The 55,650-nt window shown below is 51.5% G+C and carries 59 protein-coding genes and 26 tRNA genes (1 of these 85 only partly in view); 72 read left to right on the top strand and 13 right to left on the bottom strand.

All coding sequences use genetic code 11. From position 1 onward, the window contains the following. The 9 genes from priA to rpe form a co-directional block, all read left to right on the top strand. A protein-coding gene (priA, locus tag FGI41_RS09390) for a primosomal protein N' (protein ID WP_139490180.1) crosses the window boundary here: on the top strand, positions 1–1,931 show its 3' portion. 586 nt of this gene lie to the left of the window's left edge; 1,931 of the gene's 2,517 nt are visible here — the last part of the coding sequence; its start codon lies off the left edge, out of view; it ends in the stop codon at positions 1,929–1,931. A gap of 32 nt (positions 1,932–1,963) precedes the next feature. Beyond that, complete coding sequence (gene def / locus FGI41_RS09385) at positions 1,964–2,440, top strand: peptide deformylase (protein ID WP_139489820.1); 477 nt, start codon at positions 1,964–1,966, stop codon at positions 2,438–2,440. A 30-nt stretch (positions 2,441–2,470) separates the two neighbouring features. Further along, positions 2,471–3,400, top strand: a complete 930-nt coding sequence (gene fmt, locus FGI41_RS09380; RefSeq protein ID WP_139490179.1) for a methionyl-tRNA formyltransferase — start codon at positions 2,471–2,473, stop codon at positions 3,398–3,400. Position 3,401: 1 nt separating this feature from the next. Further along, positions 3,402–4,859: a 16S rRNA (cytosine(967)-C(5))-methyltransferase RsmB gene (gene rsmB, locus FGI41_RS09375; RefSeq protein ID WP_255298400.1), complete on the top strand. Its 1,458-nt coding sequence runs from the start codon at positions 3,402–3,404 to the stop codon at positions 4,857–4,859. Between the two features lie 154 nt (positions 4,860–5,013). Further along, a complete protein-coding gene (gene rlmN / locus FGI41_RS09370) occupies positions 5,014–6,084 on the top strand; it encodes a dual-specificity RNA methyltransferase RlmN (protein ID WP_139489818.1) in 1,071 nt (356 codons plus the stop codon). Positions 6,085–6,091: 7 nt separating this feature from the next. Next, complete coding sequence (locus FGI41_RS09365; RefSeq protein WP_139489816.1) at positions 6,092–6,856, top strand: Stp1/IreP family PP2C-type Ser/Thr phosphatase; 765 nt, start codon at positions 6,092–6,094, stop codon at positions 6,854–6,856. 5 nt (positions 6,857–6,861) lie between these two features. Then, complete coding sequence (gene pknB / locus FGI41_RS09360; protein WP_139489814.1) at positions 6,862–8,811, top strand: Stk1 family PASTA domain-containing Ser/Thr kinase; 1,950 nt, start codon at positions 6,862–6,864, stop codon at positions 8,809–8,811. 18 nt (positions 8,812–8,829) lie between these two features. Continuing rightward, complete coding sequence (gene rsgA, locus FGI41_RS09355; RefSeq protein ID WP_139489812.1) at positions 8,830–9,738, top strand: ribosome small subunit-dependent GTPase A; 909 nt, start codon at positions 8,830–8,832, stop codon at positions 9,736–9,738. After that, positions 9,732–10,379 carry a ribulose-phosphate 3-epimerase gene (rpe, locus tag FGI41_RS09350; RefSeq protein ID WP_139489811.1) on the top strand — a complete coding sequence of 216 codons (648 nt, stop codon included), beginning with the start codon at positions 9,732–9,734 and terminating at the stop codon, positions 10,377–10,379. The genes rsgA and rpe overlap by 7 nt, the downstream gene beginning before the upstream one ends. Positions 10,380–10,479: 100 nt before the next feature. Here rpe and FGI41_RS09345 read toward each other — a convergent pair whose 3' ends face one another. Further along, positions 10,480–11,445 carry a hypothetical protein gene (locus FGI41_RS09345; protein WP_255298399.1) on the bottom strand — a complete coding sequence of 322 codons (966 nt, stop codon included), beginning with the start codon at positions 11,443–11,445 and terminating at the stop codon, positions 10,480–10,482. A gap of 225 nt (positions 11,446–11,670) precedes the next feature. On the opposite strand from FGI41_RS09345, the gene FGI41_RS09340 reads away from it, so the two are divergent. Then, positions 11,671–11,913 (top strand): hypothetical protein, encoded by a 243-nt coding sequence (locus FGI41_RS09340; protein ID WP_139489809.1) that lies wholly within the window; start codon positions 11,671–11,673, stop codon positions 11,911–11,913. Positions 11,914–12,045: 132 nt separating this feature from the next. Here FGI41_RS09340 and FGI41_RS09335 read toward each other — a convergent pair whose 3' ends face one another. Further along, positions 12,046–13,176, bottom strand: coding sequence for a M20 family metallopeptidase (locus tag FGI41_RS09335; protein ID WP_139489807.1), 1,131 nt, complete (start codon positions 13,174–13,176; stop codon positions 12,046–12,048). A 511-nt stretch (positions 13,177–13,687) separates the two neighbouring features. Between FGI41_RS09335 and FGI41_RS09330 the strand changes: the two genes are divergently transcribed. From FGI41_RS09330 to spoVM, 7 genes are all read left to right on the top strand, one after another. Beyond that, complete coding sequence (locus tag FGI41_RS09330; RefSeq protein ID WP_438358016.1) at positions 13,688–13,807, top strand: sigma 54-interacting transcriptional regulator; 120 nt, start codon at positions 13,688–13,690, stop codon at positions 13,805–13,807. Positions 13,808–14,127: 320 nt separating this feature from the next. Beyond that, positions 14,128–14,958, top strand: a complete 831-nt coding sequence (locus tag FGI41_RS25270; RefSeq protein WP_139489805.1) for a transporter substrate-binding domain-containing protein — start codon at positions 14,128–14,130, stop codon at positions 14,956–14,958. A gap of 27 nt (positions 14,959–14,985) precedes the next feature. Continuing rightward, entirely contained in the window at positions 14,986–15,639 is a 654-nt protein-coding gene (locus tag FGI41_RS25265; protein ID WP_139489803.1) for an amino acid ABC transporter permease, read from the top strand. Then, positions 15,632–16,354, top strand: coding sequence for an amino acid ABC transporter ATP-binding protein (locus FGI41_RS09315; protein WP_139489801.1), 723 nt, complete (start codon positions 15,632–15,634; stop codon positions 16,352–16,354). The genes FGI41_RS25265 and FGI41_RS09315 overlap by 8 nt, the downstream gene beginning before the upstream one ends. Positions 16,355–16,554: 200 nt before the next feature. Beyond that, a complete protein-coding gene (gene thiT / locus FGI41_RS09310; protein ID WP_139489799.1) occupies positions 16,555–17,115 on the top strand; it encodes an energy-coupled thiamine transporter ThiT in 561 nt (186 codons plus the stop codon). Beyond that, positions 17,116–17,757, top strand: a complete 642-nt coding sequence (locus FGI41_RS09305; RefSeq protein ID WP_139489797.1) for a thiamine diphosphokinase — start codon at positions 17,116–17,118, stop codon at positions 17,755–17,757. A gap of 372 nt (positions 17,758–18,129) precedes the next feature. Next, complete coding sequence (gene spoVM, locus FGI41_RS09300) at positions 18,130–18,213, top strand: stage V sporulation protein SpoVM (RefSeq protein WP_139490175.1); 84 nt, start codon at positions 18,130–18,132, stop codon at positions 18,211–18,213. Between the two features lie 52 nt (positions 18,214–18,265). On the opposite strand, the gene rpmB is transcribed toward spoVM, so the two are convergent. Further along, positions 18,266–18,454: a 50S ribosomal protein L28 gene (gene rpmB / locus FGI41_RS09295; RefSeq protein ID WP_139489795.1), complete on the bottom strand. Its 189-nt coding sequence runs from the start codon at positions 18,452–18,454 to the stop codon at positions 18,266–18,268. Between the two features lie 231 nt (positions 18,455–18,685). Between rpmB and FGI41_RS09290 the strand changes: the two genes are divergently transcribed. The 14 genes from FGI41_RS09290 (at position 18,686) to FGI41_RS09230 (ending at position 33,221) form a co-directional block, all read left to right on the top strand. Continuing rightward, positions 18,686–19,051: an Asp23/Gls24 family envelope stress response protein gene (locus tag FGI41_RS09290; protein ID WP_139489793.1), complete on the top strand. Its 366-nt coding sequence runs from the start codon at positions 18,686–18,688 to the stop codon at positions 19,049–19,051. 12 nt (positions 19,052–19,063) lie between these two features. Beyond that, positions 19,064–20,761 (top strand): DAK2 domain-containing protein, encoded by a 1,698-nt coding sequence (locus FGI41_RS09285; protein WP_139489792.1) that lies wholly within the window; start codon positions 19,064–19,066, stop codon positions 20,759–20,761. A 25-nt stretch (positions 20,762–20,786) separates the two neighbouring features. Further along, positions 20,787–21,644: a DegV family protein gene (locus tag FGI41_RS09280; protein WP_139489790.1), complete on the top strand. Its 858-nt coding sequence runs from the start codon at positions 20,787–20,789 to the stop codon at positions 21,642–21,644. 129 nt (positions 21,645–21,773) lie between these two features. Next, positions 21,774–22,700, top strand: coding sequence for a DUF2971 domain-containing protein (locus FGI41_RS09275; protein WP_139489788.1), 927 nt, complete (start codon positions 21,774–21,776; stop codon positions 22,698–22,700). Between the two features lie 44 nt (positions 22,701–22,744). Beyond that, positions 22,745–23,074, top strand: coding sequence for a hypothetical protein (locus tag FGI41_RS09270; protein ID WP_139489786.1), 330 nt, complete (start codon positions 22,745–22,747; stop codon positions 23,072–23,074). Positions 23,075–23,231: 157 nt separating this feature from the next. Further along, positions 23,232–23,900, top strand: a complete 669-nt coding sequence (gene sdaAB / locus FGI41_RS09265) for an L-serine ammonia-lyase, iron-sulfur-dependent subunit beta (protein WP_139489784.1) — start codon at positions 23,232–23,234, stop codon at positions 23,898–23,900. 17 nt (positions 23,901–23,917) lie between these two features. After that, complete coding sequence (sdaAA, locus tag FGI41_RS09260; RefSeq protein WP_139489782.1) at positions 23,918–24,805, top strand: L-serine ammonia-lyase, iron-sulfur-dependent, subunit alpha; 888 nt, start codon at positions 23,918–23,920, stop codon at positions 24,803–24,805. Beyond that, positions 24,805–26,859, top strand: a complete 2,055-nt coding sequence (recG, locus tag FGI41_RS09255; RefSeq protein WP_255298398.1) for an ATP-dependent DNA helicase RecG — start codon at positions 24,805–24,807, stop codon at positions 26,857–26,859. The genes sdaAA and recG overlap by 1 nt, the downstream gene beginning before the upstream one ends. Positions 26,860–27,200: 341 nt before the next feature. Continuing rightward, positions 27,201–28,217 (top strand): LacI family DNA-binding transcriptional regulator, encoded by a 1,017-nt coding sequence (locus FGI41_RS09250; protein ID WP_139489778.1) that lies wholly within the window; start codon positions 27,201–27,203, stop codon positions 28,215–28,217. 102 nt (positions 28,218–28,319) lie between these two features. Beyond that, positions 28,320–30,416: an amylo-alpha-1,6-glucosidase gene (locus FGI41_RS09245; RefSeq protein ID WP_139489776.1), complete on the top strand. Its 2,097-nt coding sequence runs from the start codon at positions 28,320–28,322 to the stop codon at positions 30,414–30,416. Between the two features lie 123 nt (positions 30,417–30,539). After that, positions 30,540–30,923 carry a hypothetical protein gene (locus tag FGI41_RS09240; protein ID WP_139489775.1) on the top strand — a complete coding sequence of 128 codons (384 nt, stop codon included), beginning with the start codon at positions 30,540–30,542 and terminating at the stop codon, positions 30,921–30,923. Between the two features lie 186 nt (positions 30,924–31,109). Further along, positions 31,110–31,607, top strand: a complete 498-nt coding sequence (locus tag FGI41_RS09235; protein ID WP_139489773.1) for a hypothetical protein — start codon at positions 31,110–31,112, stop codon at positions 31,605–31,607. A 152-nt stretch (positions 31,608–31,759) separates the two neighbouring features. Further along, entirely contained in the window at positions 31,760–31,963 is a 204-nt protein-coding gene (locus FGI41_RS25410; RefSeq protein ID WP_255298397.1) for a hypothetical protein, read from the top strand. Beyond that, complete coding sequence (locus FGI41_RS09230) at positions 31,908–33,221, top strand: M14 family metallopeptidase (RefSeq protein WP_255298396.1); 1,314 nt, start codon at positions 31,908–31,910, stop codon at positions 33,219–33,221. Before FGI41_RS25410 ends, FGI41_RS09230 begins: the two co-directional genes overlap by 56 nt. Positions 33,222–33,299: 78 nt before the next feature. Here FGI41_RS09230 and FGI41_RS09225 read toward each other — a convergent pair whose 3' ends face one another. Next, the gene (locus FGI41_RS09225; RefSeq protein WP_139489772.1) at positions 33,300–34,160 is read right to left on the bottom strand and encodes a vanadium-dependent haloperoxidase; all 861 of its coding nucleotides are present in this window, start codon (positions 34,158–34,160) and stop codon (positions 33,300–33,302) included. A 278-nt stretch (positions 34,161–34,438) separates the two neighbouring features. Between FGI41_RS09225 and FGI41_RS09220 the strand changes: the two genes are divergently transcribed. The 6 genes from FGI41_RS09220 (at position 34,439) to FGI41_RS09195 (ending at position 38,799) form a co-directional block, all read left to right on the top strand. Further along, entirely contained in the window at positions 34,439–35,677 is a 1,239-nt protein-coding gene (locus FGI41_RS09220) for a DNA polymerase IV (RefSeq protein WP_139489770.1), read from the top strand. Between the two features lie 236 nt (positions 35,678–35,913). Next, entirely contained in the window at positions 35,914–36,315 is a 402-nt protein-coding gene (locus FGI41_RS09215) for a YhjD family protein (RefSeq protein WP_139489769.1), read from the top strand. A gap of 12 nt (positions 36,316–36,327) precedes the next feature. Next, on the top strand, positions 36,328–36,672 hold the full coding sequence (locus FGI41_RS09210) for a YolD-like family protein (protein ID WP_139489767.1): 345 nt from the start codon (positions 36,328–36,330) through the stop codon (positions 36,670–36,672). Positions 36,673–36,884: 212 nt separating this feature from the next. Continuing rightward, positions 36,885–37,181, top strand: a complete 297-nt coding sequence (locus FGI41_RS09205; protein ID WP_139489765.1) for a hypothetical protein — start codon at positions 36,885–36,887, stop codon at positions 37,179–37,181. Positions 37,182–37,275: 94 nt separating this feature from the next. Next, positions 37,276–38,220, top strand: a complete 945-nt coding sequence (locus FGI41_RS09200; RefSeq protein WP_139489763.1) for a hypothetical protein — start codon at positions 37,276–37,278, stop codon at positions 38,218–38,220. Between the two features lie 69 nt (positions 38,221–38,289). Continuing rightward, positions 38,290–38,799, top strand: coding sequence for a GNAT family N-acetyltransferase (locus FGI41_RS09195; protein ID WP_438358015.1), 510 nt, complete (start codon positions 38,290–38,292; stop codon positions 38,797–38,799). Positions 38,800–39,073: 274 nt separating this feature from the next. On the opposite strand, the gene FGI41_RS09190 is transcribed toward FGI41_RS09195, so the two are convergent. The 7 genes from FGI41_RS09190 to FGI41_RS09160 form a co-directional block, all read right to left on the bottom strand. Further along, on the bottom strand, positions 39,074–40,957 hold the full coding sequence (locus tag FGI41_RS09190; RefSeq protein WP_139489761.1) for an alpha/beta fold hydrolase: 1,884 nt from the start codon (positions 40,955–40,957) through the stop codon (positions 39,074–39,076). A gap of 55 nt (positions 40,958–41,012) precedes the next feature. Beyond that, entirely contained in the window at positions 41,013–41,585 is a 573-nt protein-coding gene (locus FGI41_RS09185) for a TetR/AcrR family transcriptional regulator (RefSeq protein ID WP_139489759.1), read from the bottom strand. Positions 41,586–41,759: 174 nt separating this feature from the next. Then, the gene (locus tag FGI41_RS09180; protein ID WP_139489757.1) at positions 41,760–42,020 is read right to left on the bottom strand and encodes a spore coat associated protein CotJA; all 261 of its coding nucleotides are present in this window, start codon (positions 42,018–42,020) and stop codon (positions 41,760–41,762) included. A 92-nt stretch (positions 42,021–42,112) separates the two neighbouring features. Then, positions 42,113–42,685 (bottom strand): manganese catalase family protein, encoded by a 573-nt coding sequence (locus FGI41_RS09175; protein WP_139489755.1) that lies wholly within the window; start codon positions 42,683–42,685, stop codon positions 42,113–42,115. 11 nt (positions 42,686–42,696) lie between these two features. Continuing rightward, the gene (locus tag FGI41_RS09170; RefSeq protein ID WP_139489753.1) at positions 42,697–42,951 is read right to left on the bottom strand and encodes a spore coat protein CotJB; all 255 of its coding nucleotides are present in this window, start codon (positions 42,949–42,951) and stop codon (positions 42,697–42,699) included. A 267-nt stretch (positions 42,952–43,218) separates the two neighbouring features. Next, positions 43,219–44,379: a C40 family peptidase gene (locus tag FGI41_RS09165; RefSeq protein WP_139489751.1), complete on the bottom strand. Its 1,161-nt coding sequence runs from the start codon at positions 44,377–44,379 to the stop codon at positions 43,219–43,221. Positions 44,380–44,589: 210 nt separating this feature from the next. Next, complete coding sequence (locus FGI41_RS09160; protein WP_139489749.1) at positions 44,590–44,805, bottom strand: hypothetical protein; 216 nt, start codon at positions 44,803–44,805, stop codon at positions 44,590–44,592. Between the two features lie 155 nt (positions 44,806–44,960). On the opposite strand from FGI41_RS09160, the gene FGI41_RS09155 reads away from it, so the two are divergent. Further along, complete coding sequence (locus tag FGI41_RS09155) at positions 44,961–45,524, top strand: hypothetical protein (protein WP_139489748.1); 564 nt, start codon at positions 44,961–44,963, stop codon at positions 45,522–45,524. A 102-nt stretch (positions 45,525–45,626) separates the two neighbouring features. Here the strand turns inward: FGI41_RS09155 and FGI41_RS24860 are convergent, their stop codons facing one another. Beyond that, entirely contained in the window at positions 45,627–45,788 is a 162-nt protein-coding gene (locus tag FGI41_RS24860) for a hypothetical protein (RefSeq protein WP_176560198.1), read from the bottom strand. Between the two features lie 143 nt (positions 45,789–45,931). Here FGI41_RS24860 and FGI41_RS09150 point away from each other — a divergent pair, with 143 nt between their 5' ends. Next, positions 45,932–46,390, top strand: coding sequence for a DinB family protein (locus FGI41_RS09150; RefSeq protein WP_139489747.1), 459 nt, complete (start codon positions 45,932–45,934; stop codon positions 46,388–46,390). 59 nt (positions 46,391–46,449) lie between these two features. Beyond that, positions 46,450–46,995 carry a flavodoxin family protein gene (locus FGI41_RS09145; protein WP_139489745.1) on the top strand — a complete coding sequence of 182 codons (546 nt, stop codon included), beginning with the start codon at positions 46,450–46,452 and terminating at the stop codon, positions 46,993–46,995. 80 nt (positions 46,996–47,075) lie between these two features. Here the strand turns inward: FGI41_RS09145 and FGI41_RS24855 are convergent, their stop codons facing one another. Further along, positions 47,076–47,243: a hypothetical protein gene (locus FGI41_RS24855; protein WP_176560197.1), complete on the bottom strand. Its 168-nt coding sequence runs from the start codon at positions 47,241–47,243 to the stop codon at positions 47,076–47,078. A 310-nt stretch (positions 47,244–47,553) separates the two neighbouring features. Here FGI41_RS24855 and FGI41_RS09140 point away from each other — a divergent pair. The 32 genes from FGI41_RS09140 to FGI41_RS08985 all read left to right on the top strand — a co-directional run bounded on the left by FGI41_RS09140 (position 47,554) and on the right by FGI41_RS08985 (position 55,604). After that, positions 47,554–47,629 (top strand) — tRNA-Thr (locus FGI41_RS09140). A 17-nt stretch (positions 47,630–47,646) separates the two neighbouring features. Then, a tRNA-Met gene (locus FGI41_RS09135) sits at positions 47,647–47,720 on the top strand. Positions 47,721–47,833: 113 nt separating this feature from the next. Next, positions 47,834–47,910: transfer RNA gene (locus tag FGI41_RS09130), tRNA-Asp, on the top strand. 4 nt (positions 47,911–47,914) lie between these two features. Then, positions 47,915–47,990 (top strand) — tRNA-Gly (locus tag FGI41_RS09125). Between the two features lie 18 nt (positions 47,991–48,008). After that, positions 48,009–48,085 (top strand) — tRNA-Arg (locus tag FGI41_RS09120). A gap of 15 nt (positions 48,086–48,100) precedes the next feature. Further along, positions 48,101–48,185: transfer RNA gene (locus FGI41_RS09115), tRNA-Leu, on the top strand. A 13-nt stretch (positions 48,186–48,198) separates the two neighbouring features. Beyond that, positions 48,199–48,285, top strand: a tRNA-Leu gene (locus FGI41_RS09110). Between the two features lie 166 nt (positions 48,286–48,451). Then, entirely contained in the window at positions 48,452–48,838 is a 387-nt protein-coding gene (locus tag FGI41_RS09105; RefSeq protein WP_255298394.1) for an ArsR/SmtB family transcription factor, read from the top strand. A gap of 42 nt (positions 48,839–48,880) precedes the next feature. After that, a complete protein-coding gene (locus tag FGI41_RS09100; RefSeq protein WP_438358018.1) occupies positions 48,881–50,173 on the top strand; it encodes an arsenic transporter in 1,293 nt (430 codons plus the stop codon). Positions 50,174–50,209: 36 nt separating this feature from the next. Further along, on the top strand, positions 50,210–50,632 hold the full coding sequence (gene arsC / locus FGI41_RS09095; RefSeq protein ID WP_139489742.1) for an arsenate reductase (thioredoxin): 423 nt from the start codon (positions 50,210–50,212) through the stop codon (positions 50,630–50,632). A gap of 132 nt (positions 50,633–50,764) precedes the next feature. Continuing rightward, the gene (locus FGI41_RS09090; protein WP_139489740.1) at positions 50,765–51,223 is read left to right on the top strand and encodes a MarR family winged helix-turn-helix transcriptional regulator; all 459 of its coding nucleotides are present in this window, start codon (positions 50,765–50,767) and stop codon (positions 51,221–51,223) included. Positions 51,224–51,299: 76 nt separating this feature from the next. Next, complete coding sequence (locus FGI41_RS09085) at positions 51,300–51,764, top strand: ArsI/CadI family heavy metal resistance metalloenzyme (RefSeq protein ID WP_139490172.1); 465 nt, start codon at positions 51,300–51,302, stop codon at positions 51,762–51,764. A gap of 216 nt (positions 51,765–51,980) precedes the next feature. Next, positions 51,981–52,056: transfer RNA gene (locus FGI41_RS09080), tRNA-Ala, on the top strand. Positions 52,057–52,071: 15 nt separating this feature from the next. Further along, a tRNA-Asn gene (locus tag FGI41_RS09075) sits at positions 52,072–52,146 on the top strand. Between the two features lie 7 nt (positions 52,147–52,153). Continuing rightward, positions 52,154–52,229, top strand: a tRNA-Thr gene (locus FGI41_RS09070). 178 nt (positions 52,230–52,407) lie between these two features. Continuing rightward, the gene (locus FGI41_RS09065; RefSeq protein ID WP_139489738.1) at positions 52,408–53,586 is read left to right on the top strand and encodes a glycine C-acetyltransferase; all 1,179 of its coding nucleotides are present in this window, start codon (positions 52,408–52,410) and stop codon (positions 53,584–53,586) included. 241 nt (positions 53,587–53,827) lie between these two features. Further along, positions 53,828–53,904: transfer RNA gene (locus tag FGI41_RS09060), tRNA-Glu, on the top strand. A gap of 7 nt (positions 53,905–53,911) precedes the next feature. Further along, a tRNA-Gly gene (locus FGI41_RS09055) sits at positions 53,912–53,987 on the top strand. Positions 53,988–53,993: 6 nt separating this feature from the next. After that, a tRNA-Arg gene (locus tag FGI41_RS09050) sits at positions 53,994–54,070 on the top strand. A 15-nt stretch (positions 54,071–54,085) separates the two neighbouring features. Continuing rightward, positions 54,086–54,162: transfer RNA gene (locus tag FGI41_RS09045), tRNA-Pro, on the top strand. Positions 54,163–54,184: 22 nt separating this feature from the next. Beyond that, positions 54,185–54,269: transfer RNA gene (locus tag FGI41_RS09040), tRNA-Leu, on the top strand. Between the two features lie 18 nt (positions 54,270–54,287). Continuing rightward, positions 54,288–54,364: transfer RNA gene (locus tag FGI41_RS09035), tRNA-Ile, on the top strand. A gap of 33 nt (positions 54,365–54,397) precedes the next feature. Next, a tRNA-Ala gene (locus tag FGI41_RS09030) sits at positions 54,398–54,473 on the top strand. Between the two features lie 15 nt (positions 54,474–54,488). Then, positions 54,489–54,563, top strand: a tRNA-Asn gene (locus FGI41_RS09025). A gap of 8 nt (positions 54,564–54,571) precedes the next feature. Then, positions 54,572–54,664: transfer RNA gene (locus tag FGI41_RS09020), tRNA-Ser, on the top strand. Positions 54,665–54,682: 18 nt separating this feature from the next. Then, positions 54,683–54,759, top strand: a tRNA-Glu gene (locus tag FGI41_RS09015). 6 nt (positions 54,760–54,765) lie between these two features. After that, positions 54,766–54,841 (top strand) — tRNA-Gly (locus FGI41_RS09010). A 336-nt stretch (positions 54,842–55,177) separates the two neighbouring features. Continuing rightward, positions 55,178–55,253, top strand: a tRNA-Ala gene (locus FGI41_RS09005). A gap of 21 nt (positions 55,254–55,274) precedes the next feature. Further along, a tRNA-Thr gene (locus tag FGI41_RS09000) sits at positions 55,275–55,350 on the top strand. Positions 55,351–55,362: 12 nt separating this feature from the next. Continuing rightward, a tRNA-Glu gene (locus FGI41_RS08995) sits at positions 55,363–55,439 on the top strand. Positions 55,440–55,444: 5 nt separating this feature from the next. After that, a tRNA-Val gene (locus tag FGI41_RS08990) sits at positions 55,445–55,520 on the top strand. Positions 55,521–55,530: 10 nt separating this feature from the next. Next, positions 55,531–55,604: transfer RNA gene (locus tag FGI41_RS08985), tRNA-Met, on the top strand. Positions 55,605–55,650 lie beyond the last annotated feature (46 nt).

The raw sequence follows: 55,650 nt of genomic DNA, 5'->3' as shown, positions 1-55,650 counted from the left end.
TCGCCACTGAATATCAGGTGAAAGACCGGATCACCCGCAAAAAAGTAGCACACGTCAGCCTCACCCTGCCGCGTGAAGAGGTACAGCAGATCGTCGAAGACCTGCCCCCACGTTCGGAGCGGATGAAGCATGTGTTGCTTTTGCTCGTGCGTAAGACAGAGCCTGTGCCTATCGCTGATGTGATGGAGCTGCTTAACATCACGCGCTCCACGATTAACACGATGGAGAAAAAAGGCTGGGTGAAGACCGAGCAGATCGAGGTCTACCGTGACCCATACGCAGACCGCAAGTTCCCTACCCCCCAGAAGTACCAACCGACACCTGAGCAGGCACGGGCGCTTGCCGCGATCCTGCCGCCGATTTATGAGGATCGGTTTGCTTCCTTTTTACTGCATGGGGTGACAGGGAGCGGGAAGACCGAGGTCTATATGGAAGCGATTGAGCAGACCTTGGCAAAAGGAAAGGAAGCGATCTTTCTCGTACCCGAGATCTCGCTGACACCGCAGATGGTGGAGCGGTTCAAAGGTCGCTTCGGAGATAATGTAGCCGTGATCCACAGTGCTTTGTCCCAAGGGGAGCGCTATGACGAATGGCGCAAAATCCTGCGTCGTCAGGTACAGGTAGTGGTGGGGGCGCGTTCGGCGATTTTTGCCCCGTTCCGCAATCTGGGCCTGATCATCATCGACGAGGAGCACGAGAGCACATACAAACAGGAAGAGACCCCTCGCTACCATGCTCGCGATGTGGCGACATGGCGGGCGAAGGCTAATGACGCGGTACTGATCCTCGGGAGTGCCACTCCGGCGCTGGAGACGTATGCGCTGGCAACACGCGGACGCTACGAGCTCTTGACGATGGCAGAACGGGTCGGCAACCGTCCGCTTCCGAAGATCCACATCGTCGATATGCGTGATGAGCTGCGTGACAAGAACGTCTCGATGTTTTCCCGCCGTCTCCACGAGATGATCCAAGACCGTCTGCAAAAGAAGGAGCAGATCGTGCTGTTCCTCAACCGGCGCGGCTTTTCCACCTTTGTCATGTGCCGGGAGTGCGGTCATACGCTGCGCTGTCCGCATTGTGACATCTCGCTTACGTATCACCGTACCAACAACACGGTTCGCTGCCATTACTGCTCGTATACCATCCCACAGCCGAACAATTGTCCCGAGTGCCAAAGCCAGCACATCCGCTTCTTCGGTACAGGCACACAGCGCGTCGAGGAGGAGCTGGCCAAGCTGTTCCCAGGAGTCCGCGTCATACGGATGGATGTCGACACCACTTCGAAAAAAGGCGCCCACGAACAGCTCTTGACCCAGTTTCGCAACGGTCAGGCCGATATCCTGCTCGGTACCCAGATGATCGCCAAAGGGCTGGACTTCCCTCGGATCACGTTGGTCGGAGTCATCGCCGCCGACACCTCGCTCAACCTGCCTGACTTCCGCGCTGCTGAGAAGACCTTTCAGCTGCTCACACAGGTAGCAGGCCGCGCCGGACGGCATGAGTTGAAAGGGGAGGTCGTCGTACAGACGTACTCGCCGGAGCATTACAGTATCGTGCACGCGACCGAGCATGATTACGTAGGCTTTTATCAGAGGGAGATGGTGATGCGCAAAGAGCGGCAGTACCCGCCGTTCTACCGTCTGGTGCTGATCACCTTCTCTCACGAGGATGTGCCTGTCTTGATGCGGGCCGCTGAGAATTTTGCCGGGTATTTGAGACCACGGCTTGCCCCGACGACACAGCTGATCGGCCCTTGCCCGTCACCGATTGCCCGGATCAAAGATAGATTTCGGTTCCAGATCATGCTAAAATATCGGGATGAACCCAAAATCACGGATCTGCTGGCCCAGACCAGTGCCCAGTTCGATGATTGGATGAAATCGCAGAAAGTAACATTGACGATCGATCCTGACCCACAGATGCTTTTATAAGCAATGATTGAAGATAAAAGGAGGCCACCACCATGGCGATTCGCACCATCGTAAAGCACCCAGACCCGGTGCTCAGAGAAAAAGCAAAAGAAGTGACCAAATTTAACGAAAACCTGCACAAGTTGTTAGACGATATGGTAGAAACCATGTACGAAGCAGACGGCGTAGGACTTGCTGCCCCACAAGTCGGCATCCTCAAGCGCGTCTTCGTTCTCGATTGCGGTGACGGCCCAGTTGAGTTCATCAATCCAGAAATCATCGAGCACCGTGACCAGCAGTTCGAGAACCATCCAGAAGGCTGCCTGTCCATCCCAGGTCTCTACGGTGATGTCCGCCGCCACCTCTGGGTCAAAGTCCGTGCACAGAACCGCCACGGCGAAACCTTTGAATTCGAAGGCGTCGACCTGACCTCCCGCTGCATCCAGCATGAGCTGGACCACCTCAATGGCGTCCTATTCATCGACATCGCTGACCGTGTCTATCCAGCGAAGAAAGAGGAAGGGGAATAAGCCTTGACCGATCACGTCCGCATTCTGTTCATGGGGACGCCTGACTTCGCTACCCAGAGCCTCGAAGCACTCATCGAGGCCGGGTATGATGTCGTCGGTGTCGTGACCCAGCCAGACCGTCCAGTAGGCCGCAAGCAAGTGATGACCCCGCCGCCTGTCAAGGAAACGGCGGAGAAGCACAATCTCCCGGTCTACCAGCCTGAAAAAATCAAGCAGCCCGAAGCACTCGCCGAGATCATGGCGATCCAGCCAGACCTGATCGTCACCGCCGCTTACGGCCAAATCTTGCCGAAAGCGTTGTTAGACGTGCCTAAGCATGGCTGTATCAACGTCCACGCCTCCCTTTTGCCTAAATACCGCGGGGGTGCACCAATCCACAAGTGCATCGTAGACGGGGAAAAAGAATCAGGCGTCACGATCATGTACATGGTGGAAGCACTTGACGCAGGGGACATGCTCTCCAAGGTCGTCGTCCCGATTGAGGAGCGCGACACCGTGGGTCTTTTGCATGACAAATTAGCCGTGGCAGGTGCGAAGCTTCTGATCGAAACTGTGCCACAGCTTCTGGCAGGCGAGATCACAGCGGTACCGCAGAACCACGATGAGGCGACGTTTGCCCCGAATATCAAACGCACCGATGAAAAAATCGACTGGAACAAACCAGCCACCGCCATCTACAACCAAGTGCGCGGTCTCAACCCATGGCCGGTCGCCTATACCACCTGCGAGGGCAAGGTATGGAAAATCTGGTGGGTAGAAAAAATAAAAGAGACAGGTTCCCAAGGTACACCAGGCACCATCATCAGCCGTGAAGAGGACGGACTGATCGTGGCGTGTGGCGAGGGGACGGTCAAGCTTATGGAAATCCAGCCCGAAGGCAAAAAGCGCATGAGCGTCTTCGACTATCTGCGCGGTGCAGGCAGCAACTTACAGGCTGGTACGATGTTAGGAGTCGAATAGCGTGAAGCCAACTCAAAAAGCGGGAAGACCCAACAAAACAACAGGGGAGCGCCGTCCACGACCACAAGGCTCAGGCGAGCGCAACCAACGTCCGGCAGGCACAGGCGGACGCAATGCGACTGCCCGTGACATCGCCCTCGACATCTTGACCCGCATTGACGAACAGCAATCATACAGCAACTTGGAATTAAAAGGCGCACTGGAGCGCACCCATCTGGCTGGCCCGGACGTAGGTCTTGTCACCGAGCTTGTATATGGGACGATCCAACGCCGCAACACGCTTGACCATGTGATCGGGAAGTTCATCAAGGGCGGTCCGAAAAAGCTTCAGCCTTGGGTACTCAACCTAATCCGCATGAGCCTCTACCAAATCCGTTACCTCGACCGTGTGCCAGAGCGTGCGGCTGTACATGAAGCTGTCGAGATCGCCAAGCGCCGTGGTCATCAGGGGATCAGCTCGCTTGTCAATGGAGTGCTGCGCAACGTCTTGCGGACAGCGGATGTGTGGGAGGTTCCCGAGGATGACGAGGCAGCCCGTATTTCACTCGAAGAGTCTCACCCAGCATGGCTTGTGAAGCGCTGGATCAGACTGTACGGAGCAGAGACGGCACGAGCGATCTGCCAAAGCAACAACAAGCCGCCGATGCCGACCATCCGTGTCAACCGTCTGCGCAACACCCGTGAGATGCTTTTGCGCGATCTGGAGGATCAGTTCCCAGAGGCAGAGCCGTCCCGTGTGACACCAGACGCGATTCTTTTACATAGCGGGCACGCGGCCGGAAGCATCCAGTTCCGCCAAGGTCTGTGCACCATCCAAGACGAAAGCTCCATGCTCGTCGCCCCAGCCTTGCATGTGGAGCCGGGTCTGCGCGTACTCGATGCGTGTGCCGCACCAGGTGGCAAAACCACACATATCGCTGAGCTGATGAACAACGAGGGAGAGATCATCGCCTGCGATGTTCACCCGCACAAGCGCGAGCTGATCAAGGAAACCGCCAACCGTCTCGGTATCACGATCATCGACACACTCGTATCCGATGCTAGCGAATTGCCGGAAAAAGGACTCGGTACCTTTGACCGCATCCTGCTTGACGCTCCATGTACTGGTTTTGGCGTCATTCGCCGCAAGCCAGACCTCAAATGGAACAAAAGCAAGGCAGATATCACTGAGATCAGCTACGTTCAGTATCGCCTGCTCGAACAGGTCTCCCAGATGCTCAAGCCGGGTGGATATCTCGTCTACAGCACCTGCACGATCGAGCCGGAGGAGAATCAGGAGATCGTCGAACGTTTTGTCAAAGAACATCCGGAATTCGTCTTGGACAACACACTGGCTGACGATATGCCAGAAGCGGTTTCGGCGATCATGGATCGGGATCGGGGATATGTCCAGATCCTGCCGCATCACTTTGACAGCGACGGCTTCTTCATCGCCCGCCTCAAACGCATAGAATCATAACAGTCATCAGGGTGGAAATCTGTGAAAAGCGGGTTTCCACTTTTCCTTTTATCCATTACGGGGTACAATGTTAGAATGGAATGCGTTACATATCCGTTAGACATGTTGGGGTTATCCCCGGCATAATACTTTACCAAAAGGTGAAAACACACACATGACAATGACATCCTTTACGAACAACAAGCCGCTGTTGCACAGCTTGACCTTAGATGAACTGAAAAACTGGCTGACCGAGAACGGGGAAAAAGCGTTCCGCGCCCAACAGATTTTTGACTGGCTGTACGTCAAGCGGGTACACAGCATCGACGAGATGAGCAACCTGTCCAAAGACTTCCGTGAAAAGCTCAAAGCGACCTTCCGCACGGATGCACTCAAAGAAATCACGCGTCAGGAGTCTGAGGACGGCACGATCAAATTTTTGTTCCAGCTGATCGACGGACATGCCATCGAGACCGTTATCATGCGTCATAACTATGGGAACAGCATCTGCGTCACCACACAGGTAGGCTGCCGTATCGGCTGTACCTTCTGTGCGTCCACATTAGGTGGTCTCAAGCGCAACCTTGACGCCGGAGAAATCGTCTCACAAGTATTGCAGGCGCAGCGCATTCTGGATGAAACCGACCAACGTGCCAGCCACGTCGTTGTCATGGGGATCGGTGAGCCGTTCGAGAACTTTGAGCCGCTGCTCTCATTCCTCAAGATCATCAACGACAACCGTGGTCTGAACATTGGACAACGCCACATCACGGTATCTACCAGCGGAATCGTATCGAAAATCTACGAATTTGCTGAGCGCGGCGGTCAGGTGAACCTGGCGATTTCCCTGCATGCGCCAACTACAGAGCTGCGTACCAAGCTGATGCCGATCAACCGTGGCTTCCCATTGGATAAGCTGATGGAAGCATGCCGCGCTTATGTGGCAAAGACCGGGCGCCGCATTTCGTTTGAGTACGGTCTGTTCGGTGGACAGAATGACCAGCCGGAGCATGCGGAAAAATTGGCTGACCTGATTGGCGACATGCTGTGCCACGTCAACCTCATTCCGGTTAACTACGTACCGGAGCGCGATTATGTGCGCACCCCGCGCGATCAAATTTTCAACTTCAGACGTATTCTGGAGCGCAGAGGAATCAACGTAACCATCCGCAGAGAGCATGGCAGTGACATCGCTGCTGCCTGCGGCCAGTTGCGCGCCCAACACGCACAAGAAACGGCAAGGTGATCAAGAGATGGAGATTGCAATGAAGTCGCATATCGGTTGTGTGCGGCAGCTTAATGAAGATTTCTATGCCTGCACGGTTGATCTCAACGGTCGCGTCCTCGCGATCGTTGCGGACGGCATGGGCGGGCATCAGGCAGGAGATGTAGCCAGCAAGATGGCGGTAGAGCGCATCGTATCTGAGCTGCACGGCCTCGGAGCTGATACGACAGCCGAGGACGAACGCGAACACCTGATGAGAGCACTGATCAGAGCTAATGAAGAGGTATACGCCTACGCTGAGTCCCATCCCGAGTGCAACGGGATGGGTACAACGGTGGTCGCAACACTGATCAGCCCGGATTACGGTGTGACCGCCCATATCGGTGACAGCCGCCTGTATCATTTTCACACAGGTGATCTGACCCAGCGTACGGAGGATCATTCGCTTGTACAGGAGCTGCTACGAAGCGGGCAGATTACCCCGCAGGAAGCCCATCTGCACCCACAGCGCAATGTTCTGATGCGCGCGCTCGGCACGGAGCCGGATGCGTTGATTGATTTGGGCGAGTTCAGCTGGGTGGAAGGCGACATATTGCTGCTCTGTTCTGATGGTCTGTCCAACAAAGTTCCAGAACCGATCATGGTCGATCTGTTAGGCAAACCTGTTCCCCTGCAAGAGACGGTTGACGCTCTCGTTCAACACGCACTGAACGCGGGCGGGGAAGATAACATTACGTGTATTGCGGTTCGCAACACGGGCAAACCGATTGAAGTCAGTGGAGAAGAGGGGTGAGTCAGATGGAAGGTCAGCGTTTAGGAGGACGTTACCAGTTAGAGGAAAAAATCGGTGGCGGCGGGATGGCAATCGTTTACAAAGCCAAAGATTTGGTACTCAACCGGCCGGTAGCGGTCAAGCTACTCAGACCCCAGTTTGGGACGGATGATGATTTTGTCAACCGTTTTCGCAGGGAGGCGCAAGCCGTAGCCAGTCTTTCTCATCCCAACATCGTCAGCGTCTACGATGTCGGGCAGGAACAAGACACGTACTATATGGTGATGGAATACATAGAAGGTTCTACACTCAAAGATGTCATCAACCGCAACGGCGCACTGCCTGTCAGCGAAGCGGTACGGATCGCTGTACAAGTGTGTGACGCATTAGATCATGCACACCAGAACCATATTATTCACCGAGATATCAAACCCCATAACATTATGATCGGGAAAAATGGCTGGGTAAAAGTAACAGATTTTGGCATCGCCCGCGCTGTCACCTCGGCAACCATCACCCATACAGGCTCCGTGCTTGGATCGGTTCATTACTTTTCCCCGGAGCAGGCCCGTGGCGGTCTGACCGGTGAGAAATCAGACATCTACTCACTTGGGATCGTACTGTATGAGATGGTGACCGGTCAGCTGCCGTTTTCCGGAGATTCCCCGATCTCGATCGCGCTCAAGCACCTGCAGGAACCACTGCCAGAGCCGCGTGAGATCAATCCAAACATCCCGCAAAGCGTGGAGAACGTCATCCTGCGTGCCCTGGTCAAAGATCCGTTGCTCCGCTACGAATCAGCACGCGGCATGCTGCTTGATCTCGAGACCTGCCTGACCCCGGAGAGGCGCAATGAGGCGAAGGTGATCTTCCCGTCCGACGACGAAGAAGCTACCCGTGTCGTGCCCGCGATCACTCCTGATATGCTGGAGCAGGCCGGTAAAGAGCGGGCAACCCCGCAACGGACACAGAACCGCCGGGATCAGCAGGAACCGGAAGAAGAGAAGCCGCCGTCCGCTTGGTGGAAAAAGACCCTGTTGTGGCTGGGCGGGATCGGATTGTTTTTTGCCCTTGTGATACTAGGTTTTAATCTCGCCATGAAAATATTCTACGTACCTGAAATCAACGTTCCACTGGTTACCGGCACGCAACAGTCCATTGCCGAGATGAAGCTCAAGGACGCCAAGCTGATTCCCGTGGTGATCGAGCAATTCGCCGATCAGGAGAAGGGGATCGTCGTCGAGCAGGACCCGGCTCCGCCGATGCGGGTTAAAGAGGGCGCAAGCATCACACTCTATGTAAGTAAAGGTCTGCAAGAGGTGTCGATGCCAAACCTGATCAGCCTGCCGCAGCAGGTAGCGGAAGACCGGCTCAAGCAAGACAAGTTCGAATACGAAATCGTCAAGCAGGAGCATGAAGATATCCCAGCCGGCAACATCATCGATCAAGACCCGCTCCCTAACACAATGGTCGTCCCTACCAAGCAAAAAGTCCGCCTGACCGTCAGCACCGGCAAACGTCAGGTACAAGTGCCAAAGCTCGAAGGCCTGCGTCTCGAACGCGCCGCCATCGAACTGTTGAGCGCAGGGCTTGCCAAAGGGGAGATCAAGGAAGAGCCAGCTTTGGGCGTGGAGAAAGATACCGTCCTTCGCACCGAGCCAAAAGCAGGAGCATCTGTGGAAGCAGGCAGCAAGGTCACTCTGATCGTCAGCTCCGGTGAATACCCGTCCAACGCGAAGATCGGCACCTATCCATATGTGGCCGAGCTGACCGAAGGCGAAGAACAGGCCGAATTCAAGATCCTCGTCACAGACTCACGCGGCAAAGACCAAGTGGCTGCAAAAGAGACGATCACCGGGCCGAAGCCGTTTGATGTGGAAGTGGTGCTGATGCCAGAGGATTCCGCGACCATTCAAGTGTTTAAAAATGGAGAGTTGATCCAGACCCTGAATGTAGACTATCAGACTTTTCCATAGAATCTTGGAGGGAATCACATGCCAGAAGGGCGTATCATCAAAGCGTTGAGCGGATATTATTACGTAGCAGACAGTGATTCGGACGCGGTGATCCAATGCCGCGCCCGCGGTCTGTTCAAGAAAAAAGGCGCCAAGATCAATCCGCTGGTGGGCGATTGGGTCGTCTATGAGACCACCAAGGAGAACGAGCAGGAAGGCTATGTGATGGAAGTAGGCGAGCGGACGAGCGAACTGGTTCGTCCGCCGATTGCCAACATCGAGTTGGCAGTCCTCGTCTTTTCCGCCGCTGAGCCGGCATTCAGCCCGCTTTTGCTGGACAAGTTTCTTGTACATACCGAACATGCAGGCATCGATGCGATCGTGGCGATTACCAAGACCGACCTGATCAGCGAGGAGAAGGCAGCGGAGTTCGTCCAGATGTATGAAAAAGTAGGCTACCGTGTCATCCCGACCTCCACCCGTACAGGACGGGGCGTGGATGAGGTACGCTCGGAGCTCGCTGGCAAGCTGTGTGTCTTCGCCGGACAATCAGGGGTAGGCAAGTCCTCACTGATCAATCAGATTTTTCCCGGCATGAGCTTACAGACCGCCGAGATCAGCCACAAGCTGGGGCGCGGACGTCACACCACCCGCCACGTCGAGCTGATTCCGCTGGAGAGTGAGGAAGGCGGATATGTGGCCGATACACCGGGCTTTAGCTCTCTGGAGTTCATGGAGATGAGCGAGCTGGATCTGGCTGAGTCCTTCCGCGATTTCGAGCGGTACTCGGACGGCTGCAAATTCCGCGGCTGTCTGCACTTAAGCGAGCCAAGCTGTGCCGTACGCGAAGCCCTTGAAGCAGGCGAGATCGTCGCGGAGCGCTATGACAACTACAAACAATTCAACGAAGAACTGAAAGAATACAACCGGAGGAACAAACCATGGTAAAAATCGCACCATCTATCCTATCTGCTGACTTTGCCCGACTGGGAGAAGAGATCAAAGACGTAGAGCGCGGCGGCGCTGATTGGATTCACATCGATGTGATGGACGGTCATTTTGTCCCAAACATCACCATCGGCCCACTGATCGTGGAAGCGGTTCGTCCTGTGACCAACTTGACGCTCGACGTCCACCTGATGATCGAGAATCCGGATCAATACATCTCCCAATTCGTCAAAGCTGGTGCTGACATCATCACGGTGCACCAAGAAGCAACCCGTCACCTGCACCGCACCATCCACCATATCAAGGAACAAGGCGTCAAAGCAGGTGTCGTACTCAACCCGCACACCCCGCTCGTGACCATCGAGCACATCCTGCCAGATGTGGACATGGTGCTCCTGATGACAGTCAACCCAGGCTTCGGCGGTCAGAAGTTCATCCACAGCGTCGTGCCAAAAATCCGCGACCTGCGCAACATGCTTGACCAACGCGGTCTCTCCCATGTGGAGATCGAGATCGACGGCGGTGTGAATGCAGAGACAGCCCGTCTTTGCGAAGAGGCTGGTGCGACTGTACTGGTAGCGGGTTCTGCTGTGTTCAATCAAGAAGACCGTGCGAAGGCAATTGCAGCGATTCGCGGGTAAGGAATTGTTTTAGTAGAATAACAGGTAATGCAAAAGCGCTTGTTTCCGTTGGTGGAGACAAGCGCTTTTTTATCGGGATATGGAATTACCTTATCGCATATTACCGATACCCATTCCTCACATAATTCCGATCAAAACTCCCTAGATTGCTAAAATAAATCGAAACCAGCTTCGCCGGATCAACCGCTAATTCTCCACCGGTCAATTCCCCGCCATCGTTTCCATCGTCCCATTTCCAACCGGTATTCGCCGCATTATCCTTTCCGTTGTCACCACGGAACGTCCCCCAGCTTGCAAACGTTTTGGTGTCATAACGGTGTTCCCACAGCCCGCCGGGAGCAAATGTATCCACCAGCTGATACGAGACGAAGGTATCTTTCCCACTGGACGGTACTTCTGCGGTCGTCTTGCTCGGGTAATAGACGATATAGTCGCTGTCGGTAGAGCCGTTCCACGCTTTGGCCCCGTGACCTTTTGCCTCTTGGAACGTGGTCGGGCGGTCATATCCACCATAGCTCACCATCCGGATGGTCCCATCGATGCTCTCCTGTCCGCTCGTAAACGGGCTGCCGGACGGCGTGTAGGAGTAGAAGTCCGTGTGGAAAACAGAAACCATTCCTTCCAGCTTCCCGTATGTAGAGCCGTCTTTACGGACGATGGAGAGGACACCTTCCATATCATTTTCGTGCGTATCCAATCCCAAATCAGGATAGTCCACCCAATCGCGCGGATGATAGAAGCTGTAGAGCAGATACCAGTGAGAGGAGGTTTCCACCACGGAGTAATATACTTTTGCCTTCAGACGGTTCACGTCAGTGCTCTGGTTCTCCCAGTTGTTGAGCGTATCCCACTCCCCGTCATAATCGACAGCGGTGATGTAATCCGCATCATAATCGCTGCTGTCCGTATCCTGGTAGTGTATCGGAGCCCAGCGGTATGCCAGATCCAGATCGGTTGGTGCAGCCGATGCGGCAGTAGGCAGAGTGAGGAGGCCGGTCAGACTGGCAAGAGCACAAAAAGCGGTAAAGCCTGATTTGATCATGGTTTTCATCTTCGATTGTTTCACAATTCCACCTCAATATCGTTGATTGTACATTTTCATATAGAAAGAATATAACAAAGCGATTTTAAGGAAATATATGCAAAAGGTTAAAAAACATGATAGGTGCAGGAAGGGAACATGCACATACTAATGCCAAACCTGTAAGTCAACCGACACCACCCTGAAAAGAGGCGAGTACCAATCATACTGAAGCGTCTCACCAAATGGCTTCTAGCCTTCATCGGCATCATGTTCCTCAGTGTGGCCCTGCTTACCTTCACCGTAGACACCATCGCTATGATGCGCAAAAATAACATGCGGGCGAAGTTCACCCAGCACTACCATGACTTTGCGGTCCGTGATATTTTTAACACCAACAGCTACCCCAAGCCGCCACGGTTCATGGTCGTTTATCGGAATAAGGATAAGTTCTACAGGGCATGGCTTGACCAGGAAGGGAGGATTTTGGAGCAGGAGCGGGCGGGGGAGTGAAGCGTACCTGAGAGACCGTGTGTTTTTTTCATGTAACAAAAAAATGGTAAACAAAAAAGCCGAGTCACTTACTCCATTCAATCAGGAATAAGCAACTTGGCTTCATTATTGCGTGAATTCTTTTCTTGAAATCTACATCGTCGTAAACAATCTCACCAACAGCGCAATTCTCGCCGGAATCTCATCCACCACCACATGTTCATGGCTGGCATGTGCTCCGTCCCCGACTGGCCCGAGTCCATCGAGCACCGGGATGCCCACGACCGCCACCACGTTGCCATCGCTGGTTCCGCCGACACCGATTTCTTTTAGCTCCAAGCCTTCCAGCTTCGCCTGCTCCTTGGCATGGAGGAACAGCTTCTCGGTAGCTTCGGTACGTTCCATCGGGGTTTTCGCTACGCCGCCTTCGACGGTCAGGACAGCGCCTTCGAGCATCGGCTTGAGAGTGTACATCGCCTGTGTTACGCGCTCCGCTTCAGACGCCTTCATCACACGCACGTCAATGATCGCCTCCGCGTACTCTGGCACGACATTGGACACCGTACCTCCGCTGATGACGCCGACGGAGAGGGTGGTACCTTGCTCATAATCGGTCAGGGCACGGATCTGCAGGATTTGATGGGCCAGCTCGTCGATTGCATTGATCCCGATCTTATGATCATTCCCCGCATGTGCAGCACGACCTTTGACACGCAGGGTGAACTCGCCGCCGCCTTTTCGGCTCGTTTTGACGTAACCGTCGCCATAGGTAGGCTCAATCACCAGCGCCAGCGCACTGCGGCGGCCTTCCTCCTGGATCAGCTCCTTAGAGTGCTCGCTGCCTGTTTCTTCATCTGTATTCCAGAAAAACACCAGCTTTTTGTTCAACGGCAGTTGGTTCTCGATAATCGTCTTCAGTGCATAGTAGCTGAACACGATTCCGGATTTCATATCATATGTACCAGGTCCGTAAGCCTTTCCATCCTCGATGCGCCATGGCTCAGTTGTAAGCGTCCCGATTTCTTTGACCGTGTCGAAGTGACCGAGGATCAGAATCTGCTCGTCACCCTCCCCGTATTCGATGCGAAGCTGATCACCCACCACTTCTTGGGGATGACGCTCCACCTTGCATCCCAGTGCGGCAAAACGGTCCGCGATGAAGTTACCGAGCTGATCAACAGCCTGCTTATTGTGGGTGGGTGTCTCCATCTCTACATAGGTTTTTAATTCTGCTACAATCTCATCTAATTGTGCTGCAAAGACCTCAGTCCAATTGGTAGACATATGACTTTCCTCCATCTTGTGTCGCAAACTTTTCTTGCTTTTTATCATACAAGATTTGTACCAAAAAAGCTTATGATTCGAAAAAGAAAACGTTTACCTGAACGCCCGTTCTGTGTATATTGAGTAAGGACACTTATCATCCGGTCACCCGGAGGCTATCGGGAAAACGCTCAGTCAAGTTATTTTGATCGCACAAGTCGTCGTTTTCTTGGAGGAAAAGGTAGGGGAAGAGACGAAACTTAAACAGGTACAAGGACCAGGCACCATCGGCACCTACCTGACTCAGCAGGAAGGATTCGTTGTCACCTGTCAAGCAAGAAAAGGATCTTGCCAAGCACCAGCAAAAAATGCCAGCGGGAAATGTTCAACAAAGGCTATATGACCAAGTACACTTTGCCGATATTATCGGTAACAGACCGGTGATCAACCAATCGAAGCCCTCGCCTGCAAATCGGCACAGACTGAGATCTGACTGTCCTCATCGAAGAGGAGAGTAGGACAAGCCAGGGAGTTGTCCGCAAGCGAGAGCCACCACAACATCTCTGACCACCGCCACGGTCCATCTTTGGTCGTTAACTTCTCCCTGTTGTCAGAAGATTTAGTGGAAAGTGAATTGTTCGGCTACGAGTAAGGAATCTTCACTCACGCCAAAAAAAGGAGGCAAGCCTGACCTGTTCGAGCGCTCTGGGCGAAAAACTTTATCACCAAAGCTTTTGGCAAGCAGAACCACATGATCCCAGCAACAGATCCGCCGAAAAATGGATATCCTAGAAGCGCATGGCTGCTTACGCAAAGCAATCGGACGCGCCGGATCAGCTTTCAGCAGCAAGGGATACAAAATCCTGAGGTTTATACAAACAAATTTATAAATATGAGTTTACAACTTGGCACACAACTTGCTAAAATGATGCAATGTGTTGCTGAAATTATACCAAGGGGGTTTATACCTATATGAAAAAGATGAAATCATTCCTTACTCTTGCCATGACCTCTCTGCTGGCATTCTCCGTACTCGCAGGCTGCGGCCAAGGTACTGCTCCAACTCCTGCTGACCAAGCCCAAGGCGGCCAAGCCGGACAACCAGCTGCTGAACAGCCGGTGGCCAAGCTCCGTATGGCGACATCTGCTGACTACAAGCCTTATGAGTACCATGATACTTCCAGCGGTGAAGACAAAATCGTCGGCTTCGACATCGACATCGCCAACTATATCGCCAAAGAACTCGGTTTTGAACTCGAAATCGTTGACATGGACTTCAACGGGATCATCCCATCCCTGCAATCCGGCCGTGCTGAATTCGCTATGGCTGGTATGACACCAAAGCCTGAGCGCCTCAAAAACGCAGACTTCTCCGTGATCTACTTTGAAGCGACCAACTCCATCGTTTCCAAAAAAGACGCGAACCTGACCAAAGTATCTGAGCTCGCAGGCAAAACCGTCGGCGTACAGCTCGGCTCCATCCAAGAAGGCGAAGCAAAAGTATTTGCTGAAGGCGAAGCAAAAGGCATGAAAATCAAACAAATGAACAAAATCGCTGAGATCATCCAAGAGCTCAAAGCAGGCCGTATCGACGCTGCGATCATCGAAGACACTGTAGCAAAAGGCTTTGTGAAAAACAACGAAGAGCTTCAATTCACCAAAATCGAGTCCGCTGAGCCAGCAGGTTCTGCAGTTGCATTCCCGAAAGGTTCTGAGCAAGTAGAGAAGTTCAACGAAGTCATCAAGAAAATGCAAGAGAACGGCGAACTGGAAAAACTGATTCAGAAGTGGTTCGGCGAATAAGAACCTGATTTGAGGTGGTAACAAAATATGGTCTTTCACTTTGATCAAATAAATGCGGCCTTCATCTTCAATGGGATTTGGGTCACCCTTAAGTATACGTTGCTGTCCGCACTCGTTGGTTACACATGGGGTTCCGTGCTTGCGCTCATCAAGATCTCCCGAAGCAGAATTCTGCGGGGCGCAGCTTGGTTTTATACCTCCATTTTCCGAGGACTTCCGCTGATTTTGACCTTGTCACTGATCTACTTCGCAACACCTCAGCTGACAGGTTATGAAATCACGGCGTTACAGGCTGGTATTATTACGTTTGGTCTTAACTCTGCTGCGTATATCTCCGAGACAATCCGTGCCGGTATTCTTGCTGTTGACAAAGGACAGCGGGAAGCGGCACTGGCTCTCGGTGTTCCGTACAAGCGCATGATGCTCAACATCATTTTCCCACAGGCGTTCAAAAACGTATTGCCTGCAATGGTAAATGAAAGCATCGCGCTACTCAAAGATTCTGCGCTTGTCTCTACCATCGCGGTTGCCGATGTCATGCGTAACGCAGCACTGGTAGGTTCCGATACCTATCTGTACTTCGAACCGCTGATCATCGCGGCAGCGATCTACTACACCATGGTTATGACCCTGACACTCTGCGCGAATTTGCTTGAGAGGAGGATGCGTCGCAGTGATTAAGGTACAGAACGTGTCCAAATCATTTGGCAAACTCGACGTACTCAAAGATATCTCGCTCGACATCGAAAAAGGTGAGGTAGTAGCGATCATCGGGCCATCCGGTTCCGGTAAATCGACGCTCTTGCGTTGTATGAACCTGCTTGAAGTGCCGACATCCGGCCATGTCTTCATCGATGAGGACGAGATTACCGCACCAAAAGCAGATGTAGCCCGCATCCGCCAAAAAATCGGGATGGTGTTCCAGCATTTTCACCTGTTCCCGCATATGACGGTACTGGATAATATCACCTATGCACCGATCACGGTGAAGAACGTCTCCAAAGAAGCGGCCAAACAAAAAGGGATGGAGCTGCTCACCCGCGTCGGTCTCGCTGACAAAGCGGACATCTATCCATCCCGCCTCTCCGGGGGGCAAAAGCAGCGTGTCGCGATCGCCCGTTCTCTTGCGATGGAGCCTGAGTACATGCTGTTTGACGAGCCGACATCAGCCCTCGACCCAGAGATGGTCAAAGAGGTATTGGACGTAATGAAATCCCTCGCGCAAAGCGGTATGACCATGGCCATCGTGACCCATGAGATGGGCTTTGCAAGCCAGGTGGCAGACCGGATCTGCTTCATTGATGAGGGACGGTTGGCGGAACAAGCCGATCCAAAAGAATTCTTCAAGAATCCGAAGTCTGAGCGTGCGAAGCAATTCTTGGAGAAGATTCTCTAAGCCTGCTCCACACGTTTAGACAACCGATGAAAAAAACCGCCTGACGATTGACCCGTCTGATCAAGACGCGGCCGTTCTTCGGGCGGTTTTTACCGTTTTGCCAGTTTGGAATGAGAAGGACGTTTACAATGAGATGAAATTCACGTACAATCATACGCGAACCTTTTCATTTTTTCGACATTATTGGGGGAATCATCAACATGGCACAAAACAACAGATTAGTCACAATGATGGAGATTTCCGTCATGGCGGCCTTGGCATATGTCTTAGGCCAGCTCAAAGTATATGAAATGCCACAGGGAGGCTCGGTCTCACTGGTGATGCTGCCAATCGTTCTGATTGCAGTGCGCCGTGGATTGGGTGCCGGACTCATGGCAGGCTTGCTCGTCGGGATCATCGACTACCTGCTGGGCAAATATCCGGCTGTCCACCCGATTCAGTTTTTCCTCGACTATCCGATCCCTTATACTGCGATTGGACTGGCAGGCTTGATTCCGCTGGCGCGTATGAGTGGCAACATGATGCGGGTTGTCTCTGTCTGCGGTGCGTTGCTGCTTGGTGTAGTGGTGCGTTTCCTTGCCCATTTCACTTCGGGCGTCGTCTATTTTGCTGAGTACGCCCCAGAAGGCACTCCGGTTACCACCTATTCCTTTCTCTACAATATCCAGTACATCCTGCCTGAGTATCTCATCACAGCGGTTGTGCTGGGCATCCTGATAACCACAGCGCCACAGCTTTTCCTGTTGCCACGGGGACGCTAGATGACGACGGTACACATCTGTACAGGCGGCCTGTTGGATGTCTGGCCAGACCTTAAGGCAGGGGACAAGCTGATCGGTGTCGACGCTGGCGCCTTGCGGTTGCTGGAGGCGGGATATCGGCCGGATGTGGCAGTCGGAGACTTCGATACGATCGGGGAGGCGGGCGTAGAGCGGCTTTTGGAGGCGGGGATTACACTGGAGCAGTTCCCAGCGGCAAAAGACGCCACAGACACTGAGATCGCGCTGGAGACGGCCCTAGGCTATCAGCCGACGGGCATCAAGGTATACGGAGCCATCGGCAGTAGGATGGACCATACACTTGCGAACCTGCAGCTGTTATGGAAAGCGCACAGTCAGGGTGTCTGGATGGAGATTATCAACCGCCAGAACCATGTTCGGCTGCTGTCAGAGAGATTCACGGGCTGTGTGGTGGAGCGGGGAGAATATGAGTTTTTCTCCCTGATCCCGGTGAGTGCCGAGGTGACAGGGATTACGCTGACAGGCTTTCTCTACCCGCTCCAAGAGGCTGTGATCACACTTGGCTCCTCGCTTGGGGTCAGCAATCAGCTGCTGGGCGAGCGGGGACGCGTCGAGATCAAGAGCGGTGCTGTCTATCTGATCGCCAGCTGTGACCTTGTCTGAAAAAGACGAAACAATTACCAAAAACCTGCATATAGATATCGGGTAGCAATTCGCCTACCCGATATTTTTTTTGTTCCAGCAGGCATGCTGGGCACATGTTTGCCCCTCTTTGGAATAGATATGTAATATCAGAAACTCGGATGAAAGCCCAAGAGGGGGTGCGACATGGTATGGGATTTCGTTCCTTTCACATCAGGCAGGGGTTCGCGGTAAAAAAAGTGATTGGCATTGTATTAGCGGTTTCAGGCATTATCCTATTCTTGAACGCGACACCCCTCTGGGTGTGGTATGCCTGCATAGGAATAACGTTGATGGGGGCTGGATGGTATCTGTTTCATCACAAGTAATTCCGAGGGGTAAGGAGGGGTCGACATGCGGTTTTATACAATCAAACTGCCGAAATTCCTGGGTGGCATGGTTCGCGCTATGATCGAAGCATTCAATAAAAAGAAGTAAAAATAAAAAAAGCACCCCTCAAGGTGCTTTTTTTCGCGGCATATGGGTACAACTATACGCGAGTAACGAGACCGGATTTCAGAGCGCGAGTAGAAACCCAAACGCGCTTTGGTTTACCGTCTACGAGGATGCGCACTTTTTGTACGTTAACACCCCAGGTACGACGAGACGCCTTCATGGAGTGGGAACGAGCGTTACCGGCTTTTGGTGCTTTGCCTGTTACGTAGCATTTGCGTGACATTAGAATCCACCTCCTCTGGTGCAAGTGAAACGAGCCCATGACATGGGCCAACAAATACTTTGCTATAGTAACATACGGTCCTGTCAATTGCAATACTTGACACCCATTTTCCTAAAACTACAAAGAGGTTTGTTGAAAAAAACTTCTAATACGCCCATACTTATAGTAGAATTGTGGGGAAGTACAAGTAACCATTGCGGATTTTGGCTGTTTTTAAAGGAGGAATCTTGCATGACTGTGGAATTGACTACACCTCTAGGGAAGATTGACGTTTCAGAAGAAGTAATTGCCCGTATCGCCGGTGGTGCTGCGATGGAAGTCTTTGGACTTGTCGGTATGGCATCCCGTAAAGCATTGAAAGATGGCATTGCAGAGCTGCTTAAAAGAGATAATTTAAGTAAAGGTGTCGTTGTAACAAACGAAAATGGCGAAGTCAGCCTTGATATGCATATTATCGTCAGCTATGGAACGAAAATCTCCGAGGTCGCAGGAAATGTGCAACGACGTGTCCGCTACACGCTAGAACAAACAGTTGGAATCGAAGTCTCCGCGATTAACATTTATGTCCAAGGAGTCCGCACAGACCGTGAAATGTAAGGAGGAACTTTAGTGCTACATACGCGTCTTGACGGCGATCTATTTAGCCAGATGATATATCTGGGCGCACAAAATCTGCACAACAATTATAAAGTTGTGGATTCTCTCAACGTCTTTCCGGTGCCTGACGGGGATACCGGAACCAATATGAACCTCACTTTTACCTCTGGGGTCGATGAGCTCTCCAAGCGCCAGTCGATCAAGGTCGGAGAATCGGCCGCTGCGCTTGCCAAGGGTCTTTTGATGGGCGCACGCGGCAACTCCGGGGTGATTCTGTCCCAGCTGTTCCGTGGCTTCAGCAAATCGGTCAACGGCAAGGATGAGATCAACTCCCGGCAGTTTGCTGATGCGCTCAAATTGGGTGTGGATATGGCCTATCAGGCGGTTATGAAGCCGGTCGAGGGGACCGTTCTCACCGTAGCCCGTGAAGCAGCAGATACAGCAGTGAAAGTATCCCGTACCACCGATGATATCACCACGGTCATGGAGCGGACGTATGAGCAGGCCAAAATCACGCTTGCGAAGACGCCAGACTACCTGCCTGTGCTCAAAGAAGTCGGCGTCGTCGACTCTGGTGGACAAGGTCTTGTATATATCTATGAAGGCTTCCTGCGCGTCCTTCGCGGCGAGAGTATCACAGCGTCCGAAGTGACTAAGCCGTCGCTTCAGGAAGTGAATCTGGATGAACTAGTCGAAGAGCATCACAACGCACAGATTCATCTCAAAACAGAAGATATTCATTTCGGTTACTGTACCGAGTTTATGATTTGGCTGACCCACAGCACCGAGAAGAACAAAAAGCCATTTATCGAATCTGCGTTCCGTACCCATCTGGATCAAATGGGCGACTCCTTGCTGGTCATCTCTGACGATGAACTGGTCAAGGTGCATATCCATGCCGAGAACCCGGGCAACGTACTTAACTATGCCCAACAGTTCGGTAGCCTGCACCGTCTCAAGATCGAGAACATGCGCGAACAGCATACCAATATTTTAAAAGAAGAAGAGCGCAAAGCCGCTCCAACTGAACAGCAGGAAGAGACAAAAGCGCGTCTGCCATACGGGATCATCGCCGTGGCGGCGGGCAGCGGGATCGCAGAGATCTTCCGCAGTCTCGGCGTGCATGTCGTGGTAGAAGGCGGACAGACGATGAACCCAAGCACCGAAGACTTCATCAAAGCGATGGAAGAAGTCAATGCGGAGAAGGTCATCATCCTGCCTAACAACAAAAACATCATCATGGCCGCTCAGCAGGCAGCTGTGCTGGCTGAATTCCCGGTTGCCGTCATTCCATCCAGAAGCGTACCACAGGGAATGGCTGCCCTCGTTGCATTTAACGGTGGGAACGATTTGGAGGCGAACCGCGAGGCGATGACCAATGCGATTGCACAGGTCAAAACCGGGCAAGTCACACACGCGGTCCGCGACACCAAGATGGGCGATGTAGAGATAGCCGAAGGTGATTTTATCGGAATCTCCGAAGGAACCATCGTGACCTCCAAACCGGACATGATGGAATCAGCGAAAGAATTACTCCAGCAAATGGTCGATGAAGATACAGGCCTTGTCACCATCATCTTCGGCGAAGAAGCGGGCGAAGATCAGGCCGCGGAGCTTGAAGAACAGCTCACCGAAACGTTCCCAGACGTGGAAGTGGAAGTGCTCCCTGGTCGACAACCCCTCTATCCATTCATTTTTGCTGTAGAATAACGCTAAGCTAGGGGAGTAGGTCCTTATGTCATCCGTTGTGATTGTTACTGACAGCTCAGCTGATATCGAATCAGGTTTGCGCCAAGAGTTTGGTATTGAGATCGTGCCGCTGAAAGTCCTCTTTGGCACCGAATCGTATTTGGACGGAATCACCATGACTTCTGCTGAATTCTTTGCCAAGCTTACTTCGTCCTCTGTCATGCCAACCACCTCCCAGCCGTCCCCGGTCGAATGGGCGGAGAAGTACAAGGAAATCGTGGAGAAGCATGGCAAAGACGTGAGTATCATCGTAATCACGATCTCATCGGCGCTGTCTGGTACCTATCAGTCAGCTGTGATCGGTAAGACCATGCTCGAAGACGACACGGACATCACCATAATCGACTCGAAAAAAGGCTCGTTCATCCAAGGGATCGCTGTCGTCGCAGCGGCGCGTGCTGCCCAGGCAGGACAGACCAAGCAGCAGGTGCTCGATCTGACAGAGCGCATTTTACGTGAAATGAAAGAATTTTTCGTAGTGGACACGCTCCAGTATCTGCAAAAAGGCGGCCGGATCGGTAAAGCGTCCGCATTGATCGGATCTCTTCTCAATATCAAGCCGATTCTTTCTCTTGATTCTTCCGGTTCGGTATATCCTTTTGATAAAGTTCGCGGTACCAAGAAAGCGGTCTCCCGCATGCTGGAAGAACTGAAAGCGTATGCAGGCAATGAGAAGGTCGCAGTGGGGATCATCCATGCGACCAATGAAGACGAGGCTAACAACCTTCGTGAACGTGTGCGTGAAGAGTTTAACGTGGTAGATGATTACATCGCTGAAATTGGCCCGGTGGTCGGTACTCATATCGGTCCTGGCGCGATTGCCTGTGTGATGTATAAGGTGTAAAAAGAAAAAAGTACTCATGCTTAATCCTGATTACGCAGGTTTGAGATGAGTACTTTTTCCTTTCTATTGTATTATCTTCCTGTTATCATGATCATGTTTCAATCAATTAATAAATGGCGGTGAATCGTCTTGATCTTAGATGACAAAGGTGAACGCTTAATAAAAAACTTAAGAGAAACGGAAAAGGAAGTTCTTTATCATTACACAAGTTTAGAGGGTTTAATGGGGATCTTGTCGTCTAAAACATTTTGGTTATCTAAGAGTGACTTTTTAAATGACTATTCAGAACTCAACTATATTATAGAATTATTGCTTGATATTGTAATTGATATTATTAATTCCAAATATGAAATAGAGGGAGTGTCTTTTCAAGATACAATAAAGTTTAGTGAAAGTATTTTAGGAGTCTCTGAACTTTTGGTACCTTCAATAACGAATCAATTTAGCATTTTTGTTCTTTCTATGACAGAAAATAATGATTCACTGGCATTATGGGCTAATTACTCTAATCATGTGGGGTATAATATCGGGATTGATAAAAATAGGCTTAAGGCTTATGTAAAAAATCATTTATCGAAAGGCATTCTTAATCCCGCACAAAAACCTGAGGGTCTTACTCACATTGTAACAGGATTAGTAGAGTATGACCTTGAAAGACAAACACAGATTATTCTTGAAGAGATAACCATCCTTTATAACTTGTTGTCTTCGAATGACAATCCAGAATTACTTAGTGATTACTATCAAAACTTTTTAATTATGTTATTTTGTTATGCTCCATTTTTTAAAAAGTCAGTTTTTAGGCAAGAAGAAGAATATCGAATAGTATATGTTTCAAACTCGAACGACTTCTCCAATATTAAAATTAGACCTAGTAATGGTATTCTAATTCCTTTTGTAGAATTGCAATTACAAGAGGACTTTGTATTAAAGCAGATAGGGATAGGTCCCAAAAATAATCTAGATATTGCGAACTTAGGAGTTGAGATATTCTTAAGGCAGCAGGGATACCCTATGGTTAATGTGAAGAAGTCAGATATTACATTAAGATTTTAATTGGCTTAGAATTTATCGTAGTACCATCAAGGAGGTACGGAACCATGAGCTTTAGTCAAGCCATTCACGACTATGGTATGTCTGTTGATGATTTCGAGACCAGTCCGTTTGAGGCGTTAGATATGCTTCACATCAGAAGCAGACTCCAGAGGAATGTAGCTGCTTTGTCTCATGAGGAGAAACAGCTGCTCCAAAAATATGACCTGATCTTACTCGCTAATGCAAAAAAAATGGCTCAACACTTAACAGAGGTATACGAATTTACCAGTAACAGACCATTGGAGGAATGGTGGTGGCACCTGGATCAGGTGGCTGAAGGGAACATTCAGCCCTTTATTAAAAACGATCTGTCGGAACGAAATCTAGCCCTGTAAATAGTCCAGTCCAAGTCATTAGAGGCTTGGGCTGATTGTATTAGAGCAGGGTTGTTTGTATCCAACTGTTACCACCTTCTTTTTCTTATAGCGCTTACAATCCCGCTACGATACAATATACAGTGACTCCTATCGAGCAAGAAGGGTGAGCATACGTATGAAATATAAAAGTGTATTTGACATCATCGGCCCTGTCATGGTCGGCCCATCCAGCTCACATACAGCGGGGGCAGCACGGATCGGGCGTGTGGCACGCAGTATTTTTGGAAGACAGCCAGAGAAAGCAGAGATCACGTTCTACGGCTCTTTTGCCAAAACATACAAGGGACACGGTACAGATGTAGCAACCGTCGCGGGCATCCTAGATTTTGATACCTCTGATCTGCGCTTGAAGGATTCGATCACCATCGCGAAGGATCTGGGGATTGATGTTTCGCTCACGACAGCGGAGGAGCTGACCGAGCATCCGAACACCTCCCGCATTCGTCTGAGCGATGAAAAAGGCAGTACAGAGGTCGTCGGCATCTCGATTGGCGGCGGCAAAATGGAGATTACCGAAGTCGACGGCTACTCGCTCAAGGTGACGGGTTCCGCTCCGACCTTGATGGTGCTGCATGATGACCGCTTCGGGATGATTGCAGGTGTCTCCAACGTCCTGACCAAGTACCAGATCAATATCGGACATATGGAAGTATCGCGCAAGGAGCGTGGCAAGCACGCCCTGATGGTGATTGAGCTGGACTCCACCATCGAGGATAAGGTACTGCACGAGATCGAGCAGATGCCGCATATCGTCAGCGTATCGCTGCTGGTTCCAAATCCGTAAAGGAGGGTTTTCTCAACATGTTTCGCAACGTTGCAGAGCTGGTAGAGCTCGCTGAATCCCAAGGAAAAAAAATCTCACAAGTGATGATCGAAGCGGAGATGAACGCCACCAACCGTTCCCGTGAAGAGATCATGAACGAAATGTATCGCAATTTGGACGTGATGGAAAAAGCAGTCGAACGCGGTCTCACCGAAGATATCCGCTCCCACAGTGGATTGACCGGCGGAGATGCCAAGAAGCTGCAGACATATATGAAAGAAAGAGAACCGCTCTCCGGCATGACCCTGCTTAATGCCGTGAGCATGTCTGTCGCGGTTAACGAAGTGAATGCCGCGATGGGAACGATTGTCGCTACCCCGACAGCAGGTGCGTGCGGGATCGTGCCAGGTACGCTCTTTGCCATGAGCAAGAAGCTCAACCCAACCCGTGAAGAGATGGTCAACTTCCTGTTCACTGCAGGCGCGATGGGCTTCTGTATCGCCAACAACGCGTTCATCTCTGGTGCGGCAGGCGGTTGCCAGGCTGAGGTAGGTTCTGCTACCGCAATGGCAGCGGCCGCGATTGTCGAGATGGCAGGAGGCACACCAGAGGAGTCGGCACAGGCTGTGGCGATTGCCCTCAAAAACATGCTCGGCCTCGTCTGTGACCCGATTGCCGGTCTCGTCGAAGTGCCTTGCGTGAAGCGCAATGCGATGGGGGCTGCGATTGCCACCACAGCGGCCGATATGGCACTGGCGGGCATCAAGAGCATCGTGCCTACAGACGAAGTGATTTTGGCGATGTACCGTATCGGATGCGATATGCCAACCACCCTCAAAGAGACGGCAATGGGCGGGCTGGCTGCGACCCCGACAGGACGTGCCATCGAAGCGAAAATCTTCGGTGTACCGATGGAGAAGAAATAATGATGGACCAACTCCAAGCGCCCGTGACCTCCCTCTATGGAGTGGGGGAGGAGCGGGCCAGTGATTTGGCGGCACTCGGGATTCATACGGTGCGTGACCTGCTGGAGTATTTCCCGTCCCGTTATGAGGATTACCGCATCCGGGACCTAACAGAAGTGAAAGACCAAGAGAGGGTCACTCTCGTAGGCATGATCTACGGCGAGCCCTCTGTTCGTTTTTATGGGAAAAAGAAATCACGCATCTCCTGCCGTCTCTTAATTGACAAGGTGTCTGTCAATGCCGTCTGGTTTAATCAGAATTTTATTAAGAGCAAGCTGACTCCGGGCAAAGAGATCATCGTCACAGGCAAATGGGACAAAGCCAAGCTGCAGATCACCGTCAGCGAAATGACGGAAAAAGGCTCTACCCGCGCCGAGAAACGAAGCGATCTCAACCCAGTCTATCCGCTGTCGGCGGGGATCAACCTCTCTACCCTGCGCAAAACCATCGAGCGGGCGATCCAGTCACATGGCCGCTATATCGAAGAAATCCTTCCACATGAGCTGGTGGAGCGCTACCGGCTGATGCCACGGCAGGAAGCGATCACCGCGATGCATTTTCCCGAGGATGCGGACGAAGGGCGTCTGGCCCGTCGCCGGATCATGTTTGAAGAGCTGTTCATGTTCCAGCTCAAGATGCAGGCATTCCGCCGGATCAACCGCCAGCAGAACCAAGGCATGGCTCAAGAGATTCCGATGGAGCAGGTGCGTGAATTCGTCCGCGGTCTGCCGTTCCCATTGACAGGAGCACAGAAGCGGGTCGTCAAGGAAATCCTCGATGATATGCAAGCCCCATACGGGATGAACCGCCTGCTTCAAGGGGACGTCGGTTCTGGTAAGACGGTTGTGGCCGCGATCGCGCTGTATGCCACGATCAAAGCAGGCTACCAAGGAGCACTGATGGTACCGACCGAAATCCTCGCGGAGCAGCATGTCCACTCGCTCAAAGGACTGCTGGAACCGCTGGGGATCCAGATCGCCCTGCTCTCCGGCTCGCTCACCGCGAAAAAACGGCGGGAAGTGATCGGCGCCCTTCAGATGGGACTTTTAGATGTCGTGGTAGGGACACATGCGCTGATCCAAGAGGACGTCTTTTTCAAAAATCTCAGGCTGGTCATCACCGACGAGCAGCACCGCTTCGGCGTCGAACAGCGGCGTGTCCTGCGCAATAAGGGCTTGTCTCCTGACGTACTGTTCATGACCGCTACACCGATTCCACGGACGCTTGCTATCACGGCTTTTGGTGATATGGATGTTTCGGTCATTGACGAGATGCCAGCCGGGCGCAAGCCGATTGAGACGACATGGGCCAAGCATGATCAGTTCCATCAGGTATTGGAGCGGATGCGTCAGGAGCTCATCAACGGACGGCAGGCGTATGTCATCTGCCCACTGATCGAGGAATCGGACAAGCTGGATGTGCAGAACGCCATTGATGTGCATTTTCAATTATCTCAATACTTCCGGGATTACAACGTCGGCTTGATGCACGGACGCCTGCCTGCCAAGGAAAAGGATGCGGTCATGCAGAGCTTTGCCAGTGGCGAGACCAACATCCTCGTCTCTACGACGGTCGTCGAGGTAGGGGTGAACGTCCCGAATGCGACCTACATGGTCATCTACGACGCGGAACGCTTCGGTCTGGCCCAGCTTCACCAGCTGCGCGGACGCGTCGGGCGCGGTGCCGAGCAGTCCTACTGCGTGCTGATTGCCGATCCCAAATCAGAGGTGGGCAAAGAGCGGATGCGTGTCATGTGCGAGACCAACGACGGCTTTGAGCTGTCCCAGCGTGACCTCGAATTGCGCGGGTCGGGTGACTTTTTTGGTACCAAGCAGAGCGGTCTGCCTGAGTTCAAGGTAGCCGACCTGGTGAGTGACTACAAGGCGCTGGAAGTGGCCCGTCAGGAAGCGGCCCAACTGGTTGCCACAGATGAGTTCTGGCAGGACAAGCGCTTCGCACATCTGCGGGAGTACCTGCGCGAAGAGGGGATCTTGGACGGAACCGTGCTGGATTAGTCTACCGTGATCAAGCTAATGATAAACAACGAAAAAACAGGCTTTCACCGACCACATCACACGGACGGAAAAGCCTGTTTTTTATCCGTTTACAGCTTGAAGGTACTTCGCTCCCCACTGCAAACTGATCGACTGCTTGGATGATAGCGCTCTCATTGTTCATCCTCCCATATTCATAAATGCTTGTAGGTTGATTCCCAGATCTGTATAGAGAGAAACGAGTTAAATTTTTGAAAGTCAGTTGCTGCTATTGATATCTAAGGTAAGAAAATGTATTGTATAGAAAAAAGATTGTATTAATTCTGCAACAAACTACTACCCAAAACGTTTTGGAGGGTCACGTGACAACGATCAAGGATATCGCTAAAAAACTAGGTGTCTCGATCACGACTGTCTCACGTGCATTAAACGGCTACAGCGATGTGAGCGAGGCTACCAAACGGAAAGTGTTACAAGCCGCTGAAGAATTATGCTACCGCCCCAACATTGCAGCACGCAGTCTTGTTGTCAAAAAGACGCGTACCATCGGGATTATCGTCTCGGAAATCAGCCGCAGCGGTGCCAAGGATGCCTTCGTTTTTGAGGTGCTGTGCGGAATCAATGACCGTGCCGGTGAGCTGGGCTATGATCTGGTGCTGTTTAGTACCAACCCGAAAAAACACATGGCGAAGAGCTACTCTGACCTCTGCCGCGAACGTGGCGTGGACGGTGCGATCATCATGGGGATCAAGCTCAATGACCCGTATCTCGAAGAAGTCGTCACAGGCAACATCCCATGCGTCCTGATCGACATTACGATGATGGGCACCAATGTCGGGTATGTCTCCACCGATAATACCGAGGGTGCACGCAAAGCCGTCCAGTATCTGATTGACCAGGGGCACCGTCAGATCGGGATGATCAACGGATACCTGCATGCCGACGTCAGTGTGAAGCGTCTGGATGGGTACAAAAAGGCATTGGAGTCATCAGACATCCCGTACCGGGCCGACATGGTGGAAGACGGGGACTTCACCGAGGAAGGCGGACTGGCCGCCGCATACCGTCTGTTGGTGAAAAATCCGCAGCTGACCGCGATCTTTTGTTCCAGTGACATTATGGCGATCGGTGCGATGAAAGCAATGGAGCAGGTAGGCAAAAAAGTGCCGGAGGATATCTCCATCATCGGATATGACAACATCTTTGTCTCCGAATACACCTCTCCTAAGCTGACCACTGTACACCAGGATAAATACGAGATGGGCTACCAGTCTGCACAGCTTCTCATCGATATGCTTGAGGAGAGGGCGCGCAACAAGCATGTCATCCTAGACACCTATCTCCAGATCAGAGAAAGCGTCAAACCGCCCGGCCTATAGGGCTGGCGCTTCTTTTTGCTGTTCTTCAAAAACGTTTTGGACAAACATATGGGTAAGATTCATAGACAGACACTGTTGGATAATGAGAGAGGTGGGGCATACGTGGATTATCGCGTAATCAAAGAGGATGATCTGTTTTTATTGACGGACAAACAGGGGGATATCCCGGCTGCAGATGAATACGGCTTGGGCTTGTACAGCAAGGATACCCGTTTTTTAAGCCGCTTCGAGCTGTTGATCCATGACGTGAAGCCGGTTTTGTTGTCCTCTTCAGCAGAAGAGAATGATTTGGCGACGATTCGTCTGACCAACCCGCCGATTGAGGGGCGTCTGTGGCGGGAGTCGGTGGAGATCAAGCGTCAACGGCTGATCTACGAGGGTGGATTGTATGAGACGATCACCTTGACGAACTTTTATCCGAAAGCGGTTACACTTGAGCTCTCTGTCCGGTTCGATGCCGATTTTTTGGACATGTTCATCGTGCGTGGCTTCATGAAGGGGAGAACAGGTGAGAAGACGGCAACGGTTGCAGATGAGGAAGGAAACCGGCTGATTTTTGGCTACATAGGGGCAGACGGGGTCAAGCGTGAGACTCGCATCACATGGGATGTGCCGCACAGTGGGATCGAGGAGGGGGGAACGGTGCGCTTCTCCTTTACGCTTGCGCCAAAAGAGTCCCAGGCGATTCGATTTTTTATCGCTCCTTATGTAGATGACAGGGGACCTGTTCAGTACCCGATGGAGACAGCGGTACAGGCATTAGAGGCTTCCTACGAAGAGTGGCTGGGACAGTCTGCACAGGTGGAGAGCGACATGCCGCTGTTTGACAAGCTGTATCAGCGTGGGGTGCAGGACTTACGCGTGCTTTTGACAGATCTGGGCTATGGCCGCTTTCCGGTGGCTGGGCTGCCGTGGTATGCGGTGCCGTTTGGGCGGGACAGTCTGATCGCGGCACTGCAGATGCTCTCTTCCAATAGAGAGGTGGCACGCGGGACGCTTTTGACCATGGCACAGTATCAAGGCACCAAGCAGGATGAGTGGCGGGATGAGCAGCCCGGCAAGATCATGCACGAGATCCGGTTTGGGGAGCTGGCGGGCAGCAATCAGGTTCCGTTCACCCCTTATTATGGAACGATTGATGCGACACCGCTGTTTTTGATCCTGCTGATCGAGTATTACCATTGGAGTGGGGATCTGGCGCTGGTCGGGCAGCTTTTGCCGCATGTGGAGCGGGCGTTGGACTGGATCAAGCAGTGGGGCGATCGGGATGGAGATGAGTTCGTCGAGTATCATCGGGAATCAGCCAAGGGGATCGCCAACCAAGGCTGGAAGGACTCGGATGACTCGGTTGTGCATGAGAACGGTGATTATGCCATCTCCCCAATTGCGCTCGTCGAGGTCCAAGGCTATGTGTACCAGGCCAAACTCCAGCTGGTGCCGATCCTGCGCCAGCTCGGACGAATTGAGTTGGCAGACCGTCTTGAGCAGGAGGCTGAGGCGCTTCGCCAGCGCTTTGAAGCCGACTTCTGGATGGAGGACGAAGAGTTCTACGCGATCGCACTGGATCATGAGAAAAAACAGGTGCGCTCCGTCACATCCAACCCCGGTCACGCCCTGATGTCAGGTATCATGTCCGATGAGCGTGCCGCCAAGGTAGCGAAGCGTCTGGTTGCTCCTGACCTGTTCAGCGGCTACGGCATTCGCACGATGAGCACAGAATCGTCTGGCTACAATCCGATGAGCTATCACGACGGAAGCGTCTGGCCGCACGACAACTCCCTGTGTATGTTGGGACTGGCTAAGCTGGGCTTTGGTGATGAGGCAGGGACCGTGATCTCTGGTCTGTTGCAGGCGGCACGCGGCTTTGAATACTACCGACTGCCGGAATTGTTCTGCGGGTATGACGACAGTCTGGGTGCTCCTGTGGCGTATCCGGTGGCTTGCTCGCCGCAGGCTTGGGCAGCGGGGACACCGCTTGTCTTTTTGCAGGTGATGCTCGGGATTACGCCTGATGCGGTGTCTAGGACGATCCGCTTCCATCCGGTCCTGCCTGATGGGATGAACGAGCTGACGGCTAGGAACCTGCAGGTGGGTGAGGGCTGCTTGTCTGTCCACGTCTTGCGTGAAGCACAGAAGCCGGACGTGTTCACTCTGGAAGTGCTGGAGAATACGACTGGGTACGGGATTCAGATGGAGTAGCAGTCTTGATTGCGAGGGGGATGCCCCAAGCCACAACCGGACTCAGACTGCAAGCAAAAGCTGGAAGCAAGCCCCTCTTCGTTGTATCATGATAGAAAAGATGATAAAGAGGAGTATTGGCTTATGTCCCTGACCCGTACGATTTTAGGCTTGGTCCGTAATCACGAAGAGACGAGCGAACACCCCAAAGATCCCGCGCTCAAAACCCGCTATTATAAAATCGGCAGCGATCCCTTGCTGGAGGCCGTCCGGCGTGTCATCGAGTCACAGATGAGCGACTGGAACATCGTCCATGTCGACGCCCCGCGCGGTGAGCTGATGCTGGAGAAGAGTGGTGCTCTCGGCAAGCAGGATATGGTGATTACGATTTTCCGCCTCTCCCCGATGCAGTCCGCGATTGACGTGGTCGCCTCCCAGCGTGGACGTCTGGGTGATCTGGGATCGAGCTACCGCAATATCCTGCGTTTTTTCGAGGCTTTGCACCGTGAAGTAAAGCCGGACGTATAACCGATGACATCCCATAAGACTCGGGCTCCCAAGAGCGGCCGAGTCTTTTTTTGCTGTCTATTATGATCGATAATTCCGAATGGTTTGATCGAAAGTCATCGTTTTTGCTGATGAGCCTACATATGATATCATGTGGATACAAGATGACTTGGATCAAGATGGAACACGGAAAAGAGGAGTGTGCCCATGAAAAAGTGGTTGTTATGGACGCTGGCCGCGCTGTATGTCTGGCTGGCTCTGCGGTGTGTCGGGTTTCTCGGCCCGTCATTTTTATTCCCGCACCATGCCGCCCAGACTCCACCTGTTCAACTACAGGATTCGGTGCTGGCGTTGCTCTTTTGCCTGACGGTGGCGATGATACAGGCAGCCCTGTTGATGATCGATGGCTCGCGCCGGATCAGCCTGAAGCTGACCGTTCAGTTTCTGTCGATGCTGGCGTTGTTCACCACGTATGAACTGATGATGGTTCACGCCGCTCTTTTTACCTATATACTGCCTGCTCTCTTGTTTGTCTGTGTCTGGATCGTCATCGGTTGGTGGCGCGGCCTGCTCACATGGGAGAGAGCTGTGAAGGAGAGTGTTCTGTGGGGACATCGGTGGACGAGACTCCATGACGATGCTGTCGTGTATCTGGAGGTGTTCGCGAAAAAGAAGCGGAATGCCCATCGGTCTTATCTGAAATAGACCTATGAAGATCACCACATATGACCATATACACCGCTGTGATACGCCCGCCTGATCAGGTGGGTTTTTGTATTTTTTTCAAGTGATAGTCAGAAATGTAAGATGGATAATAGAGAGGATGTCCCGATATTTTTGCCTGAGGAGGCGTGGAGATGAAGGTCTTTTCGATTGAGATTGTTTCGCAATCGATTGAACAGATGCAGGCATTGGATCAAGTAGGAGTGGATGTTCAGCGGAGATTGGCCCGTCAGACTGGTGAGAACCAATTCGTTGTCCCTGCGATTGCGGGGGGAGGATCAGGTGGAGCAGCTGCGGCAAGCCGGATACGGAATCCATGTGATGAAGGATCTGAGTGATACTGCCCGTGAACGCCTTCAGGAGGTATCACAGGCAAAAGCGCAAGATTGCCAGCCTCGTGGCGTCATGACAGCCTTGACCAGAGCTGTCTTGAACGAAACCGTACAAGGCGGCTACTTGACCGTTGAAGAGGTGGAGGCGGCCCTTGTTCAATTGAGCCAGCAATATCCACAGGTTGTGACGTTGCTTCCATTACCGAACAAAACGTGGGAGGGCCGCACTTCCCATGCGGTACTGCTGCGGGCAGGCACTGCGAACCCTGGTACGAATCAGGAGAGACCCGGTTTTTTGATTACCGGCAGCATGCATGCCCGCGAGTGGGGTGGGTCTGATATCTGCATCCACTTCCTCACCGAGTTGCTTCGCGCCTATCACCAGCATACCCCGCTTACCTATGGCGGCAAAAGCTTTACCGACATGGAAGTGAAGACGATCATGGAGACTCTCGATCTGTTCGTCTTCCCGGATGTGAATCCTGACGGCAAGCACTACTCCCAGACCAATGATCCACAAGGTGGCCACTCTGCCAACCAAGGCTTCTGGTGGCGCAAAAATCGCCGGTCGAACGGTGTACGCGAGCCGATGGGGGTAGATATCAACCGGAATTTTGATTTTTTATGGGACAGCGGAATCGGAAGTTCTGCTGAATTTCCGAGTGATACTTACCGGGGACCGCGGGCATTCTCTGAACCAGAAACGAAAAACGTCAAATACCTGATGGATACTTATCCGAACATCCAGTTTTATGTCGATATCCACAGCTATGGCGGCATGATCCTGTACAGTTGGGGAGATGACGATAACCAGAGCATCAATCCCGGACAGAACTTCCGAAATCCTGCTTATCGGCAGGTGCGCGGGAAGACAGACCCCGCAAGAAAGAATCTGTATCGCGAGTATATCTCCGCTTTGGACGAACGGATGGAAGTGAAGCTGGCTCAGCGAATGAATCGCGCGCTGCAGGCCGTCCGTGGCAAAAGCTACGAGGTCAAACAAGCTGTCGGACTCTATCCGACTTCGGCCACTTCGGAGGACTATGCCTACAGCCGCCATATTGTAGACCCGTCCAAGAAAAAAATCTATGGGTTTACCATCGAGTTCGGCCAATATAACGGCGAATTCGTTCCGCCCTATGACGAGATGAAAGAGATCATCAAAGACGTCGGAGCTGCTTTAACCGAACTGGGATTGGCTGCTGCGACTATGAATCCAACCATCAGGAATGCGGGACGTACGGACGCGCCTGTATCCGTATAGAGAATCGACCAAAAAGGATGAGACTGTCAGGGTCCCATCCTTTTTTTCATTGATGTCAGATGAAAGAAAAATAATGACTTATTTCTCGTCTTCCCCGCGCCAATCCAGCTTGGAGCTGCACTTCTGCTGATACGGATACGGCAAGGCCTGTCGGTACGGCGGCGGCATCAGCTTGGCGTTGCGGTCTGTGGTCTGCGGTATATCGATCATAAGGGACTGGGCGTCCGCCTGTTGCTTGAGCGCCGATACGATTAGCTGCCCGATCTGTCTGCCCAGCCGAAGCCCCTGTTCGCAGTCCGCGTAAAAATGGATACCCGCATAGTTGCGCGACACAGATGCTTCTTTGGCCAGATCGAGCAGCTTCTCCCGTTCGGTCGGGAAGTAGTAGCTGAGCACCTCGGCCGCACAGCCGGAGATGGTGGAGTGACCGGATGGATAGCTGGGGTGCTTCGGCGTGCAGAGAATCGTCGCCAGATTTTGATCCAGCTGATTCGGACGCGGGCTGTCCCACAGATACTTGTAATGCCACGTCACCACAAACGCATCCTGAATCGCACCGTGTACCGCGGCCAGCAGACGTGCGGCGTGCGGCGCAGACAATCCATAGGTGTCAATCAGCCGGTCGATGATCGGTGTCCACTGCTTGGTCGGCGTGCCTTGTCCCCAGTATTTGGCGATGGCAATCTGCTTCGGGGTCAGGTCTGCCAGCGTCTGCTTGATCCGTGTCAGCTCCGCACCGGCAAAATCAATCGAATCCGGATGACGAAGCTCGAAGGTGATCGGCTGCCCCTGTGGGTCTGTGAACTGTCCTTCCGCATTCCGGCCCAAAAAAACCAGCGGCCACGAACCCGCATTAGGCACTGCCGGAACAGGCACACGGCTCTCACCTGCATACGCGAGCTGCGACCAGCGGCGGGGGATGTTGTTGTTAGTCGTCATTATGTTCACCTGCCTTTCGCTATAATCCAGTAGATTCAGCTGGGTGCAGGTCTGCAAGGGACAACCGCCGAACAGGCTTCCAAAAATCCTCCGTTGTACCTACACGGGCAAGGGAACAAGCTTCAGACCGGAACGACTTTTCAATAAAACAAATTTGTGTTTGAAAAAAGGATAAATTTTCTTCGCTGTTTTCGCATATTACTGGTATGAATACGAACGTTTGTTTGATATACTAAGAACATCAACTAGAACAGATGTTCTTATTCGGAGGGAAACGCATGAGTCACAAGCGAGTCATTTTCCTTGTCGACATGCAGAGCTTTTATGCCAGTGTGGAAAAAGCGGCGAACCCGGCCATCCGCGACAAACCGGTCGTCGTAGCAGGCGACCCCGAACGGCGCAGCGGTGTGGTTCTCGCCGCCTGTCCGATCGCCAAATCCTACGGCGTCACCACCGCTGAAGCACTGTGGCAGGCCCAGCAAAAATGTCGGCATCTTACCGTCGTCCGCCCGCGTATGGAGCAGTATATCCATGTCTCGTTACAGATTACCCGCATTTTTGAATCGTTCACCGATCTGGTGGAGCCCTACTCCATAGACGAACAGTTCCTCGATATGACCGGAAGCCTCACCCTGTTCGGGGGAGACTATATCAAAATCGCCGAGATGATCCGCGAACGCATCCTGCTCGAGACTGGCGTCGTCTGCCGTGTCGGGATCGGGGAGAACAAAATCCTCGCCAAGATGGCCTGTGACAACTTCGCCAAGAAGCGCGAGTCCGGTATCTTTTGGCTGAAAAAAGAGGAGTTGGCCGAGACGCTCTGGCCGCTTCCCATCGATAAGCTGTTCGGTGTCGGCTCCCGCATGAAGCGCCATCTCAACCGACTGGGGATGTACAAGGTGGAGCATCTGGCGAACACCTCTGTCGACGTGATGATCCGCCGCTTCGGGGTCAATGGAGAGATCCTCTGGCGCACCGCCCACGGCATCGACGAGTCGCCTGTCTCCCCCAAGACCCACGATATCCAAAAAGGCATCGGCCACCACATGACCCTCCCGCGCGATTACCATACCGCTACAGACATCAAGGTGGTGCTACTGGAGCTGTGCGAAGAGGTCTGCCGCCGTGCCCGCAGCAAACAGCTGATGGGCCAGGTCGTCTCGCTCGGCTGCAGGGGAGCTGATTTTGACCGCCCCACAGGCTTCTCCCGCCAGATGAAGCTGATGGACCCGACCAATGACGCGATGGAGGTCTACGACGCCGTCTGCCAGCTGTTCGCCCGCCACTGGGATCAAAGCCCGGTGAGAAGCGTCGGCGTCCAGCTCACCCAGCTCATGCCCGACGACGAGTGCCAGCTCAGCCTGTTCGACGACCGGGAAAAGAAACGCTCGCTCGCCTATGCTATGGATGACATCCGCGCCCGCTTTGGCAACGACTCCATCCTGCGCGCCGTCTCGCTCCTCGGAGCCGGGCAGGCCCGCGACCGCGCCCGTAAGATCGGAGGTCACTTCAAATGATGGATCACACATCAAGCCATACATCAGGAACCAGTCGCCCGGTCGGTCACAGCCACAGTTCAGATCGCGGGTACACACCGATCCCGCCGTCACGCCCACTGGCCGATCAGATGGCACACATTACCACGCCGTCACGTCCGCTCGCGGAGCAGATGGCGCATTCCACGACACCTGCGAACCGGCTGGCCGATCAGATGACGCCCTCCAGCCCGCCGACGCGCCCATTGGATGACCAGATGGCCCACGCAACTACGACGCCGACATCCCGTCCGGCAAGCCCGCCGACCGCAACAGACTGGCAGGAGCACCTGCGCGAGTGCATCCTCTACGGCCTGCTGTTCAAAGCCGCCATGGTCGACCTCGCCGCGCTCAAATCGATGCCGCTCAAGCTCTCCTACGAGACCATGCTGACGAACCTGTCCCAGTGGGCCGAGCGGGAACACCACCGCCTCCGCCACTCCCTGCGTGAAAAGGGCTGCATCCTTTTAAAAAGCGAAAAGCAAGGCGCCACCTACTGCGTCCAGACCCGCATCGGAGGCTACCTGCGCGAGGTCGTCTACTCCAACGAGCTGCTCAAATCCGAATGCCAGCGCCGCGTCCAACTCTGGGTGGCCGACCATGGTCTTCCAGCGAATTAAGGAGAGATTCTCATGCATCCAAAATCCACATCCAAAAAAGACAACCTGTTCGCCGCCAGCCGCTTCGTCCTGCCTGAGCACCGCGAGATGTACCTGCGGGTCAAGGAAGCCCAGACCCGCTATGTCCCACCTGAGCTAGACGCCGACGAGCTCGCCGAACTGAGCGGACGCATCTGGCAAGCCTCCCAGGAAAAAGCCGAGATCAAAATCACTTACTACGATGGTCTCGGTGAAAAACAGGTCAAAGGTCACGTCGCTCATACCGATCCCGTCACACACCGCGTCAAAATCAGGACAGCAGAAGGGGTAGAATGGGTACCCTATGCTCATCTTCTCCGCGTAGATACCCTGTCGTAAAAAAGCAAGAAACAAAAAGAGAAGCAAACCGTCAAAAAAAGAAAGCGAACTGCGATTGGTGAACCTCATTTCATGCCACAATACTCAAATCGGCGAATCTGCTCGTTTTTTGAGCAGAAACGCTTTTTGCGTAAAAAGGCTTCTCGTCGTATCGTTAATATAGTTTCCAAGCAAGATAAAAGGGATCATTCATTGACCAAAGGGGATTGTACATGTTAGCAAAAGAGATGGGCGTGATTTTAACCAAACACGCAGAAACCATGACAGCAAAATGTTGGACCGAGCTGATCCAGCAATTAGAGTCCAAGGGGTTGTACATGGTCATCGAAACCACGACCAACTGCCGCGTCCTCAGTCCATTCGGCGGCCTCATGCCAATGCCGTCCAAAGACGAGACCCTCACCGTGATGACCGCAGAAGACCTGCTCGAAAAAGGCTTGGATGTCGGGCATCATATCGTATCGAAGGCTCCGGTGAAGCAGGCAGCCAGTGTCGGAGAGAGCAAGTAAAGACAAAGGAAAAGATAACGGATAGGAAGATAGGGGAGCTCCATCGGATGTGGGGCTCTTTTTGCTGTGGGAAAAAGATACGGGTTGCACTAGAATGGAATACGGTAGACAGATCGCAAGTACATGGCGCAGCATATGGGGAGAGGGTATGACACTTACTGTTTATTATCAAGGAGCTGCCAAAAGTGAAAACGTAGCAGTCATTATTGAATATGTAGAAAAATATGCCTTGGCTCACAACTGGCACATCAATCAAAAAGATTCAATCAGCATCATGGTTACTCCGCATTCGAAGAGCGAATCCATGGAGGTTAGCTTTGATGAAAAGCACAAATTTGCCGGCTTTGTGAAAACGGGTTTGGCACCTGACGAGATTCATGAGCAAGTGATCAGGCTTTTTTGCGAGGTAAGACCAATGTTAAAGAAACTGACGATTCATGATGAGAGCGGATGCTGGAATGCTTACATTGCTCAGGGAAACTCAAAGAATAAAAACGAGATTATTCATTTTCCGACACGATCGGAAGAACAACTCGTGACATCAGAACTTTCCCTGCCACCCGACGCGTCAGATATTGACTATCGTTTTTGGAAAACCTCTCCAGAATATCTAACCCCCTTTTTGCATATTCCAGCTGTACGCGACAGAATGGGATTCGACCTGTTAATTGGGCAATACCTACCAGTGGCACATGAGATAAAAGAAGAATTGGAGAAGGAAGGATTCTATGTTTTATCGATTGAAAATTGGATCGGTGATGATATTGGATACTTCATTTATGTGGCGACATGGTGGGCATGGAAGCAATCCTCTGGAATGAAGGCAACAGAGATGAGGAGAAACAAATGTATTGCTTTTGCATGGGCCTTAGCAAGAGGGTGCCATGGGTTTGGTGGCGGATTCTTAGGACAAACGCATCGCAGGGCGCATATGGCTATCGACAAGCTAGAGGCGGATGAAAATGAGGCAGGTCCAGTAAGAAGTTTGGAGATTTTTTATGCGCTATTTGATTTTTGTGGTCTGAAGCGACCTGAGTAATGGGGAAGAGGTAAGAAACTCTGCGGCGGGGATCACTCAACGGAATTCAAACAAGCGAGGAGGGTTATTATGTTGACCAACGATGTGAAAATTAAGCAAGTACATTTAATTGGGGACTATATGAAGGGGCTTACGGACCTGCTGCTACAGGTAGTGGAGGATGGGGCTTCGATTGGTTTTTTGCCGCCATTGGAGATGGCGGATGCAGCTGCATACTGGGAAGGTGTGTTAAGCCCGGAAGTGATTTTGTATGTGGCTAGAATAGAAGATGAGATTGTAGGAGCCGTGCAACTGCATCTATGTACCAAACAGAACGGTCAGCATCGTGCAGAGGTAGCTAAATTAATGACACATCCTGATCATAGGCAGAAAGGGATTGCGCGGTCATTGATGCAGACGGTTGAAGAAAGAGCAAAGCAGGAGGGGCGGACATTATTGGTACTCGATACGAGAGAAGGTGACCCGTCTAACCATCTGTATACTTCACTCGGTTTTATTCAGGCGGGGAGGATTCCTCATTTTGCGAGGTCGGCGAATGGAGAGTTGAATGCGACTATATTGTATTATAAAGAGTGTTAAGAATAGGTAGGCACGGAATCACAGTCCGTAGAGGGCTTAATTGTTTAGGGTTCATCTGCTAGCTACTTCTTCGGATACAACGTTACCACTTCCTTTACGTTGACGGTGCTCGTTGGTAACGCAGCAAACCCCTCTATTATTGGAGGGGTTTTATCTTTTTAATACGATTGTGATGGAGTACGAATATGATGATTTCCTGGGATTTCGACATTATATTCCCATGCTACATCTGTCCGCTAGTCACGCCACATAGGCAATGGAGTCGGCGCACCTCTTATTTCCCTTCCTTAACCCGTAACTCTGCTAACAATTCCGCCGTCATCTTTGGATGGCTGATCGGAAATTGATGAGCGCAATTCAGTCTTTTAAGGACACCTTTCTGATCTCGCAAAGTCACCTCCACTTCTTTTGATAACTGGTAAACCTTATCAAGTGTTCCCCAAATCATCTTCACGGGCACATCTACTTGAGAAAAATCCATATCTTCCAAATCCCTCATTAGATATGTAAGCAAATCAACATGTGTTTTTCGGATGCGGGGAGACTGCAAGCTTCTTCGTATCTTTTCAGGATAGCTTGAAGGGATTTCATGTTTACTTTGGAAAGATCCTTGTTCCAGCAACAGCGGTTCCAGACGTTCGGGAGTAGTAAAGTGTTTCAAGGTCATATCCAACAGAAAAGGAAATCGTCCAGCCATTTGAATAGACGTGGAGTATCTGGCCGTATGAAGGGTCGGTTGCAGCAGGTAGAGCTGTTCGACTTTGTCTGGCAGTTGTTGAGCGACTTTCCATGCGAGGTATCCGCCAAATGAATGTCCAACCAGATGAACAGGGGAAGGCAACTCCTTAATGGCTTCTGCAAGAGTATCGATGTACCCCTGAATGAGATTTTCTTGATGGTGATAAGGGGAGCGGCCAAGACCTGGCAAATCAAGAAGCCATACCGGTTCATCTGACAATTGCTCTGCAAGCGGCAGTAAGTCGTCCATATTGCTGAACAGCCCGTGTAAGATCACCCATGGGTTGCCTGTTCCTTCTTTTTTATAAGCAGCGACATTCCCTAATCGTTCCCGCACAAAATCGTGGGAATCATCAGCATCTTGGATGGCTAACCGATAGTCCAAGTCTGCGATCACATGAGGCATCAGCGTCGAGACATTGTATTCTTCGATACCAATCCGGTCTTTTATCTTTTGAAAAGATTGAACGGGAAAATCTTCGGTGGTGAGAAAATCCATGGAATTGGCCGGCACACCCATTAGATGGCTGCCTCCCCAATGGAGCATGTTTTTGATCAAGGAAACAGGCACGCGAACCTTTGGAGGTGTCATACGCAATTCTTTTGCAATGAATTGGACAAAATCAGGCAGGGGCAAGGTAGTCTCCCTGCTATTTAGCGGATAATACGTTTGATCTGTAGTATCATCCAAAACGACGATCTCGGCGATGGTTTTCGCTACATCGTCAACAGACACGAGCGGCAGCCACCATTCTCGTCCCCAGGGGAGGACAGGCATTTTCCCGCGTTGAATAGAGCTGACAAGTAGACCAAAGCCATCTACTTGCTCGGTACTTCCCGTATGACGTGGGCCGATCACCGTACTGGGGTTTACGACCACCAAGGGCATGTTTTCGCGTAAGGCTTCTTGTCTCACCAGTAAATCAGCGAGGAATTTGTATCTTTCGTATCCTCCGGTGTGCTTCATAAAATCCGTATTGGAAAAAACGTCTTCGTTCGATTTGCCGCTTTCATCATTAAAAGGGCTCATATAGCCTACAACGTGAATAAACTTATTCAATCCCTTGTGCTGGTGGATCTCTTTTGCGACGTCCAGCACTTTTTTTGTACCCGAAAGAATGACATCTCTTGCAATCGATTCATCTAGCAAGATGTTCATCGGAACTCCGGCATGGATCATGACATCAGCGGTAAGGATTTGATTGTAGTCACTTTGTGATAATCCTAACTTCTCTTTATTCAAGTCGCCAGTGACACCAATGCATCTGGCCTGCTCACTGGGAGATAGACTGGAAATCAATTTTTCCCATTTTCCCCGTGACCGAATCAAAGCATAAACCGTATGACCACCCTTCACCAATTGCATAGTCATTTCCTTGCCGATAAAACCAGTCGCACCTGTTGCAAAAATTACTGCCATCTTTCTTCCTCCTGTCATTTAGTACTGAATGGTACTAATTCATTTCAAAAAAATTCTACACTTGGAGCAAGTGTAGTAATGTCTCTCCTGACTGCACGATAACGGTCGAGTCACCCTGGGATTCTGCCAGCATGATCGAGCCCTCTATTGCGGATACAAACAATGTGGCCGTTTGACTGATGGGGATGTCCCGTCTAAACTCGCCACGATCCACTCCTTCTGACAACAGCATGGCAACCATGGCTTGCATTCCTTCGAAGAATTGGTTGATTCGATCTTTCGTTACTGTCATGGGAGCCGACATCAATGATTGAATCGGGCATCCTCCTATGCAGGAACGACTCGCCAATTCCTCTGCCAGCGAGGCGAAGACAAGTTGCAGTCGGGATGTTACGGGAAGGTGTGAGGCTTGTTGAATGGAGTGTAAGGATTGCTGAATCATGTTGATGCGGTAATCCAGGACAGCGACAAGCAGTTCTTCTTTGCTTTTAAAATGATAGTAAATGTTCGATTTGGAGACGCCACTCTCTTTTACCACATCATCCATACTCGTGTTGTTGAGTCCTTTTCGTAAAAACAAATCGGAAGCGACGGTGATCACATGGGAACGATTATAGGCTGTTTTCATGATTAGAACTATACAGTACTAGAAGTTAGTTGTCAAATGATACATGTTTGATAAAGGCATACCCCTCCTTTTTGGGAGGGGCTTTTTAATGGTTGTATTGTGGTTTAGCCCATACTGTAAAACTGTCAACCGTTAGAGTAGACCGATAGGAGAGTGGTCTTTGTTGGTATTGACTCACTCCCGATACGGATTCACATAGGGGTCGTAGAGCCACCGAAACAATGTCCCCCGCCGCAACGCCTCCGACAACGGATACTGATCAATATACGGATCAGGCGGATAAGGCTTCACCGGCGGCAGATTGATCGGCGGATACCCACCAGGGCGCCCAAAGCCATGCGGTTCCACATAACCGTAATGCCCCCCGACCGTATGACTGCCGAAATCCCGACTGCTCGATTCATAGCTGCCGTGTGGAAAATGGCTGCTGTTCATGCACTGAATTCCTCCTCGGTTCCATCATTAGAAAAAGCAGCAGAAGAGAAAAAGCAATAGAAAAAACTTTGAGCAAATCCAAAGAAACTCAGCTAGAAAATCCGCTTCGTATTGTTAAACTCCTCCACAATATAGAGAGCCTCACGGAAGCGCTGGGAGTGAACAACTTCGCGCTCGCGCAGATATGTCAGTACTTGGATCACGTCTGGATCGTCGGTCAGGTTGATCAGCCATTGATAAGTAGCCCGCGCTTTTTCCTCCGCAGCGATATCTTCGCACAGGTCAGCGATCGGGTCGCCCTTGGCTTGGATGTAAGCGGCCGTCCACGGAACCCCGTTTGCATCCACATAAAAGAGCGCCTTATCATGGTCGGCATAGTGTGAACCAAGACCGGCTGCTCGCATCTGCTCAGGGGTGGCATCCTTCACCAATTTATGGACAAGGGTCGCGATGACCTCCAAGTGACCCAGCTCTTCCGTCCCGATGTCAGTCAGCAACGCTTTGGCCCGCTCGTTTGGCATGCTGTAGCGCTGGTTGAGATAGCGGAGAGCAGCCGATAATTCCCCGTCCGGCCCGCCATATTGTGTGATGAGGAACTTCGCCATTTGAAGATCCGGCTTACTTACACGTACAGGAATTTCCAATTTCTTTTCGTAGATCCACATCTAATTTCACCTCAATATTCGATTTCCCACGGCCAAGGAGTACTGACCCACGCCCATTGGTTGGCAGGGGATTGGGAAAAACCGTACTGCATGAGAGGGCCATGCTTTAACTCGTACTGGTGTTTGAGGCGATGAAGCTCGTCGGACAGGTAGTTGTATTGGTGGATGGCACGCTGGTCTTCCGGATTGATATCCAGGTAGAACTGAAGCTCCACCAGACCGAATTCCACTTCCTGCAGTCTGCGAAGGGTGTCGCTATATTCCATGATGCTCCTCCTAACAAAATGGGTATGGTTTACCGTATGCAGGAGGATGGGTGTTTGTCATTGGTTGACAAGTTTAATGCAACAAATTTTGTCTGGTTGAAAATATCTCGAGTCCGAATCGAGTCACCGATAAGACGGCAAACAAAAAAAGAAGCGGGCAAAATCCGCTTCTTTTTCATCTGCACGACTCATATTCCATTGCAACTAAACAGAAACCGATGTCATTCACACGAACCAGCTTCCGTGCGAAATCACTCTGCTGACCAGCTACGAAACGACCCGTCTTGCCGTCAGATAATGATCCGTATACCAATCCACGAACAGCACGCGCTTCTCGACGCCTGTGTTGGTCATGAGGATCAGTCGGTAGTTCCCGGCGTAGATGGCGACGGTTCCAGGGGTGTTACCGCTTGTTTCACCTTTAAAGAAGACCAGATCACCCGGCTTCAGGCTGTTGCGCGATACCGTTGTTCCCTTTTTGATCTGATCGGTTGCGAGTGCTCCAACGTCGATTCCGTTTTTCTGATAGACATAGCGGATGAACCCAGCGTTGGAGAAGGTAAGGGTAGAGGCGTTGGTGTTGCCGCCGTATTTGGCCCGGCCGATCAGGCTGTCTGCATAGTCGGCGATGGCTTGACCCTTACTACGAGTAGCAGTAGCAGGAGACAGGTAAGACGGAATCACCCGTCTGGCTGTCACATAGTTATCCCGGTAGAATGCCTTGGCGCTCAGGTCGGAGATGATGACATTCAAGCCAGGGTCTGCCATGTGGATGATCTTGTTATCTCCTATATAGATACCATTGTGGGTTACAGGGTCTGCGTCATTTCGATTCGTGTCAAAAAAGACGATGTCTCCTTTTTGCAGATCACTTTTAGCTACAGCGGTACCTAGCTTGACCTGGTAGTTCGGCTGCATGGTAGCCAGATCGATACCCGCTTTTTTAAAGGCAAAGTAAACAAATCCGCCACAGCCAAACCGGTACGTCGGCACGTCACTGTATCGATTGTTGTCGTAGACCGCTTTTCCGATGGTGCTTTTTCCTGCTGCAATGACACGGTCGGCTATAGCTGACACCGATGTTGAAGCGATGGACATGCTGTGGATCTGACCTTCGTTGTCTGTGACGTGTGGCGTGAACTCGCCGATTTGCTCATTGACCAGTACATGCTGCTGGCTGCCTGGATGAGCGAATTGATTCTGTCTGCCTGTCTGGTTGAGCGTAGAGGTCTGCTGCTGAGGGGCGACGCCTTGATTCGTCTGTGTCTGCATTCCCGGCTGTTGTCCACGCGTCTGTACACCTGCTGTGCCTTGCCCGTTCTGTTGCGTGTTCGGGGCAGACTGCTGGTTGGCACCGGAATTCGGACCTGGAGCACATCCGCCGCACACGAGCAGAGCTGCGAGGAAAATACCTAATCGTCTGTTCATCTTATCCCGTCCTTCTTTAGTCTCGTCAGTTTAGGCGAAGCTACCTATAAGATGGATTAACGGGATTTTTTTATTCGCGGGGGAGGGAGGCATTTTGGAGTGTTGGTCAGAAAACAGAAAAAAACAGCCGGGCATCGCTCTCGGCTGTCTGGATGAAGGGTACAGGATGGCAGGTACATCTTGGCAGGTAATTATTGGAATGAAGCACTTCTATGGATAATCCAGCGGCTCGCTGCCCAGCAACTGCATCACAGCGGCCAGCTCCCACACCGGCAAATCAGGAAAGACAAGGGCGATCTCACCCTCATTGAGCTGAAAACGCTTGGAGGATGCTTCGACCCAATAGGGAATACCGAGCGTAGAGAGAGCGGTACGGCAATCGGAAGCCACCTTCCATGGAACGATGTAGTAAAACGTTTTTTGCATGAAGGATCACGCTCCTTACTACAAGGGTATCACAAAACCGCTCGACTCGATACTTGACTCCATCGATATGTGCGCCCCTGATTCGTTACCAAACCGACCGAAGCTGAATAACGTGAGGAGGTACAGGATTTGTCCAGAAAAAGGGGAGGATGAGAATGATTACACTCACACAACTACAACAACTGGCAAATCAAATCGAACAACTCAAAGACATGCTCGATCTCGTCCAGCAAAACGTCCAGTTCAATGTTACTACCGTCTGGACGGTACTCGCTTTTGTCGTCACCGCCGCAGGGGCCGCACTGCTGATCCTCGCCAAGCAATGGGTGCATACCAAAGTGGAGGAGGAGATGATACAGATCAACCTCGCCCAATACGCCCGTAAACAACAGCATAACTGGCTTACCCCAACGCTGCTCAACGGCTGGCAAAACAGCAACAGTGACACTCCCGTCGGATTTTTGCGTGATGAGTTCGGCTTCGTCCGGCTGAAGGGATGTATTATGAACGGTCTGATGAAAGATGGGACGACGATTTTTCGGTTGCCGGAGGGATACAGACCAGAGGAGACACAGCGGTTTGGCGTGACATGCGGGAGCAAGGGGAATCTGCAGGTCGGGGTGGTCGAGGTGCAGGAGAGCGGAGACATCAAGATTTTTGGGTGCTACCAGTCCGATGTCATTTTGAACGGAGTCGTATTTCAAATCAAGAGCGGGTAGGGGAGGGATTCCACGTCATGATCAGACCAAAACCCCCGTACCTTGTACTGGTCGGGGGTTATTTTCGTGCCAGGGGCCTTGCCCATTCATTTTGCTCGGTGATTACGGCGTTCCGTGCTCCTCATCCTCACGCTTTACCTGTGCGGCTTCTTCCGCATACTTGTTGAGGCTGCCCTCTTTCTTATGCATCGAATAGCCATGCATATTGCCACCATCATATCCCATCTCAGGCCGGGTATTGTACCGCTTGTGCTCATCAGACATGCCCATCCCTCCTTTGTTTTCAAGTTAGTTTGCCCTTTGACACTTCCCCCGGATACCGCACATCATCTCCCAAAAAGAGGAAAAATCCAACCCAGCTTCGAATGGTACATATACTTACTTTCCACCAAAAAGGAGTGTCTACCATGTCCGCAAGCCAAGAAGTCCTCTTCAACCAACTCGAATTCATCCGCAAAGCTACCCTCGGATGTGTAGAGGGGGTCACCGCAGAGCAGGCAGACATCATTCCAGCCGGGTATAACAACAACATCCGGTGGAATCTCGGGCATATCTACCTTGACCAATTCCTATGGCTCCAACATTTGACCAAGGAACCGGCCCCGATTCCGGAAGGCTACCGTGATTGGTTCAATTACCAGACCAGCCCCGCCGACTTCACCAGCGATACCCCCTCTTTAGATGAGCTAAAAGAGCTGCTGGCCGGCCAAATCCAAATCATCCGCGAAACCTACGCCAACCGTCTCGACGAGGAGTTTCCTGCGACCGAACTGGGCATGCATACCGTCGGACAAGTACTGGTTCGTACGGTTTTTCATGAAGGAATCCATATCGGCGCGATGGCAGCGATTCGGCGTCAGCTGTAAGCTTAGACGTATTCAGCCCTTCATTGCTGATTCAAGAAAAAAGAACAGGAGAGAAAATCATGAGCATTTTTGCCTTATATGCAAGTTCCCGTCCTAACGGCAACTCCGAACAGTTAACCGATATGCTGTTAGAAGGAACTGTCTGCACCAAGATCATTTTGCGTGAAAAAAACATCCGTCCCATCACCGATCAGCGCCACACTCCGGAAGGCTTTCGACCAGTGGACGATGATTATGACGCGATTGTCGAGGAGATGATGCGCCATGATGTTCTCATCTTTTCCACGCCACTCTACTGGTATGGCATGTCAGGCCCGATGAAAGACTTTGTGGATCGCTGGTCCCAAAGCCTGCGGGACAAGCGTTACCATTTCAAAGAAGAAATGAGTAAAAAACAGGTGTACGTCGTCATCACAGGCGGTGACCATCCGAGAGTGACCGGCCTTCCGCTGGTGCAACAGTTCCAGCATATTTTCCGTTTCATGGGGATGAATTTTGCTGGATACATCATAGGAGAAGGGAACCAGCCGGGGGACGTTTTACAGGACGAACGAGCCGTATCAGAGGCAAAGTGGTTGAATCACCGATTACGTGGGTCTTTATAAGCAGGTATTGTAAAACGGGTTACAGCAAAAAGCCCCCACGCCATTATGGGGGCTTGCTGGATCTACATGGATGGCTTTACTTACTTCTCACGACCACAAGCATCTTGAGAGCAAGTGGAGAACATTTGGTTTTGTTGTCGAGCCTCTGCCGAGGTTGTCTCAGCTGCCGCGAATTCATTCACCGAGGTGCGTTGAATCGCTTGTGCCGCCTGATTTGCAGTCAATCCTGCGCGTCTGCGTCTAGCCATGTCGTATCACCTCCCTGCCATCCTAATGTGTGCCGGGCGAAGAGGGCATATCCTGTGGGATTCAAGGCAGTTGTTGCAAGGATGTTCAATAATGCCGAAAATTGGTGTTGCAATGTAGGGAGAGACTATGATAGATTAATACTCGTCCCAAGCGGACAGGAACACACGGAGACAGTATGAACCAAGGTTCACCTGCTTGTTGAAGTATCTTCCACAAATTACCCCTTGCAATCGCTGGACGAAATGTGTTAGATTAAAGTTCCGGGCAACACGATGGACATACACCATCGCAAGCCGATTCTCATAAGATGCTCCTGTAGCTCAGTCGGTAGAGCGTTTCCATGGTAAGGAAGAGGTCGCAGGTTCGATTCCTGTCGGGAGCACCATGTATCATTCATATTGACGCGGGATGGAGCAGCTCGGTAGCTCGTCGGGCTCATAACCCGAAGGTCGCAGGTTCAAATCCTGCTCCCGCAACTTAATTACTTACCTGAACTACGTCGCTTAGTCTTCTTCGATCAGGTAAAATACGGAGTCCCCGTAGGGGGCAACCAAACGATGTTCGCACTAAGTCGCGATCAACCATTCATGGAGCTGTGGTGAAGTTGGAGTTCACGCCGGTCTGTCACACCGGAGGTCGCGGGTTCGAGTCCCGTCAGCTCCGCCATTATGCGGACGTAGCTCAATTGGTAGAGCGTCGCCTTGCCAAGGCGAAGGTCGAGGGTTCGAGACCCTTCGTCCGCTCCATTTCTTCTATAATAATAAGTGCCCTTAGCTCAGCCGGATAGAGTGTTTGACTACGAATCAAAAGGTCGGGAGTTCGAATCTCTCAGGGCACGCCATTTACAATCCAATATGCGGTCGTGGCGGAATTGGCAGACGCACCATCTTGAGGGGGTGGCGGGGCGACCCGTGTGAGTTCGAGTCTCACCGACCGCACCATATCTACACACGTGCGAGTGTGGCGGAATTGGCAGACGCGCTAGTTTCAGGTACTAGTGGTGGCAACACCGTGGGGGTTCAAGTCCCTTCATTCGCACCATACATAACAGACGGAGCCTTTGATTTTGTTCGGAGACGGACAGAGTCAAGGGCTTTTTTGTTTTGTTAAGATTATGTGAAGAGTGACCTGAACTCGTTGACGGATCAACCATCAATCAATATAGTTATATTGCATTATTGTTATATAGATATGGAGGTGATACGGGATGAACGAAGCTGACCAACCTTCTACGTACCCGGAGCAACCGGGGATGACCGTTCAATTGGAACAGATGGAGCGCATGTCAGAGGTCTTGAAGCTGGTCGCCGACCGCAACCGGATGCTCACGCTTGCTCTGTTACAGCACGGGGAGATGTGTGTCTGCGAGCTGGTCGAGATCCTGCAGCTGTCCCAGCCGACTGTCTCACAGAATCTTCGCAAGATGAAATCCTACGGGCTGGTCAAAGAAACCAAGAAGAAAAACTGGGTCTTCTACTCTCTCCAAATAGAGGATAAGCCATATGTAGCCGAATTGTTGCGCCATGTGCCGGATGTGGGGCCGCTCATCGAGGATCTGAACAGACGAGGGATGCGTGTATCCTGTGACAGTTAGGCATATGATTGAACATAAGGAAGGGTAGGAACCGTAAGAATGATGACTTGGATTGCTTTTGGAATTTTTGCAGTAACGATATTATTTGTCATCTGGCAGCCAAAGGGCTTATCGATCGGCTGGTCGGCTACGGGTGGGGCTCTTTTGGCGCTGGCTTTCAGCGTAGTCTCCGTTCAGGATGTCTGGGACGTGACAGGGATCGTCTGGAATGCGACATTGACCTTTGTTGCGTTGATTATCATTTCTCTGATCTTGGATGAAATCGGCTTTTTTGAATGGTCGGCGTTGCATGTGGCACGCTTAGCCAAGGGGAATGGGCGGCTGATGTTCGTCTATGTCATCCTGCTAGGAGCGATCGTCTCCGCCTTTTTCGCCAACGACGGTGCGGCCCTGATCCTGACGCCGATCGTACTGGCCCAGGTGCGTGCGCTCAAGCTCGAAGAAAAAATGATAGTTCCGTTTATCATGGCAAGCGGCTTTATTGCCGATACCACATCCCTGCCGCTGATCGTCAGCAACCTGGTCAATATCGTCTCCGCCGACTATTTTGGAATCGGGTTCGTCGAATATGCAAGTCGCATGATTGTACCGAATCTGTTCGCGCTCGGAGCCAGTCTGCTTGTTCTGTATCTGTTTTTCCGCAAATCCATTCCAGCCAACTACGAGCAGTCCCAACTGAAACAGCCTCGCGAAGCGATCAAAGACATGCGTCTGTTCCGTATATCCTGGCTGGTTCTCGGCGTGCTCCTCGTCGGTTATCTCATCAGCGAGCTGATCCGTGTACCGGTTTCCTTTATCGCTGGACTCGTGGCGATCCTGTTCGTGATTGCCGCACAGAACAGCGAGGTGATCCAGACCAAAAAAGTACTTAAAGAAGCGCCTTGGACCATTGTTATCTTTTCCATCGGGATGTATGTCGTCGTCTACGGTCTGCGTAATGTTGGCTTGACCGATATGCTGGGACAAGTCATTCAAGCCTTTTCGCAACAGGGTCTGTTCGCGGCGACGATGGGGATGGGCTTCTTGTCTGCGATCCTCTCATCCATCATGAACAACCTGCCGTCCGTGATGATTGGCGCGCTTGCTATTCATGGGACTGAGACCTCGGAGGCTATCCGTGAAGCCCTGATCTACGCCAATGTCATCGGTTGCGACCTCGGACCGAAGATCACCCCGATCGGCTCTCTGGCCACGCTCCTGTGGCTTCACATCCTGTCCCGCAAAAACGTCCGCATCACCTGGGGCTATTACTTCAAAGTAGGAACGCTGCTCACCGTACCCACCCTGTTCATCACGCTGGCTGGACTTTACCTCTGGCTCCTGCTGATCGCTTAACCATCACACCTAAGCAAAAAGGAGAGAACCATCACCATGGATAAAAAGCTCGTCTATTTCCTCTGTACCGGCAACTCTTGCCGCAGTCAAATCGCTGACGGTTTCCTCAAAGCACTCGGCAGCGACCGATACGAAGTGAAAAGCGCCGGTCTCGAAGCGCACGGCCTCAATCCGCGTGCCGTCCAAGTCATGCAGGAAGCGGGCGTCGATATCACCAGCCACACCTCTGATGTCATCGACCAAGATACCCTAAACCGTGCAGACTACATCATCACCCTCTGCGGCCACGCCGACGAGCATTGCCCGGCCATCTCTAACCCGAACGCGGTCAAATGGCACTGGGGCTTCGATGATCCAGCCAAAGCCACAGGCACGGAAGAGGAGATCATGACCTCGTTTCGAACCGTCCGCGATTCAATCAAGACACGGATTGAACAGTTTTTAGCAGAAGGTAAATAATCAATCACATCAGCAAGGGACTTTGACCTAAAAAGGGGAGAAGTTCCTTCTTTTTTGCGATTTGAAATAATCTCACTGATTAATAGTTGCAAAATACAAGTGAATAAGGTAAGATGAACTCAGGTGATAAACATGAAAGAACTTCCAGCATACGTGAATGTCAGAGAAATTTTCCAGCTCTTAGTCAGACGGTTCGGTATCCTGCAAAAGGACGGTGCCCAATGCTGTGGCATCTCTGTCATCCAGAGCCACGTCCTGTACGAACTGCACAAGCGTCCTAATCTGTCGCTCAACGACCTTGCTCAGATTCTCTCCACGGATACCAGCACGCTAAGCCGTCAGGTCAACAGTCTGGTCGAGCTTGGCTGGGTAAGCCGCCTGCAAGATCCCAAGGACCGCCGCTATGTCACGCTGGCCCTCACCGAAGAAGGGGAGAGACAGCATGACATCATCGCCCGGCAGATGCAGGAGTACGTTGAGAGTATCCTCGTCCGCATCCCTGAGGATAAGCGCCAACAAGTTCTGGAAAGTCTCCAGCTCATCAGCACCGCGATGAGCCAAAGCCCTAGTTGCTGTACGCCTCCTATGTAACCCGTAGGAGGATTTTATCCCACATATACTTGCAAATATCAATTATTTCAAAATGAAAAGGAGTCGATCAGACATGATGAAAATGCACGTAGCGATCAATGTAAACAACCTAGAGGCATCCCTTGACTTTTACCGCAAGCTCTTCAACGCCGAGCCTACCAAAGTAAAAGAGGACTATGCCAAGTTTGAACTGGATGAACCAGGTCTCCATTTTGCCCTCAATGTCCGTCCTTATCAGCAAGGCTCAGGCGTCATCAACCACTTCGGCTTCCAGGTAAAAGATACAGAAGCAGTCCTTGCCACCAAAAAACGCCTGCGAGAAGCCGGGCTCGTCTCCCTCGATGAGATGAACACCACCTGCTGCTACGCTGTCCAAGATAAAATCTGGGTACGCGACCCGGAAGGCAACCCATGGGAGATCTTCTACACCAAAGCCAATTCCGAGTTTGAGTCCGCTGACCAAGCCGCATTCTCCGATGTGTGCTGTTCCGCCCCAGCCGATGATACAGCAAAAACTACATCAGGCTCCTGCTCATGCTGATCCGCTGTGATTTTAGGACTCTGCAACGACAGATCCCGGCAAGAACTTACAGACCTTATTGAGCAAGGAAAAAGCCCATGACCAAGCGGGCTTTTTCTTACTTTATTTTCATTTATTTTTCCGGGGATGACCACTTGATTTCCCTCACATGTGTGTGTTAAATTAATATCAGTCACGAGAACATCATACGTTCTTGAGTGGACAAGTCCGAAAGATGGGGCTGTAGCTCAGTTGGGAGAGCGCCTGCCTTGCAAGCAGGAGGTCATCGGTTCGATCCCGTTCAGCTCCACCAATTTTATAGTAGTGTTCCTCAGTAGCTCAATGGTGGAGCAACCGGCTGTTAACCGGTAGGCTGGCGGTTCGAGTCCGTCCTGAGGAGCCATTTTTATGCTCCTGTAGCTCAGTCGGTAGAGCGTTTCCATGGTAAGGAAGAGGTCGCAGGTTCGATTCCTGTCGGGAGCACCATCCACTATACATACGAGATCAGAGTCTTTGACATGAGTCAAAGGCTTTTTTTGTTATATACAGACGGGTTGTTTAACCTTTATAAAACATATTTACTATTTAAAGTAAGAGGGCGCAATGATAGAATAGTTTCTGTATTTCATATAAAAATATTCCAATATCTTGTGGAGGGTTACTTGTGGCCGTATTAGAGCATTTGGAAAAAAAGGTTCGCCAGCTTGAAAGACGTTGTCTCGATCATAAAATCATACCGATTGAAGGGGCGCAGGGAACCCGGATCATGGTGGAAGGACGTGAGTTGATTCAGCTTTCCGCCAATAACTACCTGGGACTCACCTCACATCCACGCGTCCGTGAGGCAGCCAGAAAAGCATTGGAAGAAGCAGGCGCAGGAGCAGGCGGAGTACGCGTGATGGCCGGTACATTTGACCGTACCCAAGCATTGGAACAAAAGCTGGCTGCATTCAAAAAAACGGAAGCCGCTGTCGTCTTCTCCGCAGGCTACACGACCAATCTCGGGGTGATGAGTTCGATCCCGGACAAAGGGGATATCGTGCTCTCGGACGCCTACAACCATATTTCCATTTTAGAAGGAATCCGCCTGTCCAAGGCAGAAATGCGTTCCTACAATCACAATGATATGGAGGATCTGGAACGGGCATTGGCAGAATCCCAGAATTACCGCCAGCGAATTGTCGTGACCGATGGTGTTTTTTCCATGGACGGAGATATTGCACCGCTTCCTGAGATTGTTGATCTGGTCGAAAAATACAATGCCATCCTGATCGTGGATGATTCGCATTCCAATGGTGTGTTTGGCGAAAATGGCCGGGGAACCGTAGATCATTTTGGTCTGCATGACCGTGTTCATATTCAAGTGGGAACTTTCTCAAAAGCATTCGGGGTCATGGGAGGCTTCGTAGCCAGCAGCAAAATTGTCTGTGACTACCTCATGCAACATGCGAATTCGTTTATTTACAGTACCGCCCATCCACCTAGTACGACGGCGGCCTGTATGGCTGCATTGGACGTGGTGATGGACGAACCGGAAATCCTGGAGCGCTTATGGGACAATACACGTTTTTTCCGCAATGGTCTAAAGGAGCTTGGTTTTGACACGGGGAAGAGTGAGTCACCGATTATACCTGTGATGGTAGGCGATGCTAAACTGGCAAGTCGGTTTGCCGACCACTTGTATGAAGCCGGACTGATGTGCAAAAGTGTAGCATTTCCCACCGTAGCACTCGGCGAAGCGAGAATCCGGGTGATTATCACCGCAGCTCATTCACACGAAGAAATGGAACAGGCTCTCAAGATTTTTGAGAGAATCGGAAAAGACTTAAAGATTGTTACATAGAGGGTAAAGAGAACACAAAATGTGAGCAGAAGAGAGGGAGACACTTGATCGTACTGGGGTTTTGACTAGGTCCGGGTGTCTCTTATTTCCTAGAATCATCCAGTTGATTTTGCCTGGCGCACATGATAAATTAAGATTCCGTCAGCGCAATGAACACGAACGTATCTGGTAAAAATTAAGTGTTGATTTTCACTTTGGAGATATGCTAGATTATTAATTGTCGATGACGACATGACAAGATGGCCCGTTGGTGAAGCGGTTTAACACAGCAGCCTTTCACGCTGTCATTCAGGGGTTCGAATCCCCTACGGGTCACCATTCATATGCGGACGTAGCTCAATTGGTAGAGCGTCGCCTTGCCAAGGCGAAGGTCGAGGGTTCGAGACCCTTCGTCCGCTCCAACAGATGTGCCCTTAGCTCAGCCGGATAGAGCGTTTGACTACGAATCAAAAGGTCGGGAGTTCGAATCTCTCAGGGCACGCCATTATTACAAAATAGTCGGGAAGTAGCTCAGCTTGGTAGAGTACTTGGCTTGGGACCAAGGGGTCGCAGGTTCGAATCCTGTCTTCCCGACCATGATTTATAAACAATATAGTATGCGGTCGTGGCGGAATTGGCAGACGCACCATCTTGAGGGGGTGGCGGGGCGACCCGTGTGAGTTCGAGTCTCACCGACCGCACCAATATTATTTTACAAAAATGGGCCTATAGCTCAGTTGGTTAGAGCGCACGCCTGATAAGCGTGAGGTCGGCTGTTCGAGTCAGCCTAGGCCCACCACCTATATAATAGTAACAACCATTTGATGAAAATGGGGCTGTAGCTCAGTTGGGAGAGCGCCTGCCTTGCAAGCAGGAGGTCATCGGTTCGATCCCGTTCAGCTCCACCAATTTTATAGTAATGTTCCTCAGTAGCTCAATGGTGGAGCAACCGGCTGTTAACCGGTAGGCTGGCGGTTCGAGTCCGTCCTGAGGAGCCATTTAAGATGGACAGGTGTCCGAGTGGCCGAAGGAGCACGATTGGAAATCGTGTAGGCGGTGTCGAACCGTCTCGTGGGTTCAAATCCCACCCTGTCCGCCATCTTAACCTTTTAGGAATGGCCCGTTGGTGAAGCGGTTTAACACAGCAGCCTTTCACGCTGTCATTCAGGGGTTCGAATCCCCTACGGGTCACCATCATATGCGGACGTAGCTCAATTGGTAGAGCGTCGCCTTGCCAAGGCGAAGGTCGAGGGTTCGAGACCCTTCGTCCGCTCCAACCCTTTTAGTAAGGTACACTTGTAGCCCTTGTACGGCGAATGTACGCCAGCAGCAAGGGTATTATTATCGCCTGAAACAGGTGTTCACTCACCTTGAAAAAAAGTAAAAATATTCACTTGATTTATCCGGAGATGTGTGATAGATTAAATAACGTTCCTGAGAGAACGCTGTAAAGTATGATTTTTTGATTCAGTGAGTGAATAATCACGTTGCTAACTTCCGAAAATTAATACTTGCAAAGTGAATAACGATATGATAGAGTAGATAACGTTCTTGTTAAACGAACTAGTTCGAAAGACTTGGTTCGAAAGTAATAAAAACCATTTGAAAAAATGGGGCTGTAGCTCAGTTGGGAGAGCGCCTGCCTTGCAAGCAGGAGGTCATCGGTTCGATCCCGTTCAGCTCCACCATTCCTACTCATTTAAAATGATGCTCCTGTAGCTCAGTCGGTAGAGCGTTTCCATGGTAAGGAAGAGGTCGCAGGTTCGATTCCTGTCGGGAGCACCATTTACATCACCTGGCCCGTTGGTGAAGCGGTTTAACACAGCAGCCTTTCACGCTGTCATTCAGGGGTTCGAATCCCCTACGGGTCACCACGTATGGAGGCTTAGCTCAGCTGGGAGAGCATCTGCCTTACAAGCAGAGGGTCGGCGGTTCGATCTCGTCAGCCTCCACCATTTATATTGACGCGGGATGGAGCAGCTCGGTAGCTCGTCGGGCTCATAACCCGAAGGTCGCAGGTTCAAATCCTGCTCCCGCAACTTAATTACTTACCTGAACTACGTCGCTTAGTCTTCTTCGATCAGG

It is taken from the genome of Brevibacillus dissolubilis (assembly GCF_006170445.1).
Lineage (GTDB): Bacteria > Bacillota > Bacilli > Brevibacillales > Brevibacillaceae > Brevibacillus_B > Brevibacillus_B dissolubilis.
The sequence above is the reverse complement of the archived record's forward strand: the minus strand, read 5'-3'. Positions and strand labels throughout refer to the sequence as shown.

Coding starts and splice junctions, on each gene's coding strand:
- FGI41_RS24855 (WP_176560197.1), bottom strand. CDS start 47,243: ATGGCTAGACGCAGACGCGCAGGATTGACTGCAAATCAGGCGGCACAA.
- arsC (WP_139489742.1), top strand. CDS start 50,210: ATGGATAAAAAGCTCGTCTATTTCCTCTGTACCGGCAACTCTTGCCGC.
- rpe (WP_139489811.1), top strand. CDS start 9,732: ATGGTAAAAATCGCACCATCTATCCTATCTGCTGACTTTGCCCGACTG.
- FGI41_RS25410 (WP_255298397.1), top strand. CDS start 31,760: ATGAAGGTCTTTTCGATTGAGATTGTTTCGCAATCGATTGAACAGATG.
- FGI41_RS09335 (WP_139489807.1), bottom strand. CDS start 13,176: ATGTCTACCAATTGGACTGAGGTCTTTGCAGCACAATTAGATGAGATT.
- FGI41_RS09195 (WP_438358015.1), top strand. CDS start 38,290: ATGTTGACCAACGATGTGAAAATTAAGCAAGTACATTTAATTGGGGAC.
- FGI41_RS09175 (WP_139489755.1), bottom strand. CDS start 42,685: ATGTGGATCTACGAAAAGAAATTGGAAATTCCTGTACGTGTAAGTAAG.
- FGI41_RS09200 (WP_139489763.1), top strand. CDS start 37,276: ATGGAATACGGTAGACAGATCGCAAGTACATGGCGCAGCATATGGGGA.
- recG (WP_255298398.1), top strand. CDS start 24,805: ATGATGGACCAACTCCAAGCGCCCGTGACCTCCCTCTATGGAGTGGGG.
- FGI41_RS09105 (WP_255298394.1), top strand. CDS start 48,452: ATGAACGAAGCTGACCAACCTTCTACGTACCCGGAGCAACCGGGGATG.
- FGI41_RS09100 (WP_438358018.1), top strand. CDS start 48,881: ATGACTTGGATTGCTTTTGGAATTTTTGCAGTAACGATATTATTTGTC.
- def (WP_139489820.1), top strand. CDS start 1,964: ATGGCGATTCGCACCATCGTAAAGCACCCAGACCCGGTGCTCAGAGAA.
- thiT (WP_139489799.1), top strand. CDS start 16,555: ATGGCACAAAACAACAGATTAGTCACAATGATGGAGATTTCCGTCATG.
- pknB (WP_139489814.1), top strand. CDS start 6,862: ATGGAAGGTCAGCGTTTAGGAGGACGTTACCAGTTAGAGGAAAAAATC.
- rlmN (WP_139489818.1), top strand. CDS start 5,014: ATGACAATGACATCCTTTACGAACAACAAGCCGCTGTTGCACAGCTTG.
- FGI41_RS09210 (WP_139489767.1), top strand. CDS start 36,328: ATGCATCCAAAATCCACATCCAAAAAAGACAACCTGTTCGCCGCCAGC.
- FGI41_RS09185 (WP_139489759.1), bottom strand. CDS start 41,585: ATGAAAACAGCCTATAATCGTTCCCATGTGATCACCGTCGCTTCCGAT.
- FGI41_RS09085 (WP_139490172.1), top strand. CDS start 51,300: ATGAAAATGCACGTAGCGATCAATGTAAACAACCTAGAGGCATCCCTT.
- FGI41_RS09150 (WP_139489747.1), top strand. CDS start 45,932: ATGTCCGCAAGCCAAGAAGTCCTCTTCAACCAACTCGAATTCATCCGC.
- FGI41_RS09365 (WP_139489816.1), top strand. CDS start 6,092: ATGGAGATTGCAATGAAGTCGCATATCGGTTGTGTGCGGCAGCTTAAT.
- FGI41_RS09145 (WP_139489745.1), top strand. CDS start 46,450: ATGAGCATTTTTGCCTTATATGCAAGTTCCCGTCCTAACGGCAACTCC.
- FGI41_RS09220 (WP_139489770.1), top strand. CDS start 34,439: ATGAGTCACAAGCGAGTCATTTTCCTTGTCGACATGCAGAGCTTTTAT.
- sdaAA (WP_139489782.1), top strand. CDS start 23,918: ATGTTTCGCAACGTTGCAGAGCTGGTAGAGCTCGCTGAATCCCAAGGA.
- rpmB (WP_139489795.1), bottom strand. CDS start 18,454: ATGTCACGCAAATGCTACGTAACAGGCAAAGCACCAAAAGCCGGTAAC.
- spoVM (WP_139490175.1), top strand. CDS start 18,130: ATGCGGTTTTATACAATCAAACTGCCGAAATTCCTGGGTGGCATGGTT.
- FGI41_RS25270 (WP_139489805.1), top strand. CDS start 14,128: ATGAAAAAGATGAAATCATTCCTTACTCTTGCCATGACCTCTCTGCTG.
- FGI41_RS09155 (WP_139489748.1), top strand. CDS start 44,961: ATGATTACACTCACACAACTACAACAACTGGCAAATCAAATCGAACAA.
- FGI41_RS09205 (WP_139489765.1), top strand. CDS start 36,885: ATGTTAGCAAAAGAGATGGGCGTGATTTTAACCAAACACGCAGAAACC.
- FGI41_RS09225 (WP_139489772.1), bottom strand. CDS start 34,160: ATGACGACTAACAACAACATCCCCCGCCGCTGGTCGCAGCTCGCGTAT.
- FGI41_RS09160 (WP_139489749.1), bottom strand. CDS start 44,805: ATGCAAAAAACGTTTTACTACATCGTTCCATGGAAGGTGGCTTCCGAT.
- FGI41_RS09270 (WP_139489786.1), top strand. CDS start 22,745: ATGAGCTTTAGTCAAGCCATTCACGACTATGGTATGTCTGTTGATGAT.
- FGI41_RS09215 (WP_139489769.1), top strand. CDS start 35,914: ATGGCCCACGCAACTACGACGCCGACATCCCGTCCGGCAAGCCCGCCG.
- FGI41_RS09280 (WP_139489790.1), top strand. CDS start 20,787: ATGTCATCCGTTGTGATTGTTACTGACAGCTCAGCTGATATCGAATCA.
- FGI41_RS09170 (WP_139489753.1), bottom strand. CDS start 42,951: ATGGAATATAGCGACACCCTTCGCAGACTGCAGGAAGTGGAATTCGGT.
- FGI41_RS24860 (WP_176560198.1), bottom strand. CDS start 45,788: ATGTCTGATGAGCACAAGCGGTACAATACCCGGCCTGAGATGGGATAT.
- FGI41_RS09305 (WP_139489797.1), top strand. CDS start 17,116: ATGACGACGGTACACATCTGTACAGGCGGCCTGTTGGATGTCTGGCCA.
- FGI41_RS09190 (WP_139489761.1), bottom strand. CDS start 40,957: ATGGCAGTAATTTTTGCAACAGGTGCGACTGGTTTTATCGGCAAGGAA.
- FGI41_RS09180 (WP_139489757.1), bottom strand. CDS start 42,020: ATGAACAGCAGCCATTTTCCACACGGCAGCTATGAATCGAGCAGTCGG.
- FGI41_RS09240 (WP_139489775.1), top strand. CDS start 30,540: ATGTCCCTGACCCGTACGATTTTAGGCTTGGTCCGTAATCACGAAGAG.
- FGI41_RS09290 (WP_139489793.1), top strand. CDS start 18,686: ATGACTGTGGAATTGACTACACCTCTAGGGAAGATTGACGTTTCAGAA.
- rsgA (WP_139489812.1), top strand. CDS start 8,830: ATGCCAGAAGGGCGTATCATCAAAGCGTTGAGCGGATATTATTACGTA.
- FGI41_RS09235 (WP_139489773.1), top strand. CDS start 31,110: ATGAAAAAGTGGTTGTTATGGACGCTGGCCGCGCTGTATGTCTGGCTG.
- sdaAB (WP_139489784.1), top strand. CDS start 23,232: ATGAAATATAAAAGTGTATTTGACATCATCGGCCCTGTCATGGTCGGC.
- FGI41_RS09090 (WP_139489740.1), top strand. CDS start 50,765: ATGAAAGAACTTCCAGCATACGTGAATGTCAGAGAAATTTTCCAGCTC.
- FGI41_RS25265 (WP_139489803.1), top strand. CDS start 14,986: ATGGTCTTTCACTTTGATCAAATAAATGCGGCCTTCATCTTCAATGGG.
- FGI41_RS09165 (WP_139489751.1), bottom strand. CDS start 44,379: ATGAACAGACGATTAGGTATTTTCCTCGCAGCTCTGCTCGTGTGCGGC.
- fmt (WP_139490179.1), top strand. CDS start 2,471: ATGGGGACGCCTGACTTCGCTACCCAGAGCCTCGAAGCACTCATCGAG.
- FGI41_RS09340 (WP_139489809.1), top strand. CDS start 11,671: ATGTTCCTCAGTGTGGCCCTGCTTACCTTCACCGTAGACACCATCGCT.